Genomic DNA, 57,352 nt, shown 5'->3' on the forward strand with positions numbered 1-57,352 from the left:
ATCAGGCCGATGGCGGTGTTGATCAGGAACAACACGCCGAAGTAAACCGGGTCGATGCCCGCCTGGGTGATCGCCGGCATCAGCACCGGTGTGAGGATGAGGATGCTTGGCGTCATGTCCATGACCGTACCGACCAGGATGATCATCAGCATGATCACTACCAACAGCAGGGTCGGGCTATCCATGAACGGTTCGAGCACCGCCGCCAATTGGCCTGGCAAGTCGGCAATGGTCACCAGCCAGGAAGAAACCATCGCGGCGGCGACCAGCAGCATCACCACCGAGGTGGTCTTGGCCGAGGACAGGATCACCTCGTACAACTGGCTGACTTTCATTTCCCGGTAGATCACCAGGGAGACGAATAGCGAATAGACCGCCGCCACCACTGCCGCTTCTGTCGGGGTGAAAATGCCGAATTTGAGGCCAAAAATAATGATGATCGGCAAGCCCATGGCCCAGCTGCCCTCGACCAGTGCCCGCAGGACCTCGGCACGGGATTGTTTGGGTGGCGTCTCGACATTCTCGCTGCGGGAGACGAACCACCAGGCAATGGCGAGCGCCGCGCCGAGCATGATCCCTGGCACGATGCCGGCCAGGAACAACTTGGAAATCGACACCCCGGACGCCACGCCAAAGACAATGAAGCCAATGCTCGGCGGAATGATCGGCGCGATAATGCCACCGGCGGCAATCAAACCCGCCGAGCGTGCCCGGTTGTGCCCGGCCAGCACCATCATCGGCACCAGCAACGCCGCCAGTGCCGCCGCATCGGCCACGGCCGAACCGGAGAGCGACGCCAGCAGGCAGGACGCGATGATCGCCACATAACCGAGGCCACCACGCTTGTGCCCCACCAGCGCCATGGCGATGTTGACGATGCGTTTGGACAGGCCACCGACGTTCATGATTTCACCGGCCAGCATGAAGAACGGCACGGCCATCAGCGGGAAGCTGTCCGCGCCGTTGAGCAGGTTCTGGGCAATGATTTGCGCGTCAAACAGATCCAGGTAGAACATCAACGCCACGCTGACCACCAGCAAGGCAAACGCAATGGGCATGCCCAGTGCCATGCTGCCAATCAAGGACCCGAGGAAAATAACCAGTGTCATGGGCGGGTACTCTTGATGGGGTCAGGGGTGACGGGGTTATGTGTGATTACCTCGGCGTCGTTGGCCTTGACCATCACCAGCTCGTTATCCCCGAGCTTGCCAAACAGTGCCAGGTAGAGTTCGTAGAACAGGATCGCTGCGGCACTGGCGCCAAACACCAGGCCAGCACCATAGAACAGCGCCATGGACAATCCTGAGGCAGGGGCGACGACATTCAGGTTGATCGCGGCCTGCTGCCAACTGCCACTGAAGATCAGCCAGCAGATGTACAGCATCAGCAGATGGCTGATGACCAGGCAGATACGCTTGCCGGCCGGCGGCAAGCGCTTGACCAGGCTGTCCATGCCCAGGTGAGCACGGTCCTTGAGCGCCACCAGGGCACCGAGAAAAATCATCCAGACGAAGAACCAGCGCGACAACTCCTCCGACACACTGATGCCAGAGTTGAAGGCATAGCGCAGCACCACATTGCCGAACACCAGCACGATCATCGCGACCATGCACAACACAATCAGCAGCTTCAGCAGCTTGAAATACAGATCGACGACTTTTGTCATTTTGAAGAACTCCGAGGCTTGTCGAGCGCCGACATCCCGCTGGCGCGAAAAGACCGCAAACAGCGTGGCCGCTATCGGATCGAACCTGAGAGGCTGGAAGATGCTCCTGGGCTGGAACAACGGATCAGGGGGAAATGGGGTGCTCGCAAACGGAAAGGCATGAGTATTCCTCTATTTTTATTATGGTCTTGGTCACGTTGGACAAGACTGATTGCCGATAAAATGTACCACCCGGTTAGTTTGGTCAATAAGCCAGGCAGGTGTGCAACACAAAGCGTGCGATTATCGGTCGGACCGGGCGAACGAGTTGCTGCCATTTGGATTCGGATGGGGCGATTCCAGGCAACCCGTCTTATTCATAAGTAACGACTCTGCCGAGTGGCCCTGACGACAGAAACATCCCTCCGACTTATTAATATAAAAACTCGAATTAAATTGAACTTTCGCCAAAACACAAACTTCACGCACAACTAATCAACCCTCTAAGCGAGCAACCTACCGACGATTTACAGGCGCCATTTCGATGACACACCACCTATTCAACAAGCAAGTATTCGGCGCCAAAAAAACCACAGCGCCGCTCGCCTTAACACCTGGCGCGCATATACCAGCCATCTAACAACACAAAAAATCCTTCAAAATCAATAATTAATTTACATTTCGGCTACAACAACAAAACTCTCAAATCCCACTTCCAAACACCCCTCTAAAAATTATTAATAGAACTTCGCACATTAAACCTTTGCACTCATGATCTTTAGTGCTATTAATCTGCCGCCCCGATTTTCAAGATGCTACCGCGTCACTTCCTGTGTACGTCAAACCGCTGTCTGACAACGGGCTACTACTTAAAACTTAAACCGCTTATTTACTTGAACGCCTCATCGCGTCCGGGTGGGCTGTTGTGCGGCGCAGCAAATTGCGCAAGGAAGGGCGTCATGGCAACTAATCATCCACGAATCAGGGTTCTCTCGATCTTCGGTACCCGTCCGGAAGCCATCAAGATGGCGCCCCTGGTCAAGGCCCTCGCCGCCGAACCGGGCATTGAGTCGCTGATCTGCGTCACCGGCCAGCATCAGAGCATGCTCAAGCAGGTCCTGGATCTGTTCGATCTCAAGGCCGATTTCACCCTCGACGTGATGACGCCGCACCAGACACTCAACTCCCTGACTGCCGCGTTGTACGCAGCCATCGACCCGGTGCTGGAACAGACCCGGCCGGATCGGGTGCTGGTCCACGGCGATACCACTTCGGCCATGGTCGCGTCGATGGCCGCCTTCCATCGACGCATCCCCGTCGGCCATGTTGAAGCCGGCCTGCGCACCGGTGACATCTACAGCCCTTGGCCGGAAGAAATGAACCGCCGGTGCATCGACCTCAGCGCCGACCTGCTGTTTGCCCCTACCGGACAATCGCGCGACAAGCTGCTGGGCGAACGCCTGCAAGGCCGTTGCCTGGTGACCGGCAACACCGTGATCGACGCACTGCAACTCACGGCCCGGCGCATCAATGACGATGCCCGGTTGCGTGGCGAACTGGACCAACAGTTCCCGTTCCTGCAAACCGGACGCAAGTTGCTGCTGGTGACCGGCCATCGCCGGGAGAACTTCGGCGAGGGTTTCCTGGACATCTGCAAGGCCTTGCGTCACCTGGCCCAGCGGCCGGATATCCAGATCGTCTACCCGGTGCATCTCAATCCCAACGTCCTGGGCCCGGTGACCGAACAATTGGGCGAGTTGCTCAATGTGCATTTGATCAAGCCGCTGGACTACCTGGCGTTCGTGCGCCTGATGCAACACGCCCATGTCATCCTCACCGACTCCGGCGGTGTGCAGGAAGAAGCGCCGTCCCTGGGCAAACCGGTGCTGGTGATGCGACGCCCTGAAGCGGTGGCGGCGGGCACGGTGCGCCTGGTCGGCACCTCGCCGGCATCGATCATCGCCGGCGTGGATGCGTTGTTCGACGATGACGCGTTATGGCGCCGCGCCTCGCAGGCGACCAACCCCTATGGCGACGGCAAGGCCAGCCAACGCATCGTCGATACCCTGATGGGGCGTCCGGTCGACGACTTCGTCGTACCCCCGCTGCCTGCACGGCAGCAACCGGTCGCTCCGTCCCTGTCCGAGCCACGCGAGTTGCTCGCCGATTTCAACTGACCACTGCTATTTCTCTTATCAGATCGAGACTTGCCTGAATGAAGCCTTCCGTTGCCCTCCCTACGGGTGCGCTCAGCGCCCTTGCCTGTGGCTTGAGCCTGCTCGCGCTCATGCCGACCTTTGCCCTGGCCGCGGACAGCCCGCTGACCCAGGCCATTCATCGACTCAACGCCGATACCCGCCAGACGCGTGAGGTGCGCTTGAGCGACCTGGGCATCACGGCGCCGATCCTCTTGAGCGCCAGCGACGCCCGCCGCGAGCTCTACCTGCCGGTACCCGCCGGGGTTGCCCTCGAGAACGCGACGCTGCAACTGGACGCCAGCTACCTCAATGGCGAAGGCGGTCGCAACACCCTGCTGCTGTCCCTCGACGGCTACCCGGTGCGTGCCGAAGGGCTCAGCGAGGCACAAGGCGATGCCAGCGCCACACTCGGCGTCGACAAGGCCGCGCGTGACAACGGCCTGGTACGCCTGGGCATCGCCTGGTCCTCGGTGGTGCCTCGGCCGTTGTGCGAAGATGATCGGGTCATCGGCAATGTGCTGCGCATCCAACCCGAGACGCGCCTGAGCTACAGCTACGACGCCAGCCAATTGCGCGACATCGGTGCGGCCTGGGCGGCCCTGCCCGGCGAGCCCGGCATTCTCGTCGCCCCCGGCTCGTTGTCCGCCGCCAGCTACGATTCGGCCTGGCGCCTGGGCGTGGCGCTGGAGCGCATCGGTAAACACAGCCGCATCCTGCCCTTCCCTGTCGTGCACGACAGCGTGGACTTGAGCGGCCTGCGCATCCCTGCCGAGTTATTGAGCATTCCGGCCTTCGCCAGCCTCAACGGCAAAGGCCCGCACACCTTGGCCAACCCGGCCGAGATCGGCGCACTGCTGGTGTTGGGCCAGACCCCGAACGTACAGGCTGACCTGGCGATCAACGACCCGGAACTGCTCAAGGCCATCAACCAATCCCTGGACGCCTTGCAAAGCCAGGTCCAGGGCCTCGACACAACGGCAGCCAGCGCACTGACCCAATGGCGCGAACAGCACGTCAACGCGGCGCTGGCAAGCGCCGGCACCGACAGCGTACGCCTGGCGCTGCTGGGCACTCGCCCGGTCCTGATGATTGCCCCACAATCCACCGGCAAAGCCTTGTCACTGCTCGGTACGGCCTGGAGCAAACTGGCGAAAAGTCGCCAAATGACCGTGAGCGAAGCGCAAACACCGTTGAGCCACGATGGCCGCGTGGCCCTGTCGCGACTGGGCGGCGCCCCCGGCAACTTCGACGTGGCCTCGCGATTCGACTGGAGCACTTCGTTCCCCCTGGGCAGCGTGGCGTACGACGGTCGCCTGCCCGTCATGGCCGTGGTCGATGTTTCCGCAGCCCCGGGGGCTTCCCCTACAGCACCGGTGGCCTCGCTGTTTTTCAATGATTTCCTGATCGGCGCGCAGCAACTGACCGCCAACGGTGAGCCGCAGCGCATCCAGGCCCACATCCCGCGCTACGCCCTGGGCTCGAAAAACACCTTGCGCGTATCGTTCCAGCGTCAGCCGGTCAGCGACCGCTGCCTGGAAACGCCGCAAGCCTTCCCGGTGTCGGTCCTGCCGACCAGCCATATCGTCCTGGAAAAAACCTCGCTGGACGACGACTTCTCCGGCATGGCCGCACGCTTCGCCGCGGACACCCAGATCCTGGTGCCCCAGGCCTACCTCGATCAACCGGCCAGCAGCCTGGCACGGGTCATTTCGGTGGCCGACACCAGCGGTGTATCGCCGCTGCGCGCGCAACTCAAGGTCAGCGCTGATGCGAAAGCCGTCGTCAGCCCGGACAAAGCCTTCCTGGCCTTCGAGTTGCCGCTCAAGGACAGCCAGGAATCGGTCCAGGTCGATGAGCAAGGTCGCCTGCGCATCAACCACAAGGACCAGGTGCTGCTGGACGTGCAGTCCCTCAACCAATTGGCCTCGCTGCAAGTGGTGCAGAGCGCAGGCCAACATGGCCTGGTCTACCGGGCCCTGGGCAACCAGCCGCCAAGCCTGGCCAAGCCGATTGTGCTGACCCGTGGCGACGTGGCGATTCTGGGCAACAACGGGGCCGTGGCGATCTTCGATACCCAAGACCCAAGCGGTAGCCTGCTGATCGGCCGCGAAGAACCCAAGGGCCTGGACGCCTGGCGTAAACCTTCGCTGCTCTGGCTGATTCCGGGTGCCATTGTCCTGTTCCTCCTCTTGTTGCTGGCAGGCCGTAGCGCCCGTCGCAATCGCCAGTAACGGTACCCTTCAATGACGTCGCTTTATTGGCCCTATTGGCTGGCCCATTACTACAACTATCTGGAGATCGCGACCATCGTGGTCGCGGTGCTGATCCTGATCTCCAGCCTGGACGATCTGATCATTGACCTGTGGTACTGGTCTCGTCGCCTGTACCGCAAGTTCACCGTGGACCGCCGCTACCGGCCGCTGACCGTCGAGCAATTGTTGGCCCGGGACGAACAGCCCCTGGCGATCATGGTGCCGGCCTGGCTGGAATACGACGTCATCGCACCGATGATCGAGAACATGGTGTCGACACTCGACTACCAGAACTACGTGGTCTTCGTCGGTACGTACATCAACGACCAGCGCACCATCGACGAAGTCGAGCGGATGCGCCGGCGCTACAAACAACTGCACCGCGTGGAAGTACCCCATGCCGGGCCAACCTGCAAGGCCGACTGCCTGAACTGGGTGATCCAGGCGATTTTCCTGCATGAGAAAACCCATGGCATGACCTTCGCCGGCGTCGTCCTGCACGACAGCGAGGACGTGCTGCACCCGCTGGAACTGCGTCTGTTCAACTACCTGTTGCCGCGCAAGGACATGATCCAATTGCCGGTGGTGTCGCTGGAGCGCAACTGGTACGAATGGGTGGCAGGCGTCTACATGGACGAGTTCGCCGAATGGCACGGCAAGGACCTGGTGGTGCGTGAAAGCATGACCGACACCGTGCCCTCGGCCGGCGTCGGCACCTGCTTTTCCCATCGCGCCCTGCGGGTGCTGGCCGGTGAAACCGAAAACCAGCCATTCAACACCGACAGCCTCACCGAGGACTACGACGTTGGCGCGCGCTTGGCCAAGGTTGGCATGAATGCGATTTTCGTACGTTTCCCGGTGCAGTTCCGGGTGCTGCGCAAATCCTGGTTCCGCAAACCCTACGAATCGACCCTGACCATGCCGCTGTGCGTGCGCGAGTTTTTCCCGGACACGTTCCGCACCGCCTTCCGGCAGAAGGCTCGCTGGACCCTGGGCATCGGCTTGCAAGGCTGGGAGCAGATGGGCTGGAACGGCTCGCTGGCCAACCGATACCTGCTGTTTCGCGACCGCAAGGGCGTGGTGACGGCGTTCGTGAGCATCATTGCCTACATTATTCTGGTGCAACTGCTGGGCTTGATCGTCCTGCGCCACAGCGGTTTGTGGGACGTCACCTTCCCTACGCCGTTCGAAAGCAATGACCTGATCAAATACCTGCTGTTGGCCAATGGCGTCGCACTGGTCTGGCGAATCCTGCACCGCTATTACTTCACCGCAGTGCTGTACGGCTGGCAGCATGGCTTGCTGTCCATGCCCCGCATGCTGGTAGGCAACTTCGTCAACTTCATGGCCGCTTCCCGGGCCTGGCGCATGTTCCTGGTGGGCAAGGTAATGAATCGCAAGCTGGTCTGGGACAAGACCATGCACGATTTCCCTTCCACCGACCTGGTCGCCATCGCGCCACGCCGCCTGGGCAGCGTGTTGCTGTCCTGGCAGGCCATCACCGACACGGCCCTGCAAAGCGCCCTCCACGAACAACAATCGCGCAACGTGCCTTTGGGGCGAATTCTGCTCAATAACGGCTGGCTGGACGATGAAACCCTGGCCGAAGCCATCGCGTTCCAGAATGACCTGCCACGGGTCTTTGACGTCGCTGAAAAAGCTGCTGCCTCGACATCCACGCTAAGTCCCGAGTTTGCCTTGCGCTGGCGAGTCGTGTCCCTGGGACCCAACAGCGAGGGCCGCGAACAGATCGCCGTTGCCAACCCCTTGCCTGACGAAGGCCTGCGACAGGTCAGCGCTGCACTGGGCAGCGAGCCGGTGCAACTGATCGCCCGGGAAAGCGAAATTCTCGCGCTGTTGCGCAAGCTGCCTGCGCGCAATGGTCATGCCGTGCCCAATGCCCGGGCGCCGCTGCTGGGCGACCTGCTGATCGAAATGGGCCAGCTCGATCGCGACGAGTTCAGTCGCGTCATGCTCCAGTACCGGCCGCAACACCACGGCCGTATCGGCGATTACCTGGTCGACAGCGGTGTGCTGCCACGCGCGACGATCGAACAGGCCGTGGCCCGTCAGCACAATCTCTACCCAACGGAGCTCCCGGCATGAACCGCCGCTTCCTGACCCTTTTGGCCACGGGGCTGAGCCTGATACCTGCGTTTGCGCTTGCCGAAACGTTGCCGCTGCCATTGTCCGGCCCGGCCTACACCGCCGCCAACGAGGCCTACAGCGCCTACGAACGCAAGGATTACGACCTGGCCATCGCCAAGGCGCGCGAAGCCCTGCGCCTGCGGGCCGATGTGACACGCCTGAACACCTTGATTGAATTGGCCGAACGGGACAAGAAACGGCGCGACCAGCCCCGGTCCCTGGCCGCGTCTCGTCCCGCTGGCGCAGCACCGGGTTTCGTCGCCGCGTCCCAAGGGTTCAAGGCCTATGGCCGCGAACAATTCGGCCTGGCTGCGCAATCGGCCCGCAAGGCCGTGACCCAGGCACCTCGACGCCGTGAATATCGCCTGTTGCTGATCGATTCCTTGCAGCGCCAGCAACACTTGGAAGAAGCTGACCGAGCCACCACCGATGCCCTTCGTGTCTTTGCCAACGACAACACGTTGCTGATTCGCCGCACAGCCATTCGCCGTCAACTCGCCGTACCGCTGGCAATCCAGGGCTATCGCGCGCTGGAGCAAGGCAACGTAGCCTTGGCCGTGGATCAGGCGCGCAAAGCCGTGGCCTGGGCCCCGGAAATCACCGCCAACCAGCAGTTGCTCATCAGTGCGCTGCTGGCGGCGAAGGCTGACGTGGGTGCCGAACAGGCCGCTTCTGCCGCGCTGGCGCTGGACGATCGCCAAGCCGCGCCGTGGATCCTGCGCAGCTATGCCCGTAACCGCCAGGGCAAGACGCAGGCGGCCCAGGACGATCTTTACCACGCCCAGAGTCTTGCGGGTCTGTCGGCAGGAGAAGCCCGTGACATCCGCTCCGCCCAGGCCCAATCCTCACCACCCGTGCTGCTATGCCAGGAAAGCACCTACGGTCTGACCTGTTCCATTTCGCCGGGTAACATCGGCGAACAGGCTCCGGTGAGTGATCTGCAGCTAGCTTATGATTGGGTTCGGGCCGGCGACGACGAAGCAGCCCATGCCGCGTTCCGCAAGGCGGACGCCACCGCGCGACTGGCACCGGCACCCGCCCAGGACGCAGCCTACAACGCCATGCGAGTCCATGAAGACGATGAAGCCGTGGCCTACTTCAAACGCGTCATCGATGGGCAAAAAACCGCTGCGTCGCCCCTGTCCGCGCAACAGCTGTTCGATACCCGTCGCACCGTGGGCGATGTATCGCACAGACTCGGCCTGACCAGCACCACCAGCTATCGCGGCAGCAGTTCCAGTGGCCTGAGCGCCGCCCCGGGCACCAGCAGCAGCGATAGCGAAAGCAATGACCTGCTGCAAAACAGCACCGAACTGTCGTGGCGTCCGCTGGGCTATCGCAATGGCCGCTTTGTCGAACTCTACGGACGCATCACCGACACCCTGTGGAGCAATAACAGCGATTCGGACACGGGCGCGGATGCCTTGCAAGGCGCCCTCGGCGTGCGAGTCAAGCCCTTCAGTTCGGTCAACATCATGGCCGCCCTTGAACGGACCTTCCCGCTGGGTTCTTCCAATGTCGACGGCGACTGGCTGGTGCGGCTGGGCTACGGTTCGAGTATCGGCACCGATCTGCGGGTCGATGTGCCGAGCTGGTGGACCTCGCAGCTGTACGCCGAGGTCGGCCACTACATCAACGACTCACGGAACTACTTCAACAGCGAATGGCAAGTGGGCCGCAGCTATGCCATCGGCGGGACCGGCTCGCGCTGGGTGGCCTTCCCCCATGTCGTCGCGGCGATCGACTACGATTCCAAGATGAAGAGCGAAGCCGGCGGCGGCTTTTCTTCCGGCGACGCCGGGGGGATCGGGATAGGAAACAACGTACGTTACTGGTTCCGGGAAGACGCCTACAACGCACCACGCTCCTATGTGGACCTGTCCCTGCAATACCGGGCCAGGGTGTTTGGCGAGGATCGCGCCAAAGGCGTGTTCGCGCGCCTGACCTACTCCTATTGAGCACGGTGATGTTCGGCCCGTCGGCACGAAAAGCGGCTCGCCTTGCCGAGCCGCGACTACACTGCATCCAGAAGGGACTTGTTTGAATAGCTTCGCAAAGTTCATCAATCGCAAGACCATCGCGGCGCTGTTTGTGGCCGCGCTCCTCAGCGCAGGTACAGGGACGTACTACATAATGACCACCACGACACCGAACATCGTCGGCATCGCCTGGCAGCCGGACAACCAGACCGTCGGCATCAGCGGCAATTGGGAAAAACTGGGGGTGCACGAGCTATTGGTGCAATGGACCGTGGTGGACGACCAGGCCTTCGTGTCCGGAACGGGCCTGCCCAGCGTACCGGTACTGCCCGACTGGGCGCGCATTGCCAAGGCGCCCTGGGCCCAGGATGTCATCCTCGGGCTGGCCGGCTATTTCAGCGAGAACCGCTCGCGAGAAAACATCGAGCAACTGGCGGCGCTGTCAGAGCGCATTGCCGGGTTGCCGACGCCCTTGCATGTCACCGGTTGGTACTTTCCGGCGGAGGTCGACCCCAGCTGGTCGGGCGCCACGGAGCTGCCAGCCCTGCTGGCCAAGCTGCCGCGCCCGCTGTGGATCAGCGTCTACGACGGCGCCAATATCGGCCCCGCCGCTACCGCCGACTGGCTCAAGCAATGGTTGCCGAACGACATCGGCGTGTTTTTCCAGGACGGTGTCGGCGTTTATGCCCGCACCGCCCCGGTTGCCCGGACCTACGCCGATGCCCTGCGCGATCGACTTGGCCAGGATCGCGTGCGAATCATCGTCGAAGCCTTCCGCCCCCAATACGGCGGTGGCTTCCGCTCCGCCACGGTCGACGAACTCAAGCCACAACTGGCGGCCTATGCAGGCTATCCGCTCTATCTGTTCGACGGGCCGCACTACATGACGCCAACGTTGGTGGACCAGTTGAAACAAGCCCTGGCCCTGCCTTGAACAAGGTTTGAAGCTAGCCGCTTGCCCTCGCTGACTGAGTTTGTATCGGTCTGTATCTGAAATGCGGACTGATACGAAACAATGGATTTCGCCCTCTCCTGGCACACATCGTCGATACATCCGCGCGTTTAACTGTGATCACCGGACAGCAACCTTCGCTGCCACGGCCCACTCAATCAAGCGCAAGGAGAATCACCATGTTCAATCTCTCGAAAGTATCGTCCCTGGCTATTGCCCTGACACTGGTTGGCGGTGTCGGCCTGGCCAATGTCGCCTCGGCTACCGAAGCCAGTGCATCGACTCACAACCAGGCGCAACAGCTGGCTGAAGGCGGGTCTGATCGTTTGCTCGAGAACCGTGTGGCTGAAGGTGGTTCCGATCGCTTGCGCGAGAATCGTGTGGCCGAAGGTGGCTCCGATCGCTTGCGCGAGAATCGCGTGGCCGAGGGCGGGGCTGATCGGTTGCAGGAGTTGCGTGAACGCAGCACGGTGTGAAGCGATTTTGTGGCAATGGCGCTTACTCTCGCTCGACTCTGTAGGAGCTGGCGAAGCCTGCGATCTTTTGATCTTGAGCTTTCGACTCAATGAGCAGTGGAAAGATCGCAGCCTCGCTGTGAGTGCCTGACAGGTCGGCTCAAGGCTTGATGTTCTTCAGCTCATTGAGCAACGCGAGCAGTTGCTGCATCTTTTCCTCGCCGAACTGTTCTTCGATCCGTCGATAGTTGCTTTCCATGCCCTCGCTCATGGACACAAAGCACTGCTGGCCGCGCTCGGTCAGCCCGACAAAGACCCGCCGCTGATCCTGGCTGGACTTTTGCCGCCGCACCAAACCGTCACGCTCCAGGCGACTGAGCACACCGGTCATGCTCGGCTTGAGGATGCACGCCTGGTGAGCGAGCTGATGGCTTTCCAGCTCCCCTTGCTGATGCAGGATACGGATCACCCGCCATTGCTGTTCCGTGAGGTCATGCTGGTTCAGCGCCGGGCGAAAAAAAGCCATCGCCGCTTCGCGGGCTTGCAACAGCGTCAGGGTCAATGAGGGTCTGGGGTTGGCCATGTTCGAACTGTGTGGATGGGCGAGTCGGCAGCTTAGTGTCGCTATCACAGCGCTGCAAGCGCTCAGCGCAGCCCCGACTGCCGCTGGCGATACTCCCCCGGCGTGAGCTGGGCGTAACGCTGGAAAAACCGACTGAAATACGCCGGGTCCTTGAACCCGAGCTGGTAGCAGATTTCATTGGCCGAGCTGCCGGTGAACAACAACAGGCGCTTGGCCTCCTGCATCAGCCGCTCCATGATCAGGCGCTTGGAAGGCAGGTCGGCGATGCGTCGACACACGTCATTGAGGCGCGCCTCGGTCACGCCGATGCCTTCGGCGTAGCGCGACAGCGTCCAATGCTGCAGGTAGTGGGCCTCGATCAACTCGTTGAAGCGGTGAAAGATCTTCAGGTCTTCATGCCGGGCCGGCCTGGCCTCCAGGGAGTTGGAACACAACCGTAGCAGGCTGATCATGATCAGCCGCGTCAAAGCGTCCAGTGCCGCACCGCGCCCTGGGCGCCCGGCCGTCACCTCCTCGCTCAATTCCTCGAACAGGTATTCCAAGCGCCGCACCTCCCCCGCCTGCCCGGGCCCCAGTTGCGCCAGCGCAACGCAGGCCGCCGGCATTTGCACGCCCGCCGGCGCCAGGCTCGGGTCGGCGTCGATCAACTGCCACACCAATTGCTGGCGCACCGTCAGCACATGCCCGTCACTGTCAGCCTCGGTCACGAAGGAATGGGGAATGGTCGGCGGTGTGAGGAAAAACATCGGGCCGGATTCGACGTACTGCTGGTCATCGAGATACACCCGCACGGTGCCGCTCTTGACGTAGTGCACCTGGAAGAACCGGTCGTGGCGATGAACCGGCATGTTGCGACCGAAAAAATCCGCCAGGTTGGCGAGTCGATCGTAATGCACTTCGGCGTCGCTGTAGCGCTGGTCGTACACCTGACCAATGTTGATGTTGGGGATCGGCTGACGGTCAGTCATCACGCAGTACTCGTTTTCTTATTCTGGTCCAGGCACCTGCCGCACCCATCCTGCACCGAATCCGGCAAGGCAACCAGTGCCCGCTCATTCTGTCACGCTTGACGATAGTTAACATCTTAATTATAACTGTTAACACATTAACAATAACCGCAGAGCACTCACCCCTCTGCATCGCCAGGAGACAAGCATGAGCCGTGCCCTGCATGACGTCGCGACCGGCACCCTGTTCGGGGTCGCGCTGAACTACCAGGGGCTGCTGAAACAGCGCCTCGCCGAGTTCGAGCAACCGCCCTACCAGAAGCCGCCGCTCAAGCCCGTGCTGTTCATCAAGACCCCCAACACCCGCAACCGGCACGGTGCCGAGGTGATTCACCCCGGTCGCGGCGAAACACTGCAACCAGGGCCGGCGCTTGGCGTGGTCATGGGCAAGTCAGCCAGTCGCGTCAGCGCCGCCGAAGCCCTGGACTACGTGGCCGGCTACACCATCGTCAATGAATTCAGCCTCCCGGAAGACAGCTATTACCGCCCCGCCGTCAAGGCCAAGTGCCGGGACGGCTTCTGCGCCATCGGCCCGGAACTGGTGCCCACCACTCAGGTGGCCGACCCTCACAGCCTGGCAATCACGCTGTACGTCAACGGCGAGGTTCGCCAGCAGAACAGCACGGCCAACTTCGTTCGCAACATTCCCCAACTGATTGCCGAGATCAGCGAATTCATGACCCTGCATGCCGGCGACGTGCTGATCACCGGTACGCCTGAAGGCCGGGTCGACGTACTGCCCGGTGACCGTGTCGAAGTGGACATCAGTGGCCTGGGCCGTCTGGTCAATACCATCGTGGCCGAGGAAACAGGAGCAGGTTCATGAAACACGCGCGCATTCGTTTTGAAGGCCAGGATCAAGCCGTCACCGTTGAAGCTCACAACGCCGTACGCCTGGCCGACGGTCGCCTGCTGGCCGAGCACCAGGTCCAGTGGCTGCCACCGGCCACCGGCAGCATGTTCGCCCTGGGCTTGAACTATGCCGATCACGCCGCCGAACTGGCGTTCAAGCCGCCGACCGAGCCCCTGGCATTCATCAAGTCCCCCGGCACCTACACCGGCCACAACCAGGCGACCTGGCGTCCCGACAACGTCGCCTACATGCACTACGAGTGCGAGCTCGTGGCGGTCATCGGCAAAGCGGCACGCAACGTCAAGCGCGAGGATGCGTTGCAATACCTGGCCGGCTACACCGTGTGCAACGACTACGCGATCCGCGATTACCTGGAAAACTACTACCGCCCCAACCTGCGGGTGAAGAACCGTGATGCCACCACCCCCGTCGGCCCATGGATCGTCGATGTGGCCGATGTGCCTGACCCGAGCAACCTGACGCTGCGCACCTGGATCAATGGCGAACTGCGCCAGGAAGGCAGCACCAAGGACATGATTTTCGATATCCCGTACCTGATCGAATACCTGTCCAGCTTCATGACCTTGCAGCCCGGCGACATGATCGCCACCGGCACGCCGGAAGGCCTGGCGGACGTGGTGCCCGGCGATGAAGTGGTGGTGGAAGTGGAAGGTGTCGGTCGCCTGGTCAATCGAATCGTCAGCGAAGCCGAGTTCTTCGCATCCCGTAAAGAGGCTTGAGCAGCATGATCAAACACTGGATCAACGGCCGTGAGGTCGAAAGCAAAGACGTCTTCGTCAACTACAACCCGGCCACCGGCGAGGCCATCGGTGAAGTCGCCAGCGGCGGTGCCGAGGAAGTCGCCCAGGCGGTGTCCGCCGCCAAGGACGCCTTCCCGAAGTGGGCCAATACCCCCGCCAAGGAACGCGCCCGATTGATGCGCAAGCTCGGTGAACTGATCGAGCAGAACGTTCCGAAACTGGCCGAACTGGAAACCCTCGACACGGGCTTGCCGATCCACCAGACCAAGAATGTGCTGATCCCCCGTGCCTCCCACAACTTCGATTTCTTTGCCGAAGTCTGCACGCGGATGGACGGTCACACCTATCCGGTCGATGATCAGATGCTCAACTACACCCTGTACCAACCGGTGGGTGTCTGCGCGCTGGTATCGCCCTGGAACGTACCGTTCATGACCGCGACCTGGAAGACCGCGCCGTGCCTGGCCCTGGGCAACACGGCCGTGCTGAAGATGTCCGAGCTGTCGCCGCTGACCGCCAACGAACTGGGTCGCCTGGCGGTCGAGGCTGGCCTGCCCAATGGCGTGTTGAACGTGATCCAGGGTTACGGCGCAACCGCCGGCGATGTGCTGGTGCGCCACCCGGATGTGCGGGCGATCTCCTTCACCGGCGGCACCGCCACCGGCAAGAAAATCATGCAGACCGCCGGGTTGAAGAAGTACTCGATGGAACTCGGCGGCAAGTCACCGGTGCTGATTTTCGAAGACGCCGACCTCGAACGCGCCCTCGACGCCGCGCTGTTCACGATTTTCTCGCTCAATGGCGAACGCTGCACCGCCGGCAGCCGGATCTTCATCCAGGAAAGCGTCTACCCGCAGTTCGTGGCCGAGTTCGCCGCCCGCGCCAAGCGCCTGATCGTCGGTGATCCGCAGGATCCGAAGACCCAGGTCGGCTCGATGATCACCCAGGCCCACTACGACAAGGTCACCGGCTACATCAAGATCGGCCTCGAAGAAGGCGCCACCCTCCTGGCCGGCGGCCTGGAACGTCCGGCCAATTTGCCGGCGCACTTGAGTCGCGGCCAGTTCATCCAGCCAACGGTGTTCGCCGACGTGAACAACAACATGCGCATCGCCCAGGAAGAAATCTTCGGCCCGGTGGTGTGCCTGATCCCGTTCAAGGACGAAGCCCAAGCCCTGCAATTGGCCAACGACACCGAATACGGCCTGGCCTCGTACATCTGGACCCAGGACATCGGCAAGGCCCATCGCCTGGCCCATGGCATCGAGGCCGGCATGGTGTTCATCAACAGCCAGAACGTGCGCGACCTGCGCCAGCCTTTCGGCGGCGTAAAGGGTTCCGGAACCGGCCGCGAAGGCGGACAGTACAGCTTTGAAGTGTTTGCCGAGATCAAGAACGTTTGCATCTCCATGGGCAGTCATCACATACCGCGCTGGGGTGTATGACCCAGGCCGGGTGATCCCTCTGTAGCAGGTGATGCATCTGTGGCAAGAGATACACCTTGTGGCGAGGGAGCTTGCTCCCGTTGGGCTGCGAAGCGGCCCCGCTTTTCCTGGCGATTGCTGCGCAATCGAGCGGGAGCAAGCTCCCTCGCCACGGTTCATCATCGAGACCCGATTCACCCGTTATCCAAGATTCAACAAGAACAATTTTTCAGGAGAATCATCATGGGCGAAGTCGTCCTGGCTGCGAAAATCTGCCACGTTCCCTCGATGTACCTGTCGGAGCTGCCCGGCAAGCACCACGGTTGCCGCGCCGCCGCGATTGCCGGCCACAAGGAAATCGGTCGCCGCGCCCGGGAACTGGGGGCCGATACCGCCGTGGTGTTCGACGTGCACTGGCTGGTCAACAGCGCCTATCACGTCAACAGCGGCGCGCACTTCAAGGGCATCTACACCAGCAACGAGCTGCCGCACTTCATCAAGAACATGGAGTACGAATACTCAGGCGCCCCGGAACTGGGCGAGCTGATCGCCGCCGAGGCCAATGCCGCCGACGTGCGCACCCTGGCCCACAACATCCCGAGTCTTGAGCTGGAATACGGCACGCTGGTGCCCATGCGCTACATGCACATGGACGTCCCTCAGGAACAGAAATTCAACGTCGTGTCGATTGCCGCCTGGTGCGCCTGGCACCGCCTGCAAGACAGCTTCACCTTCGGCGCCGCCGTGCGCCGGGCCATCGAAAAAAGCGACCGCAAGGTACTGGTGCTCGCCTCCGGCTCGCTGTCGCACCGTTTCTCCGACGATCGCAACGCTGAAGCCAACATCCACAACTGGACGCGGGAATTCGACAAGCAGGTCGACCTGCACGTCGTCGAGATGTGGCGCCAGGGCCGCTGGAAAGAGTTCTGCGCCATGCTCCCGGACTACGCCGAACACTGCTTCGGCGAAGGCAAGATGCATGACACGGCGATGCTGCTGGGGTTGCTCGGCGGGCCGGACTACGACAAGCCTGCCGAAATCATCACCGAGCCTTTCGGCAGCTCCGGCACTGGACAGATCAACGCTGTCTTCCCTGTTTGACACTGCGGCCGTACGGCATCCCCGTACGGCCTGAAGGAGCCGTTCATGCCGCATTTCATCGCTGAATACACCGACAACATCGAACAACAAGCCGACCTGCCCGGCCTGTTTGAAAAAGTCCACGCCTTGCTGGGCGACAGCGGCGTGTTTCCCCTGGGCGGCATCCGCAGCCGCGGGGTGCGCCTGGACACCTGGCGCATGGCCGACGGCAAGCACGACTACGCCTTCGTGCACATGACCTTGAAAGTCGGCCACGGCCGTGACCTGGCCACCCGCCAGAAAGTCGCGGAAAAGCTCTTCGAGGTGATCACCGCGCACTTCGCCGAGCTCCAGGCTCAACGCCTCTTGGCCCTGTCGTTCGAGATGATCGAGCTGCACGAACAGCTCAACTTCAAGGCCAACAACGTCCACGCCTTCCTCAAGGGCCAGGCCAGCTGAATCCGTCTGCCCCACTCTCCCCATCGGCCTCTCTGACAAAAAGTACAAGATCATGAGCACAGCCAATACCGCCGACACTGCCGGCACCGTCGCGCACGACCGCACCCATGCCACCATCACCTGGCGGCTGATGCCGCTGTTGCTGGTCTGTTACCTCTTTGCCCACCTGGACCGCATCAACATCGGCTTCGCCAAGATGCAGATGAGCGCCGACCTGCAGTTCAGCGACACGGTCTACGGCTTCGGCGCAGGGCTGTTCTTCATCGCCTATGCGCTGTTTGGGGTGCCCAGCAACATGGCCCTGGACCGGGTCGGTCCGCGGCGCTGGATCGCCACGCTGATGGTGGTCTGGGGCGCCTTGTCCACCGGCATGTTCCTTATCGACAGCGCCGCCGGCTTCTACGTGTTGCGCTTTCTGCTGGGCGTGGCCGAGGCCGGTTTCTTTCCTGGCATCCTGGTCTTTCTCAACCGCTGGTATCCGGCCCGGCGCAGGGCCCAGGTGACCGCGTTGTTTGCCATCGCCGTGCCAATGGCCGGGGTGATTGGCGGACCATTGTCCGGCGGCATTCTCGAGCACTTCCATGACCTTGGCGGCCTGCGCGGCTGGCAATGGATGTTCGTCATCGAAGGGCTGCCGGTGATCCTGCTCGGCCTGGTGGTGCTCAAGTGCCTGCCGGACAGTTTCGAGACGGTCAAGTGGCTCACACCGCACGCCAAGCAACAACTGCGCGAACAACTGAGCCTTGAAGAACAGCGCAAATCCATCACCTCGTTTTCGGCGATCCTCAACAATCCGCAGGTGTGGTTGTTGGTGGCGGTGTACTTCGCCGTGATGCTGGCTGTGAACACCCTGGCCTTCTGGATGCCCACCTTGATCCATGGCGCCGGCATCGGCAGCGACGGCAAAGTCGGGCTGCTCAGCGCAATACCCTACCTGGCCGGCTGTTTTTTCATGATCGGCTGCGGGCGTTCCTCCGACCGCCATCGCGAACGCCGCTGGCACCTGTGCGTACCGCTGTTGATGGCCGCGCTGGGCATTGCGGTCACCGGGCTCTCACCTGGCAATCCGACCCTGGTGCTCAGCGGCCTGATTGTCGCCGGCATGGGCGCCAGCGCGGCGCTGCCGATGTTCTGGCAACTGCCGCCAGCCTTCCTGTCCAACGGCACCCAGGCCGCCGGCATCGCGCTGATCAGTTCCTTCGGCAGCATCGCCTCATTCTTCGCGCCCTACCTGATCGGCTGGATGCGCGACACCACCCAGAGCGCCAGCCTCGCCTTGTATGTGCTGGCCCTGCTCATCGCCCTTGGCGGCTTGCTGGTGCTGCGCACCCGGGCCGCCATCGTCAACCCTCAATAAGAGACCCTTGCCATGCTCGACCAGAATCTCATCCAACAAGCCGCCACCCGCCTCGACCACGCCGAACGCTCCCGCGAGCAGGTGCGGCAGTTTTCCCTCGATCACCCGGACATTACCATCGAGGATGCCTATGCCATCCAGCGCGCCTGGGTCGCGCAGAAAATCAAGGACGGCCGCAAGCTGGTCGGCCACAAGATCGGCCTGACCTCCCGGGCCATGCAGGTGTCGTCGAACATCACCGAGCCGGACTACGGCGCGCTGCTGGACGACATGTTCTTCGACGAAGGCACCGACATCCCGTTCGAGCGTTTCATCGTGCCGCGGGTGGAAGTGGAGCTGGCGTTCATTCTCGGCAAGCCGTTGAAGGGCCCGAACGTGACGGTGTTCGACGTGCTCGATGCCACCGAATGGGTGATCCCGGCGCTGGAAATCATCGATGCGCGCATCCAGCAGATCGACCCGCAGACCAAGGCGACCCGCAAGGTGTTCGACACCATCTCCGACAACGCCGCCAATGCCGGCGTTGTCATGGGCGGTCGCGCCGTACGCCCGACCGAGATCGACCTGCGCAAGGTGCCGGCGGTGCTCTACCGCAACGGTGTGATCGAAGAGTCCGGCGTCTCGGCGGCGGTGCTCAATCACCCGGCCAAAGGCGTGGCCTGGCTGGCGAACAAGCTGGCGGCCTATGACGTCACCCTGCAACCGGGACAGATCATCCTCGGTGGTTCCTTCACCCGCCCGGTGGCAGCCAACCCCGGCGATACCTTCCATGTCGACTACGACCTGCTCGGTTCCATCGCCTGCCGTTTCGTCTGATCGGAGACCGTTTCATGGACATGCCCATCAATACCTTCAAGCAACGCCTGCGCAGCGGCGAGGCGCAGATCGGCCTGTGGCTGGGGTTGGCCGATGCCTACTGTGCGGAGCTGGCGGCCAACGCGGGCTTCGACTGGCTGCTGATCGACGGTGAACACGCCCCCAACGACTTGCGCACCTTGCTCGGCCAGCTCCAGGCCGTGGCACCCTACCCCAGCCAGCCGGTGATACGCCCGGTGATCGGTGACACGGCGCTGATCAAGCAAGTGCTCGATATTGGCGTGCAGACCCTGCTGGTGCCGATGGTGGAAAGCGCCGACCAGGCACGCGAACTGGTGCGCGCCATCCACTACCCGCCCCATGGCGTACGCGGTGTCGGCAGCGCACTGGCCCGGGCGTCACGCTGGAACAGCATCCCCGGCTACCTCGACAAGGCCGATGAACAGATGTGCCTGTTGGTCCAGATCGAAAGCCGCGAGGGCCTGGCCAACCTGGATACCATTGCAGCAGTGGACGGTGTGGATGGGGTCTTTATCGGCCCGGCGGACCTGAGCGCGTCCATGGGTTTTCGCGGCAACCCCGGTCACCCGGATGTGCAAGCGGCCATCGAAGACGCCATCGCCCGCATCCGCCAGGCCGGCAAGGCAGCCGGGATTCTCAGCGCCGATGAAAAACTGGCCCGGCGCTATATCGAACTCGGCGCGGCGTTTGTCGCGGTGGGCGTGGATACCACGGTGTTGATGCGGGGCTTGCAGACGCTGGCGGCGATGTTCAAGGACACACCAAAGCCTGCGGCTGGCGGCGTGTACTGATCGGTATCAAATGCCTTGTGGCAAGGGGATCTGTGGGAGCAAAGCTTGCTCCCACAGAAAACAACCAGCCCGGGTTCTCAGCGCCTGATCGCCTTCAGGTCATTGAGCAACCCCAGCAGCGCCTGCAATTTTTCCTCCCCTAACTTGTCCTGCAGACGCTGGTAATTCTCTTCCATGCTCTGGCTCATCGAATCGAAGCTCGCCTGCCCTTGCGGCGCCAGGCGCACCAGCACTCGCCGCTGATCCTGTTCAGCCTTGCGCCGCACCACCATGCCCGCCGCTTCCATGCGCACCAACACGCCGGTCATGCTGGGCTTGAGGATGCAGGCCAGTTCGGCCAGGCGATTGATCTCCAGCTCGTCGTGCTGGCTAAGGATACGGATGACCCGCCATTGCTGCTCGGTCAAGCCATGTTGATTGAGGGAAGGCCGGAAAAACCCCATGGCCGCTTCACGGGCCTGGAGCAGGGTCAGGGTCAAGGATTGGCGCAGCTTGGGCATGAGTATGTTCGCGAGAGGGATTTAGTTAATGAGTTAACTAAATCTTATCATTTTCGATGCCGAGTTACCTGCGGCAAGGGGACTCATTGTGGGAGCAAAGCTTGCTCGCGATACAGGCAATGAAAGTCTTTCAGAAATCGAGTCGCCTATGTCGCGAGCAAGCTTTGCTCCCACAACACATCTCTCGCCACAAGGGGTGAATGCCAGTCTTTACTGAATGTCACTCAAGCGCCCTTGATCACGCCCTTGAGCACTTGCTTGAAATGCTCGACCTGTTCCTCGCTGAACTGGCCAAACACCTTGTCCTGCTGCTCCTTGGCAATCGCCCAGAGCCCTTCAGTCTCATCGATACCCTTGGCAGTCAGGCGTACACGCTCGCCTTCATCGCTCACCAGGCCCTTGCGCTTGAGGTTGGCCACGGCTTCTTCGATCTCTCGCGCCGGCATCGCCACTTCCCGCTGCAGGTCGCACAGGTTCAGCCCGGCGTCGTTCTCCAGCACCATCAACATCCGCGCCTCACTGGTGCGCAAGCCGGTGGACAACTGACGCGGCTGGTAGCTGGCCTGATAGGCCCGCAGTGCCTGGGTCATCAGGTAATACAGGTTGTGGCTCAAGCGCCCCTGGAAGTGACTGCTGGGGGACTGGCCCTCTTCGCGTTTGGTCATGCGCGTGTGAGGCAGCACCATCGAGTAGGCCCCCTGGTGATAGAGCAACGGCGAGCGTCCGAAATCGTCAAACGCCACGACCTTGCCGATCATGATCCAGTGATCGCCGCCATCGACCTGCTGGAATTTTTCACAGTGAAAACGCGCCGAGCAATCGACAAACACCGGGGCGCCACCTTCGCCGGCCTCGAATTCGATTTCAGCGAAGCGGTCGTCCTTGGGTCGTGCGAAGTTGTTCGACAGGTCGATCTGGTCGGCGGCCAGCACGTTCACCGCAAAGTGACTGGCGGCTTCGAACACGCCATGGCTGCTCGAACGCTTGTCGATGCTCCACAGGATCAATGGCGGGTCCAGGGACACCGAGTTGAAACTGTTGGCCGTCACACCGACCTTGCGGCCATCTTCAGTGGCAGCGGTGACCACGGTCACACCGGTGGCGAAGTTACCCAGGGCCCGGCGGAACGCGCGGGTATCGAAAGCGGTATCACAAAGACTGGACATGCAAGACTCCCGGCCGCCTCGAGCGACGGCCTCGATTATTGTTCTAGGGTTCAGCGCACAGGCGGTCAAACCATGGAAGGATCAGGCTCAAGGCCCATCAACTCACGACCGAGAATCTGCGCACAGACGTCGTAGTCGGTATAGGCATGGGCGCCGGTCAGGTGGGCGTCGCGGAACAGCCGTTGCAACTCATTGCTTTCGAACCAGGCGCCACCACCGGCCGCCTCCATCAAGCGATCGACGGCCTGGATGCACATCTTGGTGGCGTAACCCTGGTTGGTCCGCCAGAACGCCAGGGTTTCCCGGCTGGGGTATTCGTGGCGCTCGCCATATTCGGCGTGCTCCTGCCAGGTTTTCTCCAGGAAGGCACGGGCCGCCGCCACCTGATGAGTCGACTCGGCCAGGCGCATCAACGCCGGGGTAGCGGCACCGACTGCCGCACCGGTGTAGGCCCGCACGCGGTTGCGGGTTTTCTCGCGAAAGACCTCCAGCATGCGTTCGGCCACGCCGAGGCTGACCGTGGAGAAACCACTGGCGAAGTAGGGTCGGTATGGCGAGTAGAAAATCTTGCTGTCGGGGTACAGGCCGAATCCGCCGGACTTGCCCTCCATCATGTCCTTGGCTTTCTGGATCCGGTGTTCCGGCACGAAAGCATTGTCGATGATCAAGGTCTTGCTGCCACTGCCGCGCATGCCCACCGCGAACCAGTCATCGCGAATCGCATAGTCGCTGCGCGGCAGCACTGCAAAGCAATAGTCCTGGGCGCCTTCGGCGTTTTTACGGCGAAACCCCACGATCGCCCATTCGGCATGATCGCAGCCGCTGCTCCAGCCCATTTCACCGCTGAACATCACACCGCCGTCGACTTCCTCGGTGCGGCCAAACGGCGCGATGCTGCTGCTGGCGGTGGCATCGGGATCATCGCCCCAGACTTCCTGCTGGGCCTTGGCCGGGAACATTGCCAACTGATGGCTGTGGGTGCACAACAGGCTCATGGCCCAGGCCGTGCTGGCACAGGCGCCGGCCAGCAGCGCGATGCAATCGGCGAACTGCGGCAGGGACATCTCCATGCCACCGTAGGGTTTCGGTTGGAAGGCCCGGTGCATGCCGATGCTTTTGAGCAAGGCTATATTCTCGGCAGGCACGCTACGGTCTTTCTCCGCCTGGAAGGCATTGGCGGCAATGACAGGCAGGATGGGCTTGAGGTCTTCGAGCAGCGGGTTTGGCTTTTTCATGGACGGGCTCTTTTATTATTGGCATCTGCCGATCCCGCCTCTGCCCGGCAACCTGAGGTTGCACAAACAGCGGGATCAGTGATTAAGGCCGGTCCAGTATGGGCAATCACAGGCGGGTGAAAAATGCACCTTCCAGATCCAAGATTGTACTTTTCATGGGCAGGTTTCGGCTCCATGGCGCGCTCGGTCAAATACCCCGGCACGGATGATCAAGACAGGCGCCCCCATCCGGGCTCTTAATAGGGCCATCCCCTGCAATGCCTTGCATAGGCGTTGCAACGGAGTTTCCTTTCACTTTGTCAGGTTGCGTCATGATCAATATCGAAACGCCCACCTATTACACGGCCACCAAGAAATACAACCTCAGCTTCCCCACGCTGGAACAGGACGTGGACGCCGATGTTGTGGTCATTGGCGGCGGTTTCTCCGGCATCAATACCGCGCTGGAGCTCGCCGAAAAAGGCATCACCAACATCGTGGTGCTGGAGGCGCGTTACCTGGGGTTCGGCGGCACCGGGCGCAATGGCGGGCAGATCATGGCCGGCATCGGTCATGACCTGGAAAAGATCAAGAAGGACGTGGGTGAAGACGGCCTGCGCCAGATCTTCGAGATCAGCGACCTGGGCGCCGACATCATCAAGGACCGTATCGCCAAGTACGCCATCGATGCCGACTTCTGCCACGGCTACGGCTACATGGGCTTCAACGCGCGCCAGGAGAAAACCCTGCGGGCCTGGGAAAAAGACTTCAAGTCAGTCAACAGCAAACACGAGATCCGCTTTCTCGGCGGCTCCGATGTGCAGCAGATCATCGGCTCCAAGGCCTATGGCAGCGCATTGCTGCACATGGGCGGCGGGCACGTGCACTCGTTGAACCTGTTACTGGGTGAGGCCAAGGCCCTGGTCAGCCACGGCGTGCGGATCTTCGAGAACAGCCCGGCCCTGGAAGTCAGTTATGGCGAGCGCATCACCGTGCGTACCGGGCGTGGCTCGGTCAGGGCCAGCAAGCTGTTGTGGGCCTGCGACAGTTTCCTCAACAAGCTGGAACCGGAGCTGCATCGCTCGACCATCAACACTTACGCTTTCCAGATGATGACCGAGCCGTTGTCGGACGAACTGATCCAGCGCATCAGCCCGATTCGCGGTGCCTACAGCGACATTCGCCCGGTGATCGACTACTACCGCGTCACCAACGAAAACCGCCTGCTGTTCGGTGCCGCGACGCCGTTGGTGGAGCACATCCCCCAAGATCTGAAGGCCTGGAACCGGCGCCTGATGCTGAAGATCTTCCCGTACCTCAAGGACGTGAAGATCGACCTGGCCTGGGGCGGCCCGATGGCCTGCAGCCCGAACCTGTTCCCACAGATCGGCACCCTGCCCGGCCGCAGCAACGCGTTTTTCGTCCAGGGTTACTCAGGCTTTGGCGTCACGCCGAGCCACATCATCTGCAAGGTGCTGGCCGAAGGCATGAGTGAAGGCTCGGCGCGCTACGACCTGGTCAGCTCGATCCATCGCCCGACCATCATCGGCAAAGACGCCATTCGCCCATTGCTGCTGACCGCCGGCAAGTCCTGGCATCAGCTGTCGGGCTACTGGAATGGCCGTCGCTGACGGTCAGATGCCAATCAGCTAAGCAAAAACCCTGTGGGAGCGGGCTTGCTCGCGAAAGCGGTGGGTCAGGCAGCATTGATGTCGACTGGTACGCCGTCTTCGCGAGCAAGCCCGCTCCCACAGATTCAGTGGTTTCACTGACCGGAACTAGACATACATACCCTCTGCTTTTCAATCATCAGGAGTCACTGCCATGCCCCTTATCACCCTCGAAAAAGACATCCAGCTGTCCGACCTGGACGCCTGGGGCACCGTCGCCGATCTCGGTTCGCAGATTCTCGAAGGCGAAGTCAAAGCCTTCGGCAAGATGACCTTCGGCGCACCGACCGATCCCGTCAGCAGCGCCTACTTCGGCACCACCCAAGGCAAGTTCCGGATGGTCTACCCCTTCGCCGAACAAGCCACCGTGGTCACCGGTGAAGTAGTGCTCACCGACGAGGCCACCGGCCAGAGCACCCGCTACAAGGCCGGCGACAGCTGGTTCGTGACCAAGGGCACGCCAGTGCTGTGGGAAGTGGTCAGCGAGAGTTTCGTCAAACACTACTTCGCGGTAGCCTGATCGGACTTGGCTGCCGGCCCCACCGGCAGCCCTCTTGGCGAAGGTGCGACCATGAACGTCATCCCCACCCAGGACATAGCCGGCCAGTGCCTGCACGCCTTTACCCAGCTGGTTCCCGTCAGCCGGGCGGCGTTCTACTGCGTTGATCGGCAGCTGCAGGTCCATGACTTCAGCCTGCATAGGATGAGCGGCGAGATGCACCGCGACTACCTGGACAACTACCGTCAGTTCGACCCGCTGCACCCGCGCCACTGCGTATCCAGCGAGTTGGCCGTGGTGCCGTTGGGCCTGGCGATGGCCCGCCAACCGCGACGTGACAACCATCGTTATCACGACTTCCTGCAGCGCTACGGCGTGGTCGACGTGGTGGAAGTCTTCGCCCATCGAGACGGTCAGCCCCAAGCCGCGATTTCGTTGCTGCGCACTGCCGAGCAAGGTGTCTTCACCGGCCAGCAGTTGAATCAACTCAGCGCGTTGCAGGCCTTGCTGCAACTGGCCGTGGCCCATTTGCCTGGCCATGAGGACCCACTGGGCGACTTGACGCCCAAGGAGCGCCAGATTGCCTGGCTGCTGCGCCAAGGCGTCAGCAACAAGCAATTGGCCCGGGAGCTGGAGGTGGGCTTGCCGACCATCAAGACTCACCTGATCCACCTGTTTCGCAAGGTTGGCGTGAGCAGCCGTACCGAGTTGGTCAGCGCACTGTTCCTCTGATCAACCATTTGGTTGATAGGCCGCCGTTGCCCGGCACCGCATGATCCGAGTGGCTAATTCAACCACCGGAGCCTTGCAATGAGCACATCTTCAGACTGGATCACCGTCGGCGCCCTGGCCGATGGCTTTGCCCCCGAAGCCTTCATCCTGCCAAACCTGGCCGACCTGGACGGCAAGACCTTCACCCTGCATTTCGCCAATGGCTGGCAGATCGAGCATCGCTTCGAGCAGGACACCGTGTCCTGGAACGCCGCCGATGGGCACTCCAGCGGCACCGCGACCTACCGGGCCACATCCGTACGCCCGGGCCTGTACCTGGTGGACTTCATCAAGCGCGAAGGCGAACTGACGTCGTCGATAAGCCTTGTGCTCGATACCGCCTGCGCCGCCTTCACCGCCGTGATCGGCCGCATGCCAAGCCAGCAAGAAACCGGCGAAGGCCTCTACAGCCGCGCGTTGACCGGTAAGCCCCTGACCTCGGTTCAAGCGCAGTTCCTGCACGGCAGCCTCGATCGTCCCTGGCAGCCTGGCCTGTGCCCGCACGCACCGACCACCGAACTGGTGGGGCTGCGCAACCTGTATCGCTACAGCCCGAGCGAAGTCTACGAACACATTTACCTCAACGACCAGTTCTACTCGTGGCAGTGCCTCAAGGGTGTTGAACAAGGCCTGTGCGACACCGATCGCTGCGACACCTACAAGATCGCCGATCAGTTGTACCTGTTCGTGTGGCGGGAAAAAATAATCCCGACCCTGGGCCTGGTGCTGATCGACCTGCAACAGCATCGTAGCGACGGCAAGATCTTCGGCTACGCCGGTGCGTCGTTCGATGAGTTCTCCAATTTCCCGGTCAGTTCGTACTGCCAGGTGCTCAACCAGACGGAGTATCCCGATGCCTGAATTACGCACCGTCGTGATCACCGGTGCCGGCACCGGTATCGGTGCGGCCTGCGCCCGCCTGTATGCCGCCGAAGGCGCCAACCTGGTGCTGATCGGTCGACGCCGCGAGCCCTTGGAAGCACTCACCGAGGACATCGGCGGCCTGGTGCTGGTGGGCGATGCAGCCTGCCCGGCCACCTGGGACAGCTTCGTCGAGCAGATTCGCACGCGTTATGGCCGACTCGACGTGCTGCTGGCCTGTGCCGGTGGCATGGGCATGGGTAGCGCCACCGAGACTCAGCCATCGACCTGGGAAGCGGCCTTGCGCAGCAATCTCGACAGCGCCTTCTACAGCGCCCGGGCGTGCCTACCCCTGCTACAGGAAAGTGCCGGCAACATTGTGCTGATCGCCTCCATTGCTTCCTTGGCGGCAGGCCCGCACGTGTGCGGCTACACCACCGCCAAGCATGCGCTGTTGGGCCTCAACCGCTCCCTGGCAAGGGATTACGGGCCTCACGGCGTACGAGTCAATGCGATCTGCCCAGGTTGGGTCCGCACGCCCATGGCCGATGAAGAAATGCAGGCATTGATGCAGTTCCATGGCGAAACGTTGCAGCAGGCGTATGACCGGGTCTGCGCCGACGTGCCGTTGCGCAGGCCGGCCAGTGCGCAGGAAATCGCTAACGTCTGCCGTTTCCTGGCCTCGCCTGAGGCGTCGATCATCACCGGGGCGACGCTGGTGGCCGATGGCGGCTCCAGCATCGTCGACGTACCGACACTGGCCTTCAGCCGGATGGAGGCCAGCGATGCCTGAGGATCTGGATTTCAGCGGCCAGACCGTACTGGTCACGGGCGGCGCCCAGGGCATTGGCCGGGCCATCGTCGAAGCGTTTGCCCTGCGAGGGGCTCGCGTGGTCATTGCCGACCTGGGCCTGGCCCGGGCCGAAGCAGTCGCCGGCGAATTGACCGCCGTGGGCTGTCAGGTGCAAGCGCTGGGGGTTGACCTGGCCGACGCAACGGCGGTCTTCGGGATGATGGCCGAGCTGGAGCAACGCTTGGGGAGGCTGGATATCCTGGTGCACAACGCCGGCTATTTTCCGCTGACACCGTTCGCCGAGATCACCCCGTCGATGCTTGAGCGAACGCTGGCGGTGAACTTGTCGGCGCTGTTCTGGCTGACCCAGGCGGCGTTGCCGATGTTCCGGCGCCAGGGCCAAGGCTGCGTGCTGGTGACCTCCTCGGTCACCGGCCCGCGGGTGGCGTATCCAGGGCTCAGCCACTACGCGGCCTCCAAGGCCGGGGTCAATGGTTTCATTCGCAATGCCGCGCTGGAGCTGGCGGCCGAGAATGTCCGCGTCAATGGCGTCGAGCCGGGCATGATTGCAACACCGGCCATGGCCAACCTGGGCGACGATGAGGTCAACCAGGACATCGCCCGCCGGGTGCCGCTGGGTCGATTGGGCCAACCGAGCGACATCGCTGGCGCCATGCTGTTCCTGGCGTCGAGCCTGGCCAGTTATGTGACCGGGCAGACTTTGGTAGTCGATGGGGGTTCGACTTTGCCGGAGGTTTGAGCCTATGGGAGCGGTGCCTCGCTGACGACGGTGGTGAATGTACCGCCGCCTTCGCGAGCAAGCCCGCTCCCACACTTTCCAATGACATCCACAAAAATCATGTTCATCACAAATCCCTTTGTGGGAGCGGGCTTGCTCGCGAAAGCGGTGGTTCAGACTGCAAAGCTATTGGATATCTCCACTCAAGCCACCCCCTGCCCCACCTGCAAACGGCTGGAACGAAACTCCTTGGGCGACAGCTCGAACTGCTTCTTGAACGAACGGCTGAAATGCGCCGAATCGGTAAAGCCCCATTTGTAGGCAATCGAGGTAATGGACTCGTCCCGCAGGAACGGATTGGTCAGGTCATCAGCGCTGCGCTTGAGCCGGGCGCGCTGGATGTAGCGGCAAACGCTGTCATCTTGCTCTTCGAACAAGCGATACAGATGCCGCACCGAAATATTCAGCCGATTGGCCAGGCCCACCGGGCTGAGGCCGGGCTGGGTCAGTGATTCGTCGATGACCTTCTGCACGTAGCTGCGCAGATGGCTGCCCTGCAACGCAGCCCCCTCATCACGGGCATCGCTGCTGTGTTCCAAGGCCGAGCCCAACAGCGAAACGAAGGCACTCTGCAAGGCTTCACCTTCGCCCACCGCGCCCTCGCCGTCCGGTGTGTCCCTGCACAGCTGATCCATCAAGACATGCAGCATCCGCCCACACGCCTTGCTGGACGACACCTTGCCGAAGGTCTTGGCGTCCCCGCCCAGTTGCCGCGACACGTCCTGGCGAGACAAGGACAGCACCGCATGCTCGATCAGGCCGAACGGGGTGATTTCAAGCGCCCCGACGGAATCCATCAACAACAATTCACCGGGCGCCAACTGGATGCTCCGATCGTTCTGGGTAATGCGGCAGTAGCCGCTGCGTTGGCTGACCAGGAGGCAATCCTGGTCATCATCGTGATCGGCGTTGGGCGAGTGACGCTTGATGTTACCGGCGTTGGTGCGCAGGTTCGCGAGGGCAAGGCCACCCCGATGGAAGTTCGACACTTCACCAATGAACAGCGCGCGATTGAAGGCCAGCTCGGTATCGAAGTGGCCGCAAGTCGCCCGCAGATCCCGGTTCCAAGTGTCCAGACCGTCCTGCCCAACCTGTTGCATGCTCATGGCATTCTCCGCAGTGGCTTTTTGTTTTTGTGCGGCAATAGTTAACATGTTATCTATATGCGCGCAACAAGTACCTGATCGCCAGAGCAGTAGCAGGAATGATGCCAGGGTAGAACAAAGGAATCAGAGCGTTGCCAACACCCGCTGCAGGCCGCTCAAGGTCGCCAGCAAGACAGTGCGCTGCTCCCGGCTCAACGGGATATAGCGACGAAAGGCCGGCATGCGATTGACCACTTCGCTACCGCCCATGTGTTCCAGACGCACGCACCACTGGCGTCCTTGCAGATCGATGCGCAGACGTTTGAAATCCAGCGGCATGAGCGCCTGGTACAGCACAAGATCCTGCTCCACAGCCGCCTGCAACCGGGCCGCCAGGTCACTGCGCCCGTCCCGCTGCCGGCAGCGAATGCCGCTACGCCGGACAGCCCCGCCGTGGTGCAGTTCCAGGCGCGCCGTGCCCTCTCGGGAGGCAGGCACGCGTAGGACGAACTCGGTCATCACCAGGTGCATCAACAGTTGCGACTCGGTGCGTTCGACAATCTCCAACTGCAAGCTGCCGTCGTCGGTGGCTGCCGTCGCCGTAGCCGGGCCCACCACCTCGAATCGCGCCAGCGCCAGGTTGCGTCGCAAGTGTTCCAGGGTCGCCCCAGGCCGATAACCGGCCGGGGCGCGCTGGGCGCTGAACAACTCAGACAGTTTTTGCAGCAGGGTCGACAAACTCGCCCGCAGGTTGCCCTGGCTCATGGGAGAACTCCTTGGCCAGCACGTCTTCTACCGACGCTGGCTTGAATGGATTGACCTTCTGCACCACCAGGGTCCAGAACAAAGCGTACGCTGCCGTGCCACCGAGCATCACCGCGAAGGGCACGTAGATGTCTGCCGGATTCATGCCGGGCGGCGTGATGAACCACATGCCCAACACAATGCCGACGCTAGACAGGATCTGTGGCAACGGGAACCACGGCGAGCGATAGGCCCGTGGCAGATCGGGGCGACGAATCCGCAGGCTGACTACCGACACGGTCACCAGCAGGTAGGCAAAACTCCAGGCGCATACGGCAGCCAGCACCAGGTGCATGATGTTGTCGGTATTGCCACCCAGCCACCACGCATGCAGGCACGGAATCAGCATCGCCACCAGGATGCACAGCAACGGCGTCTTGAAGCGTGGGTGCAGATAGGTGAAGACTTTCGGCAGAGCACCGTCCACCGCCATGCCGTAGAGAATCCGCGGTACGCCGGCCATCAGGGTGTTGATGGTCGCCGCACCGGCAAACAGAAAGCCGATCCCCAGCCACATCGGGCCGATATCGCCCATGACCTGTTCGGCGAAGCGTGGAATCGCCATGGGGGTGTCGAGCAGATGCACACCGCTGGTGGCATCGAGCAGCACGTTTTCCACCTGGCGCTTCATCGCTGCACCGTAGATGAACATGCAGGTGGCGACGCTGAACAAACCCAGCATCATGGCCCGGGGCATGGTCCGCGCGGACTGGCGCAGGTCCGGCGCCAGCGGCGTGACGAATTCGCAGCCGACAAACATGAACATGGCCATGCCCACCAGCGACAGCACCGTGACCAGATCGGTGCCCACCACGGACGCGCCAAACCAGCCCTCCAGTTCCACCGCCGGTGCGGCGATCAGGCCCAGCACGCCGAACACCATCAGGGTGGTCCACATGCCGAACGTCAGGATGATTTCGGCCCGGCCAAAGGCACTGACGCCGAACGCGTTGAGCACGCCAAAGACCACCACGAACCCCACGCCCAGCAACCAGGAGCCGCCTGCCGATTCGGCCAGGGTGTTGAGGTGTTCGAAGTTCACCAGGGCCATGACACCGGCCAGAATGGTCTCGGCGGTGCCGGCGAACACATGGACAATCAGATAGGCCGACAACGTCCCGGTAATCGCGAAGAAGCGGCCCATGCCACAGTTGATGTAGTCATAGACCGAGCCGGTGGTCGGGAGCATCGACGCTGCCTCGGCAAACGTCGTCGCCTGGGCCAGCATCATTACCACGGCGATCAGCATCGCCACGGCAAAGGCGCTGCCGCCAATGCCAAAGCCCATGGTCGCGGTGAGAATCACGGGGCTTGCCATGATCAGGCCAATGGTGCTGGCCAACGCGGTGGGAAAGCCCACCGAACCCCGGTTCAAGTGCTCGGTGAGCCTGTCATTGATCGACATGGTGCAGATCCTCGAAAGCGGATTTTTAGTATGGATGCCACAGCCGTCCAGGAACCGGCGATCATGCCTTCCCCAACCAGTCCCTGATCGAAACGGCGTTGCGTGCAGCCTTACTCTGCGCCGCCCCGTCCCGGGCGTCTTGCCCATGTCTGCCGCCGGTTTTGTTGCTGCCTGCCAACACCGCTGCACTGGCGGCCTGAGTCAACTCCATGGCAGGCAGGTGAAAGACTTCCCCGGGTACCACTCCCCTTAATGCGCGCTCTACTGTCCTATAACACTGGGGAATCCACCATGGAGCACACACGTCGTACACCTTTGCTGCGCAACGCCATCGGCCTGGGCATTGCCCTGCTGGTCGCCGATTCATCGGCCCAGGCCTATGAGCTTTACACCGACGAAGACACCACCGTCACCGGCAACTTCCTCGCGGTCTACGGGCTGTTCAACAGCCGCAAGAACTACGACGGCACCGCCGGCGGTTCGAGCTGGCGCGAAGGTTTCATCAAGTATGGCCTGAGTATCGACCAGACACTGGGCGGTCTGGGCAGTGTCTACGGGACGGCCAACCTGGTCAGCTCCGGCACTTGGGGCGATGGCGACGCAGCCGGCTTGAGCGACGGCTCCGAGCGCACCACCAAGTTCGATGAAGCCTTTGCCGGCTGGCGTTCGGGGGACCTGTTCCCGGCGCTGGGCAAGGACGGTGTCGACCTGTCCTACGGCCGCCAGGTGATCACCCTTGGCGACGGTTTCATCATCAACGACGATGGCCTGAACCTGGGCAAAGGCGTGGCCGATGGCGAGCTCAATCGCGGTGGCGCCTATTACCTGGCGGCCCGGCATGCCTTCGACGAAACCGCTGTCGTGCGCCTGGGCGGCAAGGAAGGCGTGCATGGCAGCCTGATGTGGATCAAGTCCGACAACCGCGCCCAAGCCAACACCGAAATGGCCGCTGGCACCCTGGAATACACCGCCGCGCCTGGCACCCTGGGGCTGACCTACATCCACGGCATCAAAGTCGATGACCGCTACGCCAGCGACTTCCAGAAACAGCGGGAAGGCATGGACATCTACAGCCTGCGCGGCGCCGGGAATGCTGGCATCGAGAATGCCCACTTCGCCTTCGAGTATGCCTGGCAGGACAAGGACGCGGGCCCGGAGAAAGCCTGGTACACCGAAGCCGGCTACACCTTCGCCGACCTGCCCTGGACGCCGGACCTGACCTATCGCTACAGTCGCTATTCCAAGGATTGGGACTCGATGTTCAACGGCCAGAACCGCGGCTATGGCACCTGGTTCCAGGGTGAAGTGGCGGGCAACTATGCCGGCCCATTCAACAGCAACACCGCCATCCAGCACGTTGGCCTCAAACTCAAGCCAGCGGAAAACGTGACCATTGGCGCGCTGTTCTTCGACTACCAGACCTTGCACACCCGCGAAGCGCTGAACCTCGATGCACAGGAGCTGGACCTGTACGTGGAATGGGCGGTGAATGAGCACCTGATCGTCACGCCGCTGGTGGGCCTGTACAAGCCTGAGAAGGATGCGGACAGCGGTGGCAATCAGGTCGGCGGCAACGGCACCAACGTCTACAGCCAGTTGGTGGTGGCGGTTCCGTTCTGACAGACATCTGTAGGAGCGGCCCCAGGCTGCGATCTTTTCCGCTCCAGATTCAATGGGCCGTGAAAAGATCGCAGCCTTCGGCGGCTCCTACTTGTGCTGATGCAACATGGTCTGGATCTGATGGGTCGCCTGCCGGGTGCTCTGCGCCAGCTTGCGCACTTCATCGGCCACCACCGAGAAACCGCGCCCGACATCTCCGGCCCTGGCCGCCTCAATCGCGGCGTTCAAGGCGAGCAGATTGGTCTGGTCGGCAATGCCCTTGATCACCCCCACCACCGTGGCAATCTGGGCGTAGGTCACCTGGTTCTGTTCGAGCATGCGCTGATGGGTGGACTGGGCCGAGCGCTCATCGCTGATATCACGCACCGCACCAATGACCCGCACCAGTTGCCCATGCGAGTCACGTACCGCCCGACCGCGTTCGCGGCACCAGATGTAATCCCGGGTCTTGTGGCGCATCCGGTATTCAAAGACGTATTCACCGCTGCCCTGGGAGCCAAGGATTTCCCGGTCGAAAATGGCCATGATCTTGGGCAAGTCGTCCGGGTGGGTGATGCCGACCTGGGCATCCCAGCCATCGGGCAAGTCATCCGGTCCATAACCGAGCAGCGCACGGAACTGACTGGAAAAGCGCATGCCACTGGCCGGGTGCTGAAGGTCACCGTTGACGACCGTGATATCCCAGCAGCCTTCTGTCAGGGTCGACTGCAGCAACTCCCAGATCTGCGTATCCTGGCGTTGTTGCAGCAGCTGCTGGCTGAGTTCGCCCTGACGTATTTCAAGCACCTGCTCGCGCTCAAGGGTTTGCTCCAATTGCTGGCGAACCTTATGCAACTCATGCTCGCTTTGCTGCCAGCGCAGGGTTTGCGCCTCCACTTGAGCCTCGACCTGATGCAGATGTGCAGTCGCGCTCGCCACCTGCCGTGCATACTGCTCAAGGACGGTGCGCAGTGGCGGATACGCGTCGAGCAGCGGCGTGTCCTCCGTTTCGCCGGCCAGTACGCGCTGCACCTGTGCGATCAACGCCCGTTTCTGTTTGTTGGTCTGGAGAAACATCGCCTGCCCCTATGCCATCAAGTCGAAAGCCGGATCTGATCGCAAACCGGCCAGGCTGGCTTGTCCCTGCCTGCACGTGGCCTTGCTCCTGGCTGCCAACCACCCAGGCTGGCAGCCACAGACATACGGCGCGGCAGGCACAGTCAAGCTGGACGGTCCTGCCGGGATTACCCTCGGGGCTTTCCCATTCGCGATCAGGAAACCCTCATGAGCGATATTGCCCTGCTGCCTCAGGTCGAAGCCTTCCTCGGTAGACATCACGCCCTGTTCATCGACGGTAGCTACGTCGAAAGCCAGAGCAGCCAGACGCTGGACGTCGTAAACCCTGCCACCGGCCAAGTCATCGCCCAGGTCAGCGACGCCACTCCCGGCGACATCGATGCGGCGGTGCAATCGTCCCGTCGCGGCTTCAAGCAGTGGTCTCAAACAGCGCCGGCGGTGCGCGGTCATGTGCTGCTCAAGTTGGCGGACCTGCTGGAGCGCAACCGCGAGGAGCTGGCGCAGATCGAGACCTGCCAGTCGGGGAAGATCATCCATATCTCCCGCGCCTTCGAGGTCGATCAGGCCGCTCATTTCCTGCGTTACTACGCCGGCTGGGCCACCAAGATCAACGGCGAGACGATCACCCCATCACTGCCCTCCTTCGCTGGCGAACGCTACACCGCATTTACCTTGCGCGAACCGGTCGGGGTGGTGGTCGGTATCGTGCCGTGGAATTTTTCCACCATGATCGCCATCTGGAAACTGGCCTCAGCCCTGGTGACCGGTTGCAGCATCATCATCAAGCCCAGCGAGTTCACCCCGCTGACCATCCTGCGCATCGCTGAACTGGCCATCGAGGCCGGCCTTCCAGCCGGCGCCCTGAATGTGTTGACCGGCGGCGGCCAGGTGGGCAAAGGGCTGATCGAACACCCGGGCACCAACAAGGTCTCGTTCACCGGTTCCGTACCCACCGGCCTGGCGGTGGGCCAAGCGGCCATGGGCGCCGGGTTGACCCGTGCAACCTTGGAGCTGGGCGGGAAGAATGCGGCGGGGTTCCTGCGCGATATCGATCCCGAAGTGGCGGTCAACGGCATCATCGAGGCGGGCTTTCTGCATTCGGGACAGATCTGCGCTGCCGCGGAACGGTTCTTTGTCCATCGCTCGCAGATCGAGTCGATCATGGACAAACTGGCCCAGCGCCTGAGCAAACTCACCATCGGCTCGCCCCTGGACGAACGCACCGAATTCGGTCCGGTGACCAACCGTCAGCACCAGCACAAACTCGCGGAATTCTTCGCCAAGGCCCGCGCACAGAACAACACCATCGTCCACGGTGGCAAGCTGATCGATGGGCCGGGTTGCTATGTCGAGCCGACCATCATCCTCGCCAATCGCCGCGACGACAGCCTGCTCAACGAAGAAACCTTCGGCCCGATCGCCACGTTTTTCCCTTACGACACTGAGGAGGAGTTGCTGGAACTGATGAACGACACCCCCTACGGCCTGAGCGCCAGCCTCTGGACCAATGACCTGGGCAAAGCCCTGCGCATGGTCCCCGCCATCGAAGCTGGCACGGTCTGGGTGAACATGCACACCCTGCTCGACCCGGCGGTGCCTTTTGGCGGCAGCAAATCTTCTGGGATAGGCCGTGAATTCGGCAGTGCATTCATTGATGACTACACCGAACTGAAGTCGGTGATGATCCGCTACTGACCTTCAAGGGCTCTGGTACAACCCCAGAGCCCTACCCAGCAAAAATCCCCTTGTGGGGAGCCTGCTCACGAAAGCGGAGGATCAGCCAACCATGATGCCGACTGACCCAACGCCTTCGCGAGCAGGCTCGCTCCCACAGTTTTTTTTCGAGTCGCCCAAGGCATCCGCGACCACCACAAATCTCCTGTGGGAGCGAGCTTGCTCGCGAAAGCGGACTATCAGTCAACCATGATGTTGAATCTGATACCGCGATCGCGAGCAAGCTCGCTCCCACAGTTTTAACGCCGGCAGGCGTTGACCGGTGGGACTCGGCCGCGCCACGGTTGGGCGCGCTCCAGTTGGGCGGCCAGGGCCAGCAAGGTGCTTTCCTCGCCAAAGCGACCGGCAAAATGCGCCCCCATCGGCAGGCCATTGGCGCTCCAGGACAACGGCACTGACATCGCCGGTTGGCCGCTGGCATTGAACAGCGCGGTGAACGGCGAATAGCTGTGGTAGCGCTCGATCAGTTGATCCAGGCTCATGCACACATCCTGCAGATCCAGTTCGCCAATCGGCGTCGGCTCACGGGTCAGGACCGGGGTCAGGATCACGTCGTAATCCTGCATGAACGCGGCCAGTTGCCGGCCGAGGGCATGAATCCATTCCACCGCCGCAGCATATTGGGCGCCGCTGACGTCGCCCTTGTCTCGCAAGATGATCCGGGTACGTACTTCAAGTTCTTCCGCCTGCACCGCAAACCCACGCATCTGACCCAGCAGGTCGACATAATGACGGGTGCTGGCACCAATGATGGTGAACACGTGGTCGAGAAACTCCAGCAACGCCACCGGCAGGCTCACCGGTTCGACACGATGCCCCAACGACTCGCACAACCGCGCGGCCTCGCCCACCGCCTGAAGGCTCTGGGGTGACGTAGGCCAAGGCCCGAGCTGCTCGACCAGGGCAATGCGCAGCGGCTTGGGATCGGCCTGCACCGCCATCACATACGGCAACACCTGGATCGGCGCGGCGTACGGCGCACCCAGGTCCATCCCGGCGGTGGCGTCCAGCAGCGCCGCACTGTCGCGCACCGACAAGGTGATCGCATGAGGCGTGCCCATCCCCGCCCAACCCTCGCCCACCATCGGCCCCGATGGCAGCAAGCCACGGCTGGGCTTGAACCCGAACACGCCACAGCAAGACGCCGGCACGCGCAATGAACCGCCACCGTCGTTGCCATGGGCAAACGGCACCACGCGGGCCGCTACCAGTGCCGCCGCGCCCCCGCTGGAGCCACCGGCGCTGTGGTCGGTGCTCCAGGGATTGCGCGTAGCGCCGAAGCGCGCGGACTCGGTGGAGTACGACGTACCGAACTCCGGCGACGTACTGGTGCCCATCACCTGGCATCCGGCACGCCGCAGACGCGCGACGATTTCCGACTCGAAATCCGCACGGAAGTTGCCCAACGCGCGTGAGCCGTTAGTCATCGCCGCGCCGTGGACCGGTGAAAACAGGTCTTTGATCAAGGTCGGCACACCGGCCAGCAAGCCCTGGCCTACCTGTGGCGTGCGCGCCGCCTGCCGAGCCGAATCGTACAAACGCTCGGCCACCGCATTGAGCTGCGGCTCGACCCGCTCCAGGCGCTCAATAGCCGTCTCCAGCAGTTCGCCGGGCTGGACTTCGCCACGCCTGACCCACTCGGCCAGCGCCGTGGCATCTTCAATGTCCATCAAATGGTGGATGTCTTGCATACCCATGTTTCAGGTTCCTTGTGTCATGACGATTAATGTGACCCGACAGTGCGCGCCTGTCCCTGGCCGCGTGCACGCAGGCCGACAACGACCCAGAGCAGCGCCAAGGCAAAACTGGCCAGAGCCAGCCACTGGATGGCGTGACGCAGGTCACCGGCGAAGACAATCACCAAGGCCACCACCAGCGGACTGACGAATTGACCGATGTACAGGCACGAGGTAAACCCGCCCATGCCCCGGCCGCGGGTGCTGGCGGTCAAGGCATTCATCACCGGCGCCATCACGTTGGGCACCAGCAACCCGGCTCCCAGGCCCTGGATGAACACCGCCACCAGCACTTCGTTGTAGCTTTGCCCGCGCATCAGCAGCCACAGCCCCAGGCCCATCAGGCCGAGCAACAGTGCGTTGCAACCGGCGATGCCGAAGCGGCGGCGCAGCAACGGCCACATCAGCGAACCGCCCAAGGTCGCCAGCAGGCTCAATCCCGCGGCCAGGCCGATCATGGTGCTGGAGGTGATGCCCAGGCTGACCAACAGCGTCGGCGCCTGGATCGGCATGACGAACGTCAGGACCATGCCACCCAGGATCATCAGGTAGCCGGCCAGCAGTTGCAGCACGGCGACCTTGGCCGGCCCCGACTCATCGACGCGCTGCTCGACCATTTGCCGCGTCGCCACCGGCGGCTCCCAGAGCACTTTCATCATGGCCGGCACCAGCAGCAGTGGCAGCAGATACAACAGGAACGGCGCACGCCACGAATGCTCGCCGAGCACACCGCCCACCACGAAAAACAGCGCGCCCACCAGGCCGATGGTCACCACCTGCCGGTTGACGTAGCGCAGCCGCTCCTCGCCCTGCCAATAGTCAGCGATCAAGGTTGCGCAGCAGGTCATCACCGCTGCCTCCGTGCACCCGAACAACAGCCGCGCACCGACAATCGAAGGCAGGCTGTCGAGCATGGCCGGCAGCGCACCGAGCAAGGCGTAGAGCACCGTGGCAATCACCAGCAACGCCTTGCGCCCAACCCGGTCGGCCAACCAGCCAGCCAACGGTGCGCACACGGCAATCGCCAAAGCCGGGCCGGTAATCGCCAACGGCACCAACAGATCGGCGCGCGGTTCCATGGGACCGAATTCGGCGCCCAATCTGGGCAGGATGGGCGTGACCATCACCGCGCCCATGATCGTCAGGCTGCTGCCCAGCATCAGCACCCCGCCTTCGCGCCAACCGGCCTGGCGCGACGGGGTGGCCGCCGGTGAAACGGAATTTGATTGGTTCATGGCGAGCCCCTTTTAGAAACTGTGAGAAATACGCAGCGCCGTGGTGTAGCCCTCGGCGCGGTTGCGCGCATCGAGCTCCTTGTAGACGTGCAGCCACACCGGGGGCATGCCGGGCTTGAAGTAGCTCACCGCCGGCCCGACCGCCAACACCCGGGCGCGATTGCCCGCTTCCAGGCCCGGCGCATCGTCGTCGGTGAATTGCCGGTAGTAAAAACCGCCCACGCCGACGGTCCATGGGCCGACGTGTTGGCCCACGGCGAATTCGTGACGGTACTCGACGCCATTCTTGTAGTCGGTGGCGTGGTTGCGGGTGTTGATGTCGGCTTCGAAACTGGAAGACACTTCGAAGCCGCTGTCGGAGATGTAGGTGGCGTTGAGGATCGGCGAGAAGGTCCAGTGGTTGAGACCCGGTGAGATCAAGCGATCCTTGTCGTAGTCGCCCGTGGGGGCCTGGATCTGGAACTGGGCGTTGACGAACAGGTTCGGCGACAAGGTCCACTGCAGGATCACCGGCAGCACCTGTATATCGGCCATGCGAAACGGATCGGCTTCCAGGTCCAGCGGCCCGACAGGGGTCTGCACCTGTAGCGAAGCGTCCATCTGGAAAAACGGCACGACGGCGCCGAAGCCATACTTGGCGCCCAGCACGGTGTAATCGGTCATGCGCATGTAGGCAACGCCGATGGACAAGATATCCAGGGACAAATTGTTGTCCACGGACTTACCGTGACGATCCTTCTGCACGTTGGCCGAGTAGAACGCGGTGCGCAGGCCGACGGTGCCAAAGGGCGTGGCCGGCGGCATCATCCCCGCGCCGAAATCGTAGACCCCGAACGCCGTGGTCGGCGCACCGTTTTCGGTGCCATGGGCAGCGCCACAAACAGCAATCAACCCCAGGCTTAACCAGGTACAGCGCAAGACGTTGGTTTTATAATTTTTTTGATACATCGAATGCCCCTCCAACCAAGTGGTGTTGGGGTCATCCTAGGGAGCCGGCCGGTCAGCCGTTATCCGTTTTCAGCACAGATGCGTGCGACGCAGGGTTTGTGAAGGGGTCTCGCCGAACAGCACTCGATAGTCGCTGGAAAACCGGCTCAAATGCCAGAAGCCCCAGCGTGCCGCCACCTCCTGTACACCCCGGGCATGGCCGCCGCTACGCAGTTCACGACGCACGGCATTGAGGCGCAACGCCCGCAAATAGGCCACGGGATTGATGCCCAACGTCTCCTGGAAGCAATACTGCAGTTTTCGTCGGCTGGCACCGATGTGGTTGCACAGGTCGAGGATCGACAGCGGCTCATCGACATGGGTCAAGGCATATTCCCGGGCACGGTCGACCATGCGCTTGCGCGCCGTGGGGTTGAGCGGCGGCGCCTCATCCGGGGCCACCAGTTCCAGTATGTGCAGCATCACCGTGTCACGCAGGCCACGGCGGATCGACTCGTAACCCAGTAACGAGTCACGCCCCTGCTCGCCGCCTTCAAGCTCATCGAACAACGCCGCAAGCTCGGCGGGCAGCGTCGAGTTGCCGAGACGGTAACACTTGGGAAGATCGGTAATTCGAAAGCGACTGCCCTGTCGTTCCAGCACATGCTCCAACGCCTGCTCGTCGATGGCGACACCGAGCAGGTCGAGATGCTGCGGTGTGCGCAGCTCGGGCAGGTTCTGGCCACGGGCGACCAACAGACTGGGCTCGATAATCGGGTGCCCGGAGCAAAAGACCGGCCCATCGGCACTCAGCGGCACGCTGAAGGTGATGGCGCCCTCCCAGGCAACGCCTTGCTTGGTCAGTGCCTGATTAGAGCGGTCGCGCACCAGTTGCATCCAGTCCGAGCGGAACTCGATCAACTCGCCTTCAAAGCGCCCGGGGGTCAACTGGTCATAGCAAACCTGCCAGCCACCCATATTGCGGGCGTGCTCATCGATGTCTGCGGTGCGGAACCGATTGATCGGCAGCGTTGGCAACAGGTCCGACGAGATCGCTGGCTGCGCCATGTTGTAATTGTTCATTGACCCGACCTTTGATGATTCCAGGGCTTATGGGTCAATGCTCAGGCAAGTTCCATTCCGCCCGCTGAGCCGGTCGTGCAATCGTGCCGAAAACGGATAGACTCCTTGACCGCCCCTGACGAAAATCCAGCGCGAAGCGATCATGAACGAGATGAGCCTGGATGTCGGCACCGCCGCCGAGTCCATTTCCCAACCGCGCACATTGGTTTTCCTGGCTTATCCGCAGATGGGCCTGTTGGACCTGACCGGTGCCCAGACCGTTTTCTGGGCCGCCACCAAAGCCATGACTGAACGCGGCCTGCCCGGCTACACCCTGCACACCGCAAGCCTGAAAGGTGGGTTGACGCAGACCGCCGAAGGCTTGGTCGTGGATACCCGTGCCCTGCACGAGCTCGACGGGACGCTCATCGACACGTTGATCGTGCCTGGCGCACCGGACATACGGCAGGCGATGATTGACTGCATCGACCTGGTGCAATGGCTGCGCAACGCCTCGGTCAAGGCCCGGCGCACCGCATCGGTATGCAGCGGCACCTTCCTCATGGCCCAGGCTGGTTTACTGGACGGACGCCGCGCCGCCACCCATTGGGCCATGTGCGACATGCTCAAGAGCGGCTTCCCGTCGATTGAAGTGGACCTGGACGCGATCTTCATCCAGCAGGACGCCGTGTGGACCTCGGCCGGTGTCAGCGCCGGCATCGACATGGCCCTGGCACTGGTCGAGGCCGATTGTGGGCGCGACGTGTCCCTGCAGGTGGCCCGTGAGCTGGTGGTGTTTCTCAAGCGCCCCGGCGGACAAGCGCAGTTCAGCCAACTGTTGCAGCTGCAGATACAGGACAGTGCCGGGTTCGACGAACTGCACGCCTGGATGGCCGAACACCTGGATGACGACAACCTCACCGTCGAACGACTGGCCCGCCAGGCAAGGATGAGCCCACGCAATTTTGCCCGGGTCTACAAACGCCAGACCGGACGAACCCCGGCCAAAGCCGTCGAGATGTTCCGCCTTGAAGCCGCGCGTCGAATGCTCGAAGACTCCCAGCGCAACATCGACCAGATCGCCCGATCCTGCGGCTTCGGTGACGAGGAACGAATGCGTCACACCTTCCAGCGCCATCTCTCGATTTCCCCCCGGGAGTATCGCAACCGGTTTTCTCGCTGAGCGCGAAACCCTTACGGTACGGTCCCGTCAGGCCACTCTCCTCGAGTGCTCCCGCGGGTCGGCCTGCTCGGCCAGGAGCGCGCTGCAACGCGAACGCAGCCACCGCTCCCCCGGATCATTGTGCGAGGCGCCGCGCCAGACCATGGAAAGCTCGTACTGTGGCAAGCAGATTGGGGCCGCTTGCGCCCTCATGCCGGTCGTCACCGCCATCGCCTGGGCAACGTAATCCGGCACGATGGCGATCATCTCGCTCTGGGCCAACAGCACGGGCAAGGCGCTGAATTGCGGCACGGTCAACACCACCCGGCGCTGTCGGCCCAACAGGCATAACGCGCGGTCCGAGTCATCGATGACATTGCCCATGGACGACACAATCGCATGGGGCCGACGACAGAACTCGTCCAGCGTCAGCTCACCGGGCTGCGAATCGGCGCGCAACAGCATCGGTCGAATCGGCCGCAGCAGCTTGCGTCGGGCATTGGCCGGCAGCTCCAGCGTCGGGCTGATACCCAGGGAAATCTCGCCGCTGGCTAACAGCTGGGACACCTGCCATTGATCGGCCCGGCGCACCACCAAGGTGGTACCCGGTGCCTCGACCCGCAGGCGGCGCAACAGCTCCGGCAACAGTGCGTACTCGACGTCATCGCACAGCCCGATATGGACGGTCGCCTCGCTGGTGGCTGGCTCGAACGCCTGACAATGGCTCAAGGCGGCAGCGATGCCGTCCAGCGCCGGTGACAGATTGGAGAAGATTGCCTGGGCCCGGGAGGTCGGCTCCATCAGCCGTCCCGAACGGATGAACAACGGATCATCGAACATCAACCGCAAGCGCGCCAGGGCACTGCTGATCGTTGGCTGGCCGAGAAACAGCTTTTCGCTGACGCGGGTAACGTTTTGCTCGTGCATCATGGTTTCGAAGACCACCAGCAGACTGATGTCAGCACGACGCAGGTCATTTCTGTTCATCATAGTCGTCGCCCCAGGCGCCAGGCCATTTAGTCAGGAGTGGACAAGATCATCGCCTGCGCCCGCCATCAAGGCCTACGGCGACGAGGTGTTGAAAGCGTAATCCCCGAGGCGCGCCAGGTCTGTTGTACGTGGGGGCACTCGACTCACCCTTTGGGCAACGTCATCGATACTTCGGTATACATCCAGGCCCTGTGACGAGGTGTTGGCACGGCTTGGCGGGATTTCAGGGTTTTATGTCCTACCTCAGACAAAGGGCGGCTTCTAAGATATGAACCGATGCTCTGTCTCCCCGACATCCCAGAGCGAGACCCCGTAAAAACAAAAGGTCTGCCAGCGTGCCCCTACCCTCCGCGATGCTCAAGAACGTCTATGACAGCCTTCGATACACCCCATGCCAGAGCGGGCCGCGACCGTCGATGGGAATCAGTACCCACCCGCTGGTCAACGCCCTCGGCTGGTTGGTAGGCCTGGTGGTGGCCTGCGGGATTGTCATCATCAACTCCGAAACCCATTCCGACCTGGCCCCGACTCTGCTGTACATCACCTTGTTGTTGATGGCGGCCAACTTGTTTTCAATCAACTTGGTGATCGCCGTCGCGCTGATGAGCATGTTCTTGCTCACCGCGATGTTCTTTTACAACGGCGGCTATCACCGCTGGGAATCGACCACCGGTTTCTTCCGCTGCCTGACCGCATTGTCGGCCATCGCGTTCCTGGCCTTGCGCAGCAAGCAGGCGTCCGACAGCCTGCGGCATAACGAGGCTTACCTGATCGGCGCCCAGCGCCTGAGCCAGACCGGCAGCGTGGGCTTTCGCGGTGATCGGAAAGAGATGTCCTGGTCGGAGGAGTCGGCACGGATCTTCGAATACCCACCCCGCAGGACGCCGACGGTGTCGATGATGCTGGAGCGTACCCATCCTGAAGACCTGGAGTTGGCACGCGGGATTTTCCAACAGGCCGCCGCCGGCGAACCGCAGATAGAGGTAAAGCTTCGGCTGCTGATGCCTGATGGGCGCATCAAGCATATCCACATGATCGCCAGCCCACTGCTCGTCCAGCATGGCCGTTTCCAGTACCTCGGCGCACTCATGGACGTCACCGCCAGCAAGCTGGCCGAAGAAGCACTGTTCCGCGCCCAGAGCCAACTGGCCCACGTCACTCGCTTGACCTCCCTGGGGGAAATGGCCGCGTCCATTGCCCACGAGGTCAACCAGCCACTGACGGCCATCACCAGCAGCGGCGAGGCCTGCCGCCGATGGCTCGAACGTCCGGAACCTGATCTCGATGAAGCCCTGGATTGCCTCGACCGGATCGTCGCCAACGGCTGTCGTGCCAGCGAGGTCATCAGCGGCATCAGGGCGCTGTCGCGCAAGTGCGACCCGTTGCGCCAGCCCGAACGGCTGGACGACATCGTCCGCGAGACCCTGAACCTGGTCCAGCAGCAACTGACGCATCATAAAGTCCGGGCGAAGCTGGACCTGGCAGCGACGGACGGCCAGGTCAGCGCAGACCGGGTGCAACTGCAGCAAGTGATCATCAACCTGATCATCAATGCCTGTCACGCCATGGACGGGGTCAAGATACACGCAAGAATCCTGCACATACGCACATGGACAGAAGATGACGAAGCGCTGCTGGAGGTGACCGACCACGGAACCGGCATTGCTCCCGAGGTCCTACCGTCCTTGTTCAATGCGTTTTTTACCACCAAGGAAAACGGCCTGGGCATGGGCCTTTCCATCTGCCGGTCCATCATCGATTTCCATGACGGCAGGCTCTGGGCGACCAGCGAAGCCGACCAAGGCACCTCGTTCAGGTTCGCGCTGCCGCTGCTCGCTTGCACCACCCTGGCGGGGAACGCCCAATGATCCCCCCACACACCACACACCCGGTCATCGGCGATGCCCCCGTCGTCTACATCGTCGATGACGACGCACCGCTGCGCCAATCCCTCGGCAGCCTGCTGCGCTCCATCGGCATGCAGGTCCACTTGTTCGGTTCGGTCGCGCAGTTCATGAATCATCCCCGGCTCGACCTGCCCAGTTGCCTGGTACTGGATGTGCGGCTGCAAGGCACCAGCGGCCTGGATTGCCAGCGCGAACTGGCCGCGGCCAACGTTCACCTGCCAATCGTGTTCATGACCGGTCACGGTGACATCGCCATGACCGTGCGGGCAATGAAGGCCGGTGCCGTGGATTTCCTCGCCAAACCGTTTCGCGAGCAGGACCTGATCGATGCCGTAGCCGCCGCCCATCAGCAGGACCGGCTGCGGTACGAATCCGAACGCAGCCACCAGCAACTTCTTGGTCGCTACGCCACATTGACGCCCCGGGAGCAGCAGGTCATGGCGCTGGCCGCGTCGGGCTTGATGAACAAACAGATCGCCGGGGAAATAGGCTTGAGTGAAATCACGGTCAAGATTCACCGCGGCCACGCCATGCGCAAAATGTGCGCACGTTCGTTCGCCGACCTGGTGCGCATGGCCCAGATACTGGAATTGCGTGGCGAGCAGTAGAAAGTTCATACCCACGTATACTTGGCGGGCCCATTGGAGGGCGTATCTTGCACTGATAACAGGCGCCTTTATGGCCACCTGATATCGCCCCAGGTATCAACATGCCCAACACCGCAATTATTTCAATTATTGATGATGATGAATCAGTTAGAATTGCCCTGGATGGCTTGTTACGTTCCCACGGATATCGGGTTGAAACATATGCCAGCGCCTTGGACTTTTTATCTTCCTGCGAACTTGAAAATACAGCCTGCCTGATATCGGATATACAAATGCCCGGCATGACGGGTATTCAGATGTACGATCAATTGTCGACCCTGGGCATTCATACCCCGATCATTTTCATCACTGGATACCCTGGCGTGCCACCGCGTGTCAGCGCTGGCACGCCCGAGCCGGTGGCGTTTTTCCCGAAACCCTTCGACTGCGCTGAATTGATCGCCTGTATCGAATCGGTACTGGCCTAGTCTGCTTGACTGCGCCGCCCCCTCATACCTTCGTATAGATCATACCTACCCAAGCATGGGCCCGATGACCTTATGTAGAAGTGTTAAACACAGTCCCGGCCAATAAGATTTCCTACAGCGAACCGAAACTGAATGTGCTCGATGTGAATACATTGGAGCCAGGCGTTTCTGGAGTACTTCGCGCCACGGTCACGCTGAAAAGTTTAATTCATTCAACGTATCGATTTTGTCTTCGGGAGCAAATCATGAAACAGCAAATTCTGGTTATTGGTGCTGGTTTCGGCGGAGTATGGAGCGCATTGAGCGCCGCCCGCCTGCTGGACCAACATGATCGAAATGACGTGCAGATTACTGTCCTGGCGCCCCAGGCGGAACTGCGCATCCGACCTCGTTTCTATGAGCCGGACGTCCACACCATGATGGCTCCGCTGGACGGACTGTTCGACGCAGTGGGCGTGAAGTTCGTACAGGGCTCGGCGAGCAGTATCGACGTCGAGGGCAAACGGGTCGGCTACGTGGACATGTTCGGCACCCAGGGCAGCCTGGGTTACGACCGATTGGTACTGGCGGCAGGCAGCAAACTGTTTCGCCCCGATCTCAAAGGCATGCTCGAACATGCCTTCGACGTCGATGAGATCGAACAGGCAACGCGCCTCGAAGGCCACATCAAGTCCCTCAAAAACCTGCCGGACAGCCCAGCCCGCAACACCGTGGTGGTAGCCGGCGGCGGCTTCACCGGCATCGAAACCGCCACCGAAATGCCAGCCCGCCTGCGGGCCGCCCTGGGTGAGGACGCGAATATTCGGGTCATCGTGGTGGATCGCGCGCCGCAGATCGGCGCATCGTTGGGCGACGGCATTCGCCCCTCCGTGATCGAAGCGTCCAATCACCTGGGCATCGAGTGGATCCTCAACGCTTCGGTCGATTCGGTGGATGCCGGCGGTGTCACCCTGTCGAACGGCCAGCGTATCGAGTCCAATACCGTGATCTGGACCGTGGGTTTCCGTGCCCACCCGCTGACCCAGCAAGTGCCTGGCGCCCGTGATCACCAGGGCCGCCTGCACGTCGACGGCCATCTGAAAGTGTTGGGACAAAACGACATATTCGCCACCGGTGACGTGGCCTATGCCGCCACCGACACACTGGGCAATTACGCGGCGATGTCTTGCCAGCACGCCATCTCCCTGGGTCGCTACGCCGGCAACAACGTCGCGGCCGACTTGTTGGGTGTGGCGCCGATGCCCTACAGCCAACCCAAGTACGTGACCTGCCTGGACCTGGGCGCCTGGGGTGCGGTGTATACCGAAGGTTGGGATCGCCAACTCAAGCTGGTCGGGCAGGAAGCCAAGGATCTCAAGACCCAGATCAACAGTGTGTGGATCTACCCGCCCGCCGCCGACCGCGCGGCGGCCCTGGCGGCGGCTGACCCGTTGATTCCGGTGGCCTGACCCTTGCTCCCTACCCCGGCCAGCCCCTCCTTTCTGTGCCGGTCTTTCCCAGACGCCTGCCAATGATTCTTCGGCAGGCGTTTTTTTGGGCTGGCTTTTCCCAAGCCAGTCTGAATATCGTCACTGCCCAGCAAAATCCGTATCAAAGCCCGCCCCCGGCCCACTGAGCACAAGGTAAGGTAGACAGAAACCATCCGGATCGAGGTGTGCCGTGGCGTCCTATTCCTTGCGTCAGCTGAAGTACTTTGTCACCACCGTTGAATGTGGCAGCGTCGCTGAGGCATCCCGCAAGCTGTACATCGCCCAGCCATCGATTGCCACCGCCATCAAGGGGCTGGAGGACAGCTTCGGCGTGCAATTGCTCATCCGTCATCACGCCCAGGGCGTATCGTTGACGCCCGGCGGCGCGCGCTTCTATCGCAAGGCCCAGGAGCTGTTGCGCATGGCCCGGGAGTTCGAGCAGAACGCCCTGGCCGATAACGATGTGGTCAGCGGGCAAATCGACATTGGCTGCTTCGAAACCGTCGCCCCGCTCTACCTGCCGCGCCTGATCGCGGGCTTTCGCCAGCGCTTCCCGGGGGTGGAGATCCGCGTGCAGGACGGCGAGCAACAGGAGCTGGTGCAAGGTTTGACGGGTGGACGTTTCGACCTGGCGATTTTCTATGAGCACGACCTCGACAGCACCATCGAGACCGAGGCGTTGACGGCACCACAACGCCCCTACGCATTATTGCCGGCTGAGCATCGCTTCGCCGATCAGGCCGAGGTCTCGCTGCGCGACCTGGCGCTGGAACCGATGATCCTGCTGGACGTGCAGCCCAGCCGGACCTATTTCGTGAGCATCTTCGAAGAGCTGGGCCTGACGCCCAACATTGTCTTCAGCTCGCCTTCCATCGAGATGGTCCGTGGCATGGTCGGCCAGTCTTTCGGTTTTGCCGTGCTGGTGACCCGCCCGCACTCCACCTGCACCTACGACGGGCAGCACCTGGTGTGCGTCGACATCGCCGAGGACGTGACCGGTTCGGCCTTGGTGGCGGGTTGGCTAAAACGCACCCACCTGACCAAACCGGCCCAGTTGTTCGTGGATTATTGCAAGGAACAGTTCAGGCAATGGCTGGCCTGAACCCTGTGGCGAGGAAGCTTTGATCGTCCCCAAGCTCTGCGTGGGTATGCATCCTGTGACGCTCTGCGTCACCCCCCAGAAGCGGAACGCGGAGCGTCCCTGGCGACGTTCCCACGCAGGAGCGTGGGAACGATCGGTCCATGGTGGGGGAACGGTTCGGTGCCTAGCGAGCCGCCCAGGCGTTGAAGCGTTGCTCCAGCTCCTCACCATGGTCGACCCAGAACTCCGCATCCACGGCTTGCGCTTCAGCCAGGTTGGCCTCGGCGGTGGGCAACTGTTCCTGTACCGCCGTCGGCAACAGCGCCAGCGTCTTGCGGTGCACCGGCCCATAAGGGATGTTTTCCGAAAACACCTTCTGGGTCTGCGGCTGGCTGGCAAAGGCAATGAACTGCTCGGCCAGGGCCTTGTTCGGCGTGCCCTTGACCACGGCCCAGTACTCCGGGTCGTACAGGCTCTGCGGCCAAACAATGCTCAGTTTCATGCCTTCCTTTTGCGCCGATGCGATGCGCCCGTTATAGGCGGCACTCATCGCCACGTCCCCCGCCACCAGCCATTGCGCCGGTTGGGCGCCGGCTTCCCACCATTGGATATTCGGCTTGATCTGATCCAGCTTGGCGAAAGCCCGGGACACGCCCTCCGGTGTGTTCAACACCTTGTACAAGTCCTGCGACTTGACTCCATCGGCCAGCAAGGCGATCTCCAAGGTGTACTTGGCCCCTTTGCGCAGCCCGCGCTTGCCCGGGTACTGGGCAACGTTCCAGAAGTCAGCCCAGGAGCTGGGCGCCTTGGCGAGCTTGCTCTGGTCATAGGCCAGGACCATCGACCACACGTAAGTGGCGACGCCACACTCATTGAGTGCGCCGGGCACATAGTTGGCCGGGTCGCCAAGGCCTGCCAGGTCAAGCTTTTCGAACAAGCCTTCCTCACAGCCGCGCAGCAACTCGGGGCTTTCCACTTCGACCACGTCCCAACTGGTGTGACCGGCCGCGACCATGGCCTTGATCTTCGACAGCTCACCGTTGTATTCGCCAGCCACGATGCTTCCTGCACCGCTGGCGTTGAAGGGTTGGAAGTAGGCCTTGTCCTGGGCCTGCTTGGTGGCGCCACCAAAGGAAATCACGGTCAAACTCTGGGGCGCGGCCATGACGCTGGTACTCAATAACGCCAGTGCACACGCAATATTGCAACGCAAGGATCTGGACATGAAGCGGTTCCTCGAAAATGCCGGCTCGCCCGCACGAGCCGACGACGGGACTCAAGGGTGGCCGTAAGCGCGGGCGGTGTGGTCTACAGCAATAAGGCTCTTGTCGGCCCATTCGTGGACGTCGGCACGACTGGCCGCCAGGATCTTCCTGATGTTGAAATCGTTCACCTTGGACACCTCCTGGTCACGGGCCATTGGGTTCAGCGAGATAGCTCGCCAACCGATCCATCAAGCGATCGCAGGCGGCCATCTGTTCAACGCTCACGTATTCGTCGGGCTTGTGCCCCTGGTCCATGCTGCCGGGGCCACAGACCACCGTTGGCACGCCGGCCTGGTGAAACAGGCCGCCTTCGGTGCCAAAAGCGACGGTGCTGAAAGCGTCACTGCCGCACAGTCGCGTAACCAGTTGTGCAGCAGCGCTGTCAGGCGAGGTCGCCAGGCCCGGGTAGGCGGACAGTGGTTCAAAACCAATCGCCGTATCACCCGCCACCGCCTGCATCGCCGGCAGCAGTGCCTGTTCGGCAAAGTCCTGCAATTGCTCGGCCACCACCTGGGGATTGAAATCCGGCAAGGCGCGCACTTCGAAATCGAAACGGCAATCGGCCGGGACAATGTTCAACGCCGTGCCGCCGTGGATCACCCCGACCTGAACCGTGGAAAACGGTGGATCGAAGCGCGAGTCATGCCGTGATGGTTCGGCCAGCTGTGCACCGATCTCGCCTAAGCGACCCATCAGGCGCGCAGCCTGCTCGATGGCGTTGACCCCGTAAGGTGCATAGGCCGAATGACAGGCCGCCCCTCGGACATGACAACGCATCGCCAACTTGCCTTTGTGCCCCAGCACCGGTTGCAGTTGGGTGGGTTCGCCAATCAGGCACAGCGCTGGTTGGGGTATTCGCCGAACCAACACGTCCAACAGGCTGTGAACGCCCAGGCACCCCACCTCCTCGTCGTAGGAAAACGCCAGGTGCAGCGGTCGACGAAGCGCGCTGGCGAGGAACATCGGCACCGATGCCAGCACCGATGCCAGATACCCCTTCATGTCCGCCGTACCACGCCCGAACCATTTGCCGTCCCTCTCGGTCAGGCAGAACGGATCGACCGTCCAGGCCTGCCCATCCACCGGCACCACATCGGTATGCCCGGACAACACCACGCCACCGGGCACCGATGGGCCAATGCTCGCCAGCAGGTTGGCCTTGGTTCGCTCGGCGTTGTAGATCAGCTCGCTATCCACACCCAGCCCTTGCAAGTAATCGCGCACGAACTCGACCAAGGCCAGGTTCGACTCACGACTGACCGTGGCAAAGCCCACCAGCTCGGCAAGCAGGGCGCGGCTGCGCAGCTCACTCATCACCCGGCACTCCATAACTGGGCGCCAGCGTCGGGTTAAGCGCGCGGGTCAGGTAATCCTGCAATTGCGGCTGATAGGCGAGCCAGAGCTTTTCCAGTTCGCCGATGGGATTTTCCTCAGCCCAGTCCACCCGCAGATCGACGATGGGCCAGGTCAGGTCATCGACCACCGCCAGCGCCGCCGAATGCACCGCCCCGGCCTCCCCGCCCGCCGCCTGCCCGGCCTGCAACGCACTCACCAAACGTGCTGCAAGACAGCCGGCGCTATGCTCGAAGGCCGCGACCATGGCCTCGATCACTGCACCGTTGGCCAACAGATTCCCAGCCGCCACGCATTGCTCACCGGCCACGGCGTTGTGGTTGCCCAGGGTATGCTCGCCACTGAAAATCGCCGTGCGCCCCTCGGCATCGATCACCGCCACCTGGCGATACTGGCTGTAGCCATTGCGTGCCAGGGTCCGCTCCAGCGCCGCTTGGGCCACCAGGCCGCCGGCCAGTTCGTCAAGAATCTGCGGCCCCAGGGCCGGCAGGGTAATGTTCTGGCTCGACACCGCGCCGACGCCCGCGCGCAACCAGGGGCAACGGGCGCCGACGGCAATGCTCGAGGAACTGATGGCGATGCCCAACTGGCCGGTTTCGGCACAGCGTCCAACGATGGAAAAAGTCATGCTCCGCTCCTTATTCAGGGATCACCGCGATCACGTCGATTTCCATCAGCCACTGCGGCTGGCCCAGGGCACTGACCACCAACCCGGTGGAGATCGGAAACACCCCCTTGAGCCACTTGCCGACCTCTTGGTACACCGGCTCGCGGTAACGCGGGTCGATCAGGTAAGTGGTGGTCTTGACGATATGGCTCAGGTCGCTGCCGGCCTCTTCCAGCAATTGCTTGACGTTGCGCATGGCCTGCTCGGCCTGGGCGCGAGGATCGCCCAGGCCCACCAATTGACCGTTGAAATCAGTACCGACCTGGCCGCGCACATAGACGGTGTTGCCGGCGCGCACGGCCTGGCACAGGTCGTTGTCCAGCGTCTGGTTCGGGTAGGTGTCCTTGGTGTTGAACATGCGAATACGTGTGTGAGTAGGCATCAACGGACTCCCGTGAGGCTGGTTTTCGAACGATACGAATCGCTGTCGCGCGCAGGGGCCTGGCGCTGGGCAGCATCTTGGTAGGCGAGGTAAATGCGTTGCTTCACGATGTGATCGGCAATATGCCGGGCGTCATGCCAGACGCCCCAGATGAACGCCGAACCTCGTCGCGACAACCAGGGCAAGCCGACGAAATACAGGCCCGGTTCACTGGAAACGCCGCGCTGATGCCGAGGCTTGCCGTTGGCACCAAGGGCGTCGACCTTCAGCCAGCTGTAATCCACCGAGTAGCCAGTGGCCCAGATGACGCTGGTCACACCGGCGGCGACCAGGTCCAGTTCCAGGATCGGCTGGGTCAGGCATTGCGGGTCGGGCAGTTGGTCGCGGGCTTGAGGCTCTAGCGGCAGGTCCAGGCCATTGCGGGCAATGTAGGCGTCAGCGGCATCCAGCAGCGCCAGATAATTCTCGTCGCCACGGGCGATGTTTTCGGCGAGATTCGGCTCAAAGCTCACCACGCGCCCGTTGAACGATTTCGTCAGCCCCACCAGGGTGATGCCCTCGTGGGCCAGCCGGCGAAAATCCACGGTATGACCACCACGGGCGCCGCTCACCGCAATGGTGACGTGCTCCTTGCCGGGCTGGACCGCTTCCGCATCCCACTCGCCCAGCACGCCCAGCCACCAGCAGAAATCGCGGTTGCGATAGGCCCGCGGCGGACGATCGTGGGCACCCACCGAGAGATAGACCTGCTTGCCGGCGCGCTGCAGCTCATCGGCGATCTGCACCCCCGACGACCCGGCCCCCACCACCAACACCGCCCCCTCGGGCAATTGCCCGGGGTTGCGGTACTGGGCCGAGTGCAACTGGGTAACCGTCGCCATATCGGGTGCAATCGGTGGAATCACCGGCCGCTGGAAGGGCCCGGTGGCGACAACCACATGAATCGCCTCGATCAAGCCTTCAGAGGTTTCAACGGTGAAACCCGGACGGCCGACATTGCGCTCGACCTTCCGGACGTCCACGCCGGTGCGGATCGGCGCGTTGAACTTGTTGGCATAGGCTTCGAAATAGTCGGCCACCTGGTCCTTTGTCGCGAAGTCATCTGGACCGAGCCCGTCGAATTCCAGCCCCGGAAAGCGGTCATGCCAGGCCGGCCCGTTGGCCACCAGCGAATCCCAGCGTGATGTGCGCCAGGCTTCGGCAACGCGGCTTCGCTCCACCACCAGATGCGGCACGCCTTGCCGGCTCAAGTGCTCACTCATGGCGATGCCGGCCTGGCCGGCGCCTATAACAAGCGTATCGATGCGTAGGGTTTCAACGGGCATGTCTGTGCACTTCCGGCAGTAGGTTTGGTTCAGGCCGGCATAGCGCCGCCTCGGGTTCTGATTTTTTGTTGTTCTGCGTTTGCAGCTATCGAGATCAGGTGTCGAGGCGATTGTGTTGGCGGGGGGAGATTTGCGAAACGAGGGTTTTTATCGTTGCTGGGAAGGAAAAAAATGGGCTTCTGGGGGGGATCGTTCCTACGCAGAACCATTGTGGGAGCGAGCTTGCTCGCGATGACGGCGGCACAGTCAATATTGATGCAAGCTGACCCACCGCTTTCGCGAGCAAGCTCGCTCCCACAATGGTTCTGCGTGAGAACGATCGATCGCGTTAACTAGTTCACTGCATCCGCGCCGGAAACGCCTTGAGTTCAAGCTTCTCCATCACCAACCCAATGAACGCCGAAACCGCCAGCGGCAACTGCCGCCGGCTCGGATAGAGCACATTCAAGCCGAAGCCGATGCGCTGGTATTGCGGCAGCACACGCACCAGCCTTCCGGCTTCCAGGTCGAGGCTGCTCAGCGCCCCCGGCAACACGGCGATGCCCAGGCCGGCGACGGTCGCCCTGCGCAACGCCTGGGCGGTGTTGGCGTGGAAGCGGCTGGCGATCTGCACCTGTTCCTCGATGCCGTCCGGGCCAACGAATCGCCAATGGGCCATGCCGCCGGGATGAGCGAAACTCACGCCGTCGTGGTGAGCCAGGTCCTGCAACGAAAGCGGTGCGCCGCGCGCGGCAATGTACGCGGGGCTGGCGACCATGCCGTCACCGTCGTTCTTGAGCAGTTGGCGACCGACGTACCCCGAGTCCTGCAAGGGACCGCCGCGAAAGGCCACGTCAATGCGGTCGGCAATCAGATCGACCCGGGCATCGCTGAGCACGAAATCAAGTTGTACTCGCGGATGCGCGGCTAAAAAGTCGGCCACCCATTCCATCGGGAAGAAATCGAAAAAGTCCGCCATCGCCGCGATGCGCACCAGGCCGCTGGGCTCCTCGCTGCCCATCATCAGTTCCTGTCCGGCGTCCATCAGGCCGTCCACGGCATCCACGCAGCGCTCATAAAACCCCTGGCCCGCATGGGTCAGCGTGAGTTTGCGGGTCGAGCGCTGCAAAAGTCTCGACTCCAATTGCGCCTCCAACTGCTGAACCCGTCGGCTGACGGTGTTGGAAGGCATGCCCAAGCGCCTGGCGGCTTCGGCGAAGCTGCCGCTGCGGACCACCTGAACGAACAGCGCAACATCGTTGAGATCGAGCATGGCGCCGACATTCCTTCGTTTTATGGATGAGTTCAATCCGATTGTATCGACTAATCAATCTATTGGCAGGCACTTATCCTTCTCGCATCGAGGCTCAACGCCCAAGACTTGGAGGTAACCCCATGAACAGCATCGTCGCAGCACCGCCGCGCGCCATCGCCCACCGCACCTGCGGCAGCAGCCATGGGCCGATCACGCGGCTCATGAGCCCAGGTGACCTGGGCCAGCTCTGCAAGCCATTCGTGTTTCTCGATCACTTCGCCTTCAACGCCGATGCCATGCAAAGAGGTTTCGGCATGCACCCTCATTCCGGGATCGCCACGCTGACCTACATGATCGAGGGCCAGGTGATCTACGAAGACACCACGGGCCAGTCAGGCACGCTGCCCAGCGGCGGCATGGAGTGGATGCAAGCTGGTAACGGCGTATGGCACACCGCCCGACCGGTTGCGGGTTCGCCGATCCAAGGCTTCCAGCTCTGGGTTGCACTGCCGACGGCAGAAGAAAATGCCCCGGCCCGCAGCGTCTACCTGGCGCCCTCCGAGATCCCCCGGGAAGGTCCGGCGCTGGTGTTGCTCGGCCAATACGGCGCGGCCCGCAGCAGCGTCGCCTCCCCGGCGGGCATAAATTATCTCGCCGTGCAGTTGCAGGACAACGAGCACTGGCGCTACACGCCGCCGGCCGGGCACACCGTCGCCTGGCTGGCAGTCAACGACGGCAGTCTCGATGCTGGCGGCAACGTCAATGCCGGAGAAATGGTGGTATTCGAAGCGTCCGGCGAGACCATCGACATCGTTGCCCGGGGCGCGACCTCCTTCGTGCTCGGTTCGGCGGTCAAGCATCCCCATGACCTGGTGATGGGCTATTACTCGGTGCACACCAGCGAGGCCGCCCTGGAAAAAGGCGAGAAAGAAATCCAGCGCATCGGCGCCCTTTTGCAACAAGAGGGCCGGTTGGCTTAGCCGACCCTCTACTCAATCCCTAATTCATACCCGATCCCTTAGAGGTGAATCATGACTGACATCGGTCTCGATCTTCTGTTGTCCCGCACTCAAGTCGGCAAGCTGTCCCTGAAAAACCGCATGATCATGGCGCCCATGACCCGCAGCCGCGCAGGTGCTGGCGATGCCGCCACGCCCCTGATGGCCGAGTACTACAGCCAACGCGCCAGCGCCGGCCTGATCGTCAGCGAAGGCTCCCAGGTGTCGGCCCAGGGCAAGGGTTACCTGAGAACGCCAGGGATCTTTACCCCTGAGCAAATCGCCGGCTGGAAACAGGTGACCGACGCGGTCCATGCCGAGGGCGGGCAGATATTCTTGCAGCTCTGGCACGTAGGCCGTCTTTCCCATCCGTTGGTGCAGGTCAACGGCGCCCAACCCGTAGCTCCCTCGGCAATCAAGGCCGATGGCGAGATCTACACCCCCGAAGGCCTCAAGCCCTATGAGCTGCCACGGGCCCTGGAGCTCGATGAAATCCCCGGTGTGGTCGCCGACTTCCGCCAGGCCGCAGCCAACGCGAAGCTGGCCGGCTTCGACGGCGTGGAGATTCATGGCGCCAATGGCTACTTGATCGACCAGTTCCTGCGTGACGGCACCAACCAACGTACCGATGCCTACGGCGGCTCGATCGAGAACCGTGCACGTTTGCTCAAGGAAGTGGTCGAGTCGGTGATCGAAGTCTTCGGCGCCAGCCGCGTCGGCGTTCGC

51 protein-coding genes and 1 pseudogene (2 of these 52 running past the window's edge) are annotated in these 57,352 nt (G+C 62.1%); 30 read left to right on the plus strand and 22 right to left on the minus strand.

The genetic code is table 11. The annotated features are described in order from the left end of the window. A protein-coding gene (locus HU749_RS16555) for a TRAP transporter large permease subunit (protein WP_079304100.1) crosses the window boundary here: on the minus strand, nt 1-1,109 show its 5' portion. It extends 172 nt beyond the left edge of the window; 1,109 of the gene's 1,281 nt are visible here — the first part of the coding sequence; it begins with the start codon at nt 1,107-1,109; its stop codon lies off the left edge, out of view. Beyond that, nucleotides 1,106-1,666, minus strand: a complete 561-nt coding sequence (locus tag HU749_RS16560) for a TRAP transporter small permease (protein WP_018613289.1) — start codon at nt 1,664-1,666, stop codon at nt 1,106-1,108. Before HU749_RS16560 ends, HU749_RS16555 begins: the two co-directional genes overlap by 4 nt. A 938-nt stretch (nt 1,667-2,604) precedes the next feature. Between HU749_RS16560 and wecB the strand changes: the two genes are divergently transcribed. From wecB to HU749_RS16590, 6 genes are all read left to right on the plus strand, one after another. Beyond that, entirely contained in the window at nt 2,605-3,822 is a 1,218-nt protein-coding gene (wecB, locus tag HU749_RS16565; RefSeq protein ID WP_186651914.1) for a non-hydrolyzing UDP-N-acetylglucosamine 2-epimerase, read from the plus strand. Nucleotides 3,823-3,860: 38 nt separating this feature from the next. Next, on the plus strand, nt 3,861-6,074 hold the full coding sequence (locus tag HU749_RS16570; RefSeq protein WP_095962517.1) for a cellulose biosynthesis cyclic di-GMP-binding regulatory protein BcsB: 2,214 nt from the start codon (nt 3,861-3,863) through the stop codon (nt 6,072-6,074). 12 nt (nt 6,075-6,086) lie between these two features. Then, complete coding sequence (locus HU749_RS16575) at nt 6,087-8,201, plus strand: glycosyl transferase family protein (protein WP_095962516.1); 2,115 nt, start codon at nt 6,087-6,089, stop codon at nt 8,199-8,201. Beyond that, nucleotides 8,198-10,201 (plus strand): bacteriophage N4 adsorption protein A, encoded by a 2,004-nt coding sequence (locus HU749_RS16580; RefSeq protein ID WP_186651913.1) that lies wholly within the window; start codon nt 8,198-8,200, stop codon nt 10,199-10,201. The genes HU749_RS16575 and HU749_RS16580 overlap by 4 nt, the downstream gene beginning before the upstream one ends. Nucleotides 10,202-10,376: 175 nt before the next feature. After that, complete coding sequence (locus HU749_RS16585; RefSeq protein ID WP_079304407.1) at nt 10,377-11,156, plus strand: alpha-amylase family protein; 780 nt, start codon at nt 10,377-10,379, stop codon at nt 11,154-11,156. 197 nt (nt 11,157-11,353) lie between these two features. Then, nucleotides 11,354-11,650 carry a phage infection protein gene (locus HU749_RS16590; RefSeq protein ID WP_186651912.1) on the plus strand — a complete coding sequence of 99 codons (297 nt, stop codon included), beginning with the start codon at nt 11,354-11,356 and terminating at the stop codon, nt 11,648-11,650. Between the two features lie 139 nt (nt 11,651-11,789). Here the strand turns inward: HU749_RS16590 and hpaR (HU749_RS16595) are convergent, their stop codons facing one another. Further along, entirely contained in the window at nt 11,790-12,212 is a 423-nt protein-coding gene (hpaR, locus tag HU749_RS16595; protein WP_003201625.1) for a homoprotocatechuate degradation operon regulator HpaR, read from the minus strand. A 62-nt stretch (nt 12,213-12,274) separates the two neighbouring features. After that, complete coding sequence (gene hpaA / locus HU749_RS16600; RefSeq protein WP_186651911.1) at nt 12,275-13,180, minus strand: 4-hydroxyphenylacetate catabolism regulatory protein HpaA; 906 nt, start codon at nt 13,178-13,180, stop codon at nt 12,275-12,277. Nucleotides 13,181-13,367: 187 nt separating this feature from the next. Here hpaA and HU749_RS16605 point away from each other — a divergent pair, with 187 nt between their 5' ends. The 8 genes from HU749_RS16605 (at nt 13,368) to hpaI (ending at nt 20,781) form a co-directional block, all read left to right on the plus strand. Next, complete coding sequence (locus HU749_RS16605) at nt 13,368-14,045, plus strand: fumarylacetoacetate hydrolase family protein (RefSeq protein WP_095974648.1); 678 nt, start codon at nt 13,368-13,370, stop codon at nt 14,043-14,045. Continuing rightward, nucleotides 14,042-14,812 (plus strand): fumarylacetoacetate hydrolase family protein, encoded by a 771-nt coding sequence (locus HU749_RS16610; RefSeq protein WP_186651909.1) that lies wholly within the window; start codon nt 14,042-14,044, stop codon nt 14,810-14,812. Before HU749_RS16605 ends, HU749_RS16610 begins: the two co-directional genes overlap by 4 nt. Nucleotides 14,813-14,817: 5 nt before the next feature. Next, nucleotides 14,818-16,278: a 5-carboxymethyl-2-hydroxymuconate semialdehyde dehydrogenase gene (gene hpaE / locus HU749_RS16615; RefSeq protein ID WP_186651907.1), complete on the plus strand. Its 1,461-nt coding sequence runs from the start codon at nt 14,818-14,820 to the stop codon at nt 16,276-16,278. A gap of 222 nt (nt 16,279-16,500) precedes the next feature. After that, nucleotides 16,501-17,358: a 3,4-dihydroxyphenylacetate 2,3-dioxygenase gene (gene hpaD / locus HU749_RS16620; RefSeq protein ID WP_027911702.1), complete on the plus strand. Its 858-nt coding sequence runs from the start codon at nt 16,501-16,503 to the stop codon at nt 17,356-17,358. 45 nt (nt 17,359-17,403) lie between these two features. Beyond that, on the plus strand, nt 17,404-17,796 hold the full coding sequence (locus HU749_RS16625; RefSeq protein WP_046065466.1) for a tautomerase family protein: 393 nt from the start codon (nt 17,404-17,406) through the stop codon (nt 17,794-17,796). 52 nt (nt 17,797-17,848) lie between these two features. Continuing rightward, entirely contained in the window at nt 17,849-19,153 is a 1,305-nt protein-coding gene (locus HU749_RS16630; RefSeq protein WP_079304078.1) for an MFS transporter, read from the plus strand. A gap of 12 nt (nt 19,154-19,165) precedes the next feature. Further along, nucleotides 19,166-19,969 carry a 2-oxo-hept-4-ene-1,7-dioate hydratase gene (gene hpaH, locus HU749_RS16635; protein ID WP_186651905.1) on the plus strand — a complete coding sequence of 268 codons (804 nt, stop codon included), beginning with the start codon at nt 19,166-19,168 and terminating at the stop codon, nt 19,967-19,969. Nucleotides 19,970-19,983: 14 nt separating this feature from the next. Next, nucleotides 19,984-20,781 (plus strand): 4-hydroxy-2-oxoheptanedioate aldolase, encoded by a 798-nt coding sequence (gene hpaI, locus HU749_RS16640; protein ID WP_079304074.1) that lies wholly within the window; start codon nt 19,984-19,986, stop codon nt 20,779-20,781. Between the two features lie 77 nt (nt 20,782-20,858). Here hpaI and hpaR (HU749_RS16645) read toward each other — a convergent pair whose 3' ends face one another. From hpaR (HU749_RS16645) to HU749_RS16655, 3 genes are all read right to left on the minus strand, one after another. Beyond that, entirely contained in the window at nt 20,859-21,281 is a 423-nt protein-coding gene (hpaR, locus tag HU749_RS16645; protein ID WP_095962509.1) for a homoprotocatechuate degradation operon regulator HpaR, read from the minus strand. Nucleotides 21,282-21,505: 224 nt separating this feature from the next. Further along, the gene (locus HU749_RS16650; protein ID WP_186651903.1) at nt 21,506-22,447 is read right to left on the minus strand and encodes a p-hydroxyphenylacetate 3-hydroxylase reductase component; all 942 of its coding nucleotides are present in this window, start codon (nt 22,445-22,447) and stop codon (nt 21,506-21,508) included. Nucleotides 22,448-22,512: 65 nt separating this feature from the next. Further along, complete coding sequence (locus tag HU749_RS16655; protein ID WP_095962507.1) at nt 22,513-23,682, minus strand: p-hydroxyphenylacetate 3-hydroxylase oxygenase component; 1,170 nt, start codon at nt 23,680-23,682, stop codon at nt 22,513-22,515. 311 nt (nt 23,683-23,993) lie between these two features. Between HU749_RS16655 and HU749_RS16660 the strand changes: the two genes are divergently transcribed. The 6 genes from HU749_RS16660 (at nt 23,994) to HU749_RS16685 (ending at nt 29,015) form a co-directional block, all read left to right on the plus strand. Continuing rightward, a complete protein-coding gene (locus HU749_RS16660; protein ID WP_014338024.1) occupies nt 23,994-25,292 on the plus strand; it encodes an NAD(P)/FAD-dependent oxidoreductase in 1,299 nt (432 codons plus the stop codon). Between the two features lie 193 nt (nt 25,293-25,485). Continuing rightward, nucleotides 25,486-25,851, plus strand: a complete 366-nt coding sequence (locus tag HU749_RS16665; protein WP_046065473.1) for a cupin domain-containing protein — start codon at nt 25,486-25,488, stop codon at nt 25,849-25,851. 51 nt (nt 25,852-25,902) lie between these two features. Next, entirely contained in the window at nt 25,903-26,562 is a 660-nt protein-coding gene (locus tag HU749_RS16670; protein ID WP_046065474.1) for a helix-turn-helix transcriptional regulator, read from the plus strand. Between the two features lie 78 nt (nt 26,563-26,640). After that, nucleotides 26,641-27,462, plus strand: coding sequence for a molybdenum cofactor biosynthesis F family protein (locus HU749_RS16675; protein ID WP_186651901.1), 822 nt, complete (start codon nt 26,641-26,643; stop codon nt 27,460-27,462). Next, the gene (locus HU749_RS16680) at nt 27,455-28,255 is read left to right on the plus strand and encodes an SDR family NAD(P)-dependent oxidoreductase (RefSeq protein WP_095974657.1); all 801 of its coding nucleotides are present in this window, start codon (nt 27,455-27,457) and stop codon (nt 28,253-28,255) included. The genes HU749_RS16675 and HU749_RS16680 overlap by 8 nt, the downstream gene beginning before the upstream one ends. After that, a complete protein-coding gene (locus HU749_RS16685) occupies nt 28,248-29,015 on the plus strand; it encodes an SDR family oxidoreductase (RefSeq protein ID WP_057450403.1) in 768 nt (255 codons plus the stop codon). Before HU749_RS16680 ends, HU749_RS16685 begins: the two co-directional genes overlap by 8 nt. Before the next feature lie 182 nt (nt 29,016-29,197). Here HU749_RS16685 and feaR read toward each other — a convergent pair whose 3' ends face one another. From feaR to HU749_RS16700, 3 genes are all read right to left on the minus strand, one after another. Then, nucleotides 29,198-30,160 carry a transcriptional regulator FeaR gene (gene feaR / locus HU749_RS16690; protein WP_095974658.1) on the minus strand — a complete coding sequence of 321 codons (963 nt, stop codon included), beginning with the start codon at nt 30,158-30,160 and terminating at the stop codon, nt 29,198-29,200. A 123-nt stretch (nt 30,161-30,283) separates the two neighbouring features. Next, nucleotides 30,284-30,904, minus strand: coding sequence for a DUF3156 family protein (locus tag HU749_RS16695; protein WP_172436056.1), 621 nt, complete (start codon nt 30,902-30,904; stop codon nt 30,284-30,286). After that, nucleotides 30,849-32,348, minus strand: coding sequence for an APC family permease (locus HU749_RS16700; protein ID WP_046065480.1), 1,500 nt, complete (start codon nt 32,346-32,348; stop codon nt 30,849-30,851). Before HU749_RS16700 ends, HU749_RS16695 begins: the two co-directional genes overlap by 56 nt. A 291-nt stretch (nt 32,349-32,639) precedes the next feature. Here HU749_RS16700 and HU749_RS16705 point away from each other — a divergent pair, with 291 nt between their 5' ends. Continuing rightward, nucleotides 32,640-33,968: an alginate export family protein gene (locus HU749_RS16705; protein ID WP_079304056.1), complete on the plus strand. Its 1,329-nt coding sequence runs from the start codon at nt 32,640-32,642 to the stop codon at nt 33,966-33,968. Between the two features lie 96 nt (nt 33,969-34,064). Here HU749_RS16705 and HU749_RS29410 read toward each other — a convergent pair. After that, nucleotides 34,065-35,024, minus strand: a pseudogene (locus tag HU749_RS29410) (methyl-accepting chemotaxis protein); the annotation flags it as partial. Nucleotides 35,025-35,231: 207 nt separating this feature from the next. On the opposite strand from HU749_RS29410, the gene HU749_RS16715 reads away from it, so the two are divergent. Then, nucleotides 35,232-36,719 (plus strand): aldehyde dehydrogenase family protein, encoded by a 1,488-nt coding sequence (locus HU749_RS16715; RefSeq protein ID WP_186651897.1) that lies wholly within the window; start codon nt 35,232-35,234, stop codon nt 36,717-36,719. 278 nt (nt 36,720-36,997) lie between these two features. On the opposite strand, the gene HU749_RS16720 is transcribed toward HU749_RS16715, so the two are convergent. From HU749_RS16720 to HU749_RS16735, 4 genes are all read right to left on the minus strand, one after another. Further along, nucleotides 36,998-38,455: an amidase gene (locus HU749_RS16720; protein ID WP_186651895.1), complete on the minus strand. Its 1,458-nt coding sequence runs from the start codon at nt 38,453-38,455 to the stop codon at nt 36,998-37,000. Between the two features lie 26 nt (nt 38,456-38,481). Further along, nucleotides 38,482-39,729, minus strand: coding sequence for an MFS transporter (locus tag HU749_RS16725; RefSeq protein ID WP_186651893.1), 1,248 nt, complete (start codon nt 39,727-39,729; stop codon nt 38,482-38,484). Nucleotides 39,730-39,741: 12 nt separating this feature from the next. Further along, on the minus strand, nt 39,742-40,677 hold the full coding sequence (locus HU749_RS16730; protein ID WP_079304046.1) for a SphA family protein: 936 nt from the start codon (nt 40,675-40,677) through the stop codon (nt 39,742-39,744). Nucleotides 40,678-40,746: 69 nt separating this feature from the next. Then, nucleotides 40,747-41,739 (minus strand): helix-turn-helix domain-containing protein, encoded by a 993-nt coding sequence (locus HU749_RS16735; protein ID WP_079304044.1) that lies wholly within the window; start codon nt 41,737-41,739, stop codon nt 40,747-40,749. A 151-nt stretch (nt 41,740-41,890) separates the two neighbouring features. Here HU749_RS16735 and HU749_RS16740 point away from each other — a divergent pair, with 151 nt between their 5' ends. After that, nucleotides 41,891-42,901, plus strand: coding sequence for a GlxA family transcriptional regulator (locus HU749_RS16740; RefSeq protein ID WP_095962497.1), 1,011 nt, complete (start codon nt 41,891-41,893; stop codon nt 42,899-42,901). Nucleotides 42,902-42,928: 27 nt separating this feature from the next. Here the strand turns inward: HU749_RS16740 and HU749_RS16745 are convergent, their stop codons facing one another. Further along, the gene (locus HU749_RS16745; protein WP_275959737.1) at nt 42,929-43,870 is read right to left on the minus strand and encodes a LysR family transcriptional regulator; all 942 of its coding nucleotides are present in this window, start codon (nt 43,868-43,870) and stop codon (nt 42,929-42,931) included. A 416-nt stretch (nt 43,871-44,286) separates the two neighbouring features. Here HU749_RS16745 and HU749_RS16750 point away from each other — a divergent pair, with 416 nt between their 5' ends. The 5 genes from HU749_RS16750 to HU749_RS16770 all read left to right on the plus strand — a co-directional run bounded on the left by HU749_RS16750 (nt 44,287) and on the right by HU749_RS16770 (nt 49,423). Next, nucleotides 44,287-45,738, plus strand: a complete 1,452-nt coding sequence (locus HU749_RS16750; protein ID WP_095962496.1) for a sensor histidine kinase — start codon at nt 44,287-44,289, stop codon at nt 45,736-45,738. Beyond that, a complete protein-coding gene (locus HU749_RS16755; RefSeq protein ID WP_095962495.1) occupies nt 45,735-46,385 on the plus strand; it encodes a response regulator transcription factor in 651 nt (216 codons plus the stop codon). Before HU749_RS16750 ends, HU749_RS16755 begins: the two co-directional genes overlap by 4 nt. A gap of 101 nt (nt 46,386-46,486) precedes the next feature. After that, nucleotides 46,487-46,852: a response regulator transcription factor gene (locus HU749_RS16760; RefSeq protein ID WP_079304034.1), complete on the plus strand. Its 366-nt coding sequence runs from the start codon at nt 46,487-46,489 to the stop codon at nt 46,850-46,852. Between the two features lie 245 nt (nt 46,853-47,097). Beyond that, nucleotides 47,098-48,300 carry an NAD(P)/FAD-dependent oxidoreductase gene (locus HU749_RS16765; RefSeq protein WP_079304032.1) on the plus strand — a complete coding sequence of 401 codons (1,203 nt, stop codon included), beginning with the start codon at nt 47,098-47,100 and terminating at the stop codon, nt 48,298-48,300. Nucleotides 48,301-48,511: 211 nt separating this feature from the next. After that, nucleotides 48,512-49,423, plus strand: a complete 912-nt coding sequence (locus HU749_RS16770; protein ID WP_079304030.1) for a LysR substrate-binding domain-containing protein — start codon at nt 48,512-48,514, stop codon at nt 49,421-49,423. 163 nt (nt 49,424-49,586) lie between these two features. On the opposite strand, the gene HU749_RS16775 is transcribed toward HU749_RS16770, so the two are convergent. The 6 genes from HU749_RS16775 to HU749_RS16800 form a co-directional block, all read right to left on the minus strand. Next, nucleotides 49,587-50,567, minus strand: a complete 981-nt coding sequence (locus tag HU749_RS16775; protein WP_013693282.1) for an ABC transporter substrate-binding protein — start codon at nt 50,565-50,567, stop codon at nt 49,587-49,589. Nucleotides 50,568-50,811: 244 nt separating this feature from the next. Then, the gene (argE, locus tag HU749_RS16780) at nt 50,812-51,981 is read right to left on the minus strand and encodes an acetylornithine deacetylase (RefSeq protein WP_079304026.1); all 1,170 of its coding nucleotides are present in this window, start codon (nt 51,979-51,981) and stop codon (nt 50,812-50,814) included. Continuing rightward, on the minus strand, nt 51,974-52,648 hold the full coding sequence (locus tag HU749_RS16785) for a DUF1028 domain-containing protein (RefSeq protein ID WP_079304024.1): 675 nt from the start codon (nt 52,646-52,648) through the stop codon (nt 51,974-51,976). Before HU749_RS16785 ends, argE begins: the two co-directional genes overlap by 8 nt. A gap of 10 nt (nt 52,649-52,658) precedes the next feature. Next, nucleotides 52,659-53,069 carry a RidA family protein gene (locus HU749_RS16790; protein WP_003201555.1) on the minus strand — a complete coding sequence of 137 codons (411 nt, stop codon included), beginning with the start codon at nt 53,067-53,069 and terminating at the stop codon, nt 52,659-52,661. After that, entirely contained in the window at nt 53,069-54,394 is a 1,326-nt protein-coding gene (locus tag HU749_RS16795; RefSeq protein ID WP_079304022.1) for a flavin-containing monooxygenase, read from the minus strand. The genes HU749_RS16790 and HU749_RS16795 overlap by 1 nt, the downstream gene beginning before the upstream one ends. Before the next feature lie 337 nt (nt 54,395-54,731). Then, nucleotides 54,732-55,646: a LysR family transcriptional regulator gene (locus HU749_RS16800; protein ID WP_095962494.1), complete on the minus strand. Its 915-nt coding sequence runs from the start codon at nt 55,644-55,646 to the stop codon at nt 54,732-54,734. 122 nt (nt 55,647-55,768) lie between these two features. Here HU749_RS16800 and HU749_RS16805 point away from each other — a divergent pair, with 122 nt between their 5' ends. Both HU749_RS16805 and HU749_RS16810 read left to right on the plus strand, forming a co-directional pair. Continuing rightward, complete coding sequence (locus HU749_RS16805) at nt 55,769-56,608, plus strand: pirin family protein (protein WP_079304016.1); 840 nt, start codon at nt 55,769-55,771, stop codon at nt 56,606-56,608. Between the two features lie 51 nt (nt 56,609-56,659). Then, nucleotides 56,660-57,352 carry the 5' portion of an alkene reductase gene (locus tag HU749_RS16810; RefSeq protein ID WP_079304014.1) on the plus strand. The gene runs 384 nt beyond the window's last position, so 693 of the gene's 1,077 nt are visible here — the first part of the coding sequence; the start codon lies at nt 56,660-56,662; its stop codon lies off the right edge, out of view.

This window comes from Pseudomonas ogarae, from assembly GCF_014268695.2.
Taxonomy (GTDB): Bacteria; Pseudomonadota; Gammaproteobacteria; order Pseudomonadales; family Pseudomonadaceae; genus Aquipseudomonas; species Aquipseudomonas kilonensis.

What these genes read in the sequence shown, in the direction of transcription:
- HU749_RS16560 (WP_018613289.1), bottom strand. Translation starts at nt 1,666, where the DNA reads ATGACAAAAGTCGTCGATCTGTATTTCAAGCTGCTGAAGCTGCTGATT.
- wecB (WP_186651914.1), top strand. Translation starts at nt 2,605, where the DNA reads ATGGCAACTAATCATCCACGAATCAGGGTTCTCTCGATCTTCGGTACC.
- HU749_RS16570 (WP_095962517.1), top strand. Translation starts at nt 3,861, where the DNA reads ATGAAGCCTTCCGTTGCCCTCCCTACGGGTGCGCTCAGCGCCCTTGCC.
- HU749_RS16575 (WP_095962516.1), top strand. Translation starts at nt 6,087, where the DNA reads ATGACGTCGCTTTATTGGCCCTATTGGCTGGCCCATTACTACAACTAT.
- HU749_RS16580 (WP_186651913.1), top strand. Translation starts at nt 8,198, where the DNA reads ATGAACCGCCGCTTCCTGACCCTTTTGGCCACGGGGCTGAGCCTGATA.
- HU749_RS16585 (WP_079304407.1), top strand. Translation starts at nt 10,377, where the DNA reads ATGACCACCACGACACCGAACATCGTCGGCATCGCCTGGCAGCCGGAC.
- HU749_RS16590 (WP_186651912.1), top strand. Translation starts at nt 11,354, where the DNA reads ATGTTCAATCTCTCGAAAGTATCGTCCCTGGCTATTGCCCTGACACTG.
- hpaR (WP_003201625.1), bottom strand. Translation starts at nt 12,212, where the DNA reads ATGGCCAACCCCAGACCCTCATTGACCCTGACGCTGTTGCAAGCCCGC.
- hpaA (WP_186651911.1), bottom strand. Translation starts at nt 13,180, where the DNA reads ATGACTGACCGTCAGCCGATCCCCAACATCAACATTGGTCAGGTGTAC.
- HU749_RS16605 (WP_095974648.1), top strand. Translation starts at nt 13,368, where the DNA reads ATGAGCCGTGCCCTGCATGACGTCGCGACCGGCACCCTGTTCGGGGTC.
- HU749_RS16610 (WP_186651909.1), top strand. Translation starts at nt 14,042, where the DNA reads ATGAAACACGCGCGCATTCGTTTTGAAGGCCAGGATCAAGCCGTCACC.
- hpaE (WP_186651907.1), top strand. Translation starts at nt 14,818, where the DNA reads ATGATCAAACACTGGATCAACGGCCGTGAGGTCGAAAGCAAAGACGTC.
- hpaD (WP_027911702.1), top strand. Translation starts at nt 16,501, where the DNA reads ATGGGCGAAGTCGTCCTGGCTGCGAAAATCTGCCACGTTCCCTCGATG.
- HU749_RS16625 (WP_046065466.1), top strand. Translation starts at nt 17,404, where the DNA reads ATGCCGCATTTCATCGCTGAATACACCGACAACATCGAACAACAAGCC.
- HU749_RS16630 (WP_079304078.1), top strand. Translation starts at nt 17,849, where the DNA reads ATGAGCACAGCCAATACCGCCGACACTGCCGGCACCGTCGCGCACGAC.
- hpaH (WP_186651905.1), top strand. Translation starts at nt 19,166, where the DNA reads ATGCTCGACCAGAATCTCATCCAACAAGCCGCCACCCGCCTCGACCAC.
- hpaI (WP_079304074.1), top strand. Translation starts at nt 19,984, where the DNA reads ATGGACATGCCCATCAATACCTTCAAGCAACGCCTGCGCAGCGGCGAG.
- hpaR (WP_095962509.1), bottom strand. Translation starts at nt 21,281, where the DNA reads ATGCCCAAGCTGCGCCAATCCTTGACCCTGACCCTGCTCCAGGCCCGT.
- HU749_RS16650 (WP_186651903.1), bottom strand. Translation starts at nt 22,447, where the DNA reads ATGTCCAGTCTTTGTGATACCGCTTTCGATACCCGCGCGTTCCGCCGG.
- HU749_RS16655 (WP_095962507.1), bottom strand. Translation starts at nt 23,682, where the DNA reads ATGAAAAAGCCAAACCCGCTGCTCGAAGACCTCAAGCCCATCCTGCCT.
- HU749_RS16660 (WP_014338024.1), top strand. Translation starts at nt 23,994, where the DNA reads ATGATCAATATCGAAACGCCCACCTATTACACGGCCACCAAGAAATAC.
- HU749_RS16665 (WP_046065473.1), top strand. Translation starts at nt 25,486, where the DNA reads ATGCCCCTTATCACCCTCGAAAAAGACATCCAGCTGTCCGACCTGGAC.
- HU749_RS16670 (WP_046065474.1), top strand. Translation starts at nt 25,903, where the DNA reads ATGAACGTCATCCCCACCCAGGACATAGCCGGCCAGTGCCTGCACGCC.
- HU749_RS16675 (WP_186651901.1), top strand. Translation starts at nt 26,641, where the DNA reads ATGAGCACATCTTCAGACTGGATCACCGTCGGCGCCCTGGCCGATGGC.
- HU749_RS16680 (WP_095974657.1), top strand. Translation starts at nt 27,455, where the DNA reads ATGCCTGAATTACGCACCGTCGTGATCACCGGTGCCGGCACCGGTATC.
- HU749_RS16685 (WP_057450403.1), top strand. Translation starts at nt 28,248, where the DNA reads ATGCCTGAGGATCTGGATTTCAGCGGCCAGACCGTACTGGTCACGGGC.
- feaR (WP_095974658.1), bottom strand. Translation starts at nt 30,160, where the DNA reads ATGAGCATGCAACAGGTTGGGCAGGACGGTCTGGACACTTGGAACCGG.
- HU749_RS16695 (WP_172436056.1), bottom strand. Translation starts at nt 30,904, where the DNA reads ATGAGCCAGGGCAACCTGCGGGCGAGTTTGTCGACCCTGCTGCAAAAA.
- HU749_RS16700 (WP_046065480.1), bottom strand. Translation starts at nt 32,348, where the DNA reads ATGTCGATCAATGACAGGCTCACCGAGCACTTGAACCGGGGTTCGGTG.
- HU749_RS16705 (WP_079304056.1), top strand. Translation starts at nt 32,640, where the DNA reads ATGGAGCACACACGTCGTACACCTTTGCTGCGCAACGCCATCGGCCTG.
- HU749_RS16715 (WP_186651897.1), top strand. Translation starts at nt 35,232, where the DNA reads ATGAGCGATATTGCCCTGCTGCCTCAGGTCGAAGCCTTCCTCGGTAGA.
- HU749_RS16720 (WP_186651895.1), bottom strand. Translation starts at nt 38,455, where the DNA reads ATGGGTATGCAAGACATCCACCATTTGATGGACATTGAAGATGCCACG.
- HU749_RS16725 (WP_186651893.1), bottom strand. Translation starts at nt 39,729, where the DNA reads ATGAACCAATCAAATTCCGTTTCACCGGCGGCCACCCCGTCGCGCCAG.
- HU749_RS16730 (WP_079304046.1), bottom strand. Translation starts at nt 40,677, where the DNA reads ATGTATCAAAAAAATTATAAAACCAACGTCTTGCGCTGTACCTGGTTA.
- HU749_RS16735 (WP_079304044.1), bottom strand. Translation starts at nt 41,739, where the DNA reads ATGAACAATTACAACATGGCGCAGCCAGCGATCTCGTCGGACCTGTTG.
- HU749_RS16740 (WP_095962497.1), top strand. Translation starts at nt 41,891, where the DNA reads ATGAGCCTGGATGTCGGCACCGCCGCCGAGTCCATTTCCCAACCGCGC.
- HU749_RS16745 (WP_275959737.1), bottom strand. Translation starts at nt 43,870, where the DNA reads ATGATGAACAGAAATGACCTGCGTCGTGCTGACATCAGTCTGCTGGTG.
- HU749_RS16750 (WP_095962496.1), top strand. Translation starts at nt 44,287, where the DNA reads ATGGGAATCAGTACCCACCCGCTGGTCAACGCCCTCGGCTGGTTGGTA.
- HU749_RS16755 (WP_095962495.1), top strand. Translation starts at nt 45,735, where the DNA reads ATGATCCCCCCACACACCACACACCCGGTCATCGGCGATGCCCCCGTC.
- HU749_RS16760 (WP_079304034.1), top strand. Translation starts at nt 46,487, where the DNA reads ATGCCCAACACCGCAATTATTTCAATTATTGATGATGATGAATCAGTT.
- HU749_RS16765 (WP_079304032.1), top strand. Translation starts at nt 47,098, where the DNA reads ATGAAACAGCAAATTCTGGTTATTGGTGCTGGTTTCGGCGGAGTATGG.
- HU749_RS16775 (WP_013693282.1), bottom strand. Translation starts at nt 50,567, where the DNA reads ATGGCCGCGCCCCAGAGTTTGACCGTGATTTCCTTTGGTGGCGCCACC.
- argE (WP_079304026.1), bottom strand. Translation starts at nt 51,981, where the DNA reads ATGAGTGAGCTGCGCAGCCGCGCCCTGCTTGCCGAGCTGGTGGGCTTT.
- HU749_RS16785 (WP_079304024.1), bottom strand. Translation starts at nt 52,648, where the DNA reads ATGACTTTTTCCATCGTTGGACGCTGTGCCGAAACCGGCCAGTTGGGC.
- HU749_RS16790 (WP_003201555.1), bottom strand. Translation starts at nt 53,069, where the DNA reads ATGCCTACTCACACACGTATTCGCATGTTCAACACCAAGGACACCTAC.
- HU749_RS16795 (WP_079304022.1), bottom strand. Translation starts at nt 54,394, where the DNA reads ATGCCCGTTGAAACCCTACGCATCGATACGCTTGTTATAGGCGCCGGC.
- HU749_RS16800 (WP_095962494.1), bottom strand. Translation starts at nt 55,646, where the DNA reads ATGCTCGATCTCAACGATGTTGCGCTGTTCGTTCAGGTGGTCCGCAGC.
- HU749_RS16805 (WP_079304016.1), top strand. Translation starts at nt 55,769, where the DNA reads ATGAACAGCATCGTCGCAGCACCGCCGCGCGCCATCGCCCACCGCACC.